We start from the raw sequence: 57,671 nt of genomic DNA, 5'->3' as shown, positions 1-57,671 counted from the left end.
ATGTGTAAGAAATCCAACCTTGAAATTTACCCACTGTTTTTCTCAATAAAAATTCAAGACCGTAAGCCCTTGCTTCGCCATTTAAAATAATTCTTTCAATGGCATCATTAGCGATTAAATCTGCGTCGTCAACATAGTCAATACGGTTTTGTACTTCTTTATAATAAGCTTCCACTTCAAACGAAAAATTCTCAAAATCCCTAAAATATCCCGCCGCAACTTGGTCTCCAATTTGTGGGTCAATAAATTGCCCGCTTGGTGCATAAATATCAAATGGAGTAGGGGAAGTAGTGTTACTGATTAAGTGTATGTATTGTGAAGTCCTGTTGTAACTAGCTTTAATGGATGATTTTTCATTTAGTTGATAGGATATTGCAAAACGTGGCTCAAAGTTTAAAAATGATTTTATGGATGAACCACGCGATTTTGAAATAGTATCAATGGGTGTTGCTTTTTGATAGATATCTATCGCTTCATTATAAAGAATGGGATTATCATCTTCGTAAACAAAAATTGATTCTTGGCCTAAACGCTGAAATGTTGATAGTCGTAATCCTGCTTGAATATTGATTTTTGGAGAAAATTCTAATTCGCCTTCAAGATAGATTGCATTTTCAAAAGCATATTTATCAGCTAATTTTTTAGGATTGATTCCGCTGTCTTCGCTTGTGGCGCTAAGCTCACCTGGATTAAATTTATAATAAATGCTGTTTAAGCCATATTTCAGTTTTAGTTTATCTGAAATATAACTCGTTAAATCATACTTTAAATTGAAATTTCGGATTCCACTATCAAATTGGAAATCAGCAAATTTCAACTCTAAACCATAATAGTAATCTGAATAAATCAAAGAAAGATTGCTGAATAGTTTATCATTGAACAAATGGTTCCATCTTAAATTTACGGTCGTATTTCCGAAGCTATTGGCAAATAAATCACTTATTTCAAATACATCACGCCCAAAATATCCCGATAGAAACAACTTATTGTTATCATCGAGATCATAGCTCAATTTTGTATTCAAGTCATAAAAGTAAGCGGAATTGTCATTTCCCGGATCTACAATTGGTAAAAACAAGTGCGCATACGTGCTACGTCCACCCACTAAAAAAGAAGCCTTATCTTTTACAATGGGGCCTTCTAGCAATAATCTACTGGCCAATAATCCAATGCCACCGGTTGCGTGATATTCTCTTTTATTACCATCTTTTTGATAAATATCTAAAACTGATGCAATTCGCCCACCATAGCGCGCAGGAATTCCACCTTTATACAGGGTTACATCTTTAATGGCGTCTGGATTAAAAACAGAAAAGAAACCAAACAAATGTGACGAATTGTATAATGTTGCTTCGTCCAATAAAACAAGGTTTTGATCAGCAGCTCCTCCGCGCACATTGAATCCGCTGGCACCTTCCCCCGCATTAGTAACACCTGGTAGCAAAGTTATTGCTTTTATAACATCTGCCTCACCGAGTACCGCAGGAATACTTTTTATGGTACTCGCTTTAAGTGTGTTGACACTCATTTGCGGTGTTTTGAGGCTCATTTTTTCGACATCGGTTTCCAGAATTACTTCGTCCAACGATTCTGTCGCCTCTTCCAATTTTACATTTTTTGTCATCGGTCCAGTTAAAGTAATTGTCTCTACGTAATCTGCAAAACCCAAACTATTAAAAATAACTTGGTGCGTTCCCTCGGGTAAAGTGATGGAATAAAAACCGTATTCATTGGTGATAACACCCGTTTGCAATGCAGGGATGATGACATTCACACCTATCATTGTTTCGCCGGATGCTGCTTCAGAGACAGTTCCGCTTAATGTGAATTTTTCTTGAGCCGTTGCAACTAAGCTTAGCAACAATAGGATAAAGGATAGCTGTTTTTTCAAATCTTGATTGTTACATTAAAATAAAAAGGGTGTTAAAAAGATAAAAACTCTTATGGTCATTTAGACTTTGGCTCATCTTTTTAACACCCTTTACTAACGCTTGAACTATTACTTTGTTTCAGCAAGAATTTTATTGAAAGTCTTGCTCGGTCTCATTTGTTCGCTTACCAACGCTTCGGTTGGCTCATAGTATCCGCCAATATCCACGGGTTTTCCTTGTGCGTCAATCAATTCTTTTAAGATGACCTCTTTGTTTTTTTCAAGTTTGGCTGAAACTTCTGAAAATCTATTTTTGAGAGTTTCATCTTTATCTTGAGCAGCTAATGCTTGAGCCCAATATAAAGCTAGGTAGAAATGACTACCACGGTTGTCCAATTCATTGACTTTTCTCGAAGGACCTTGGTTGTTTTCTAGTAACTTTTCAGTAGCATCATCAAGTGTTTCTGAAAGGATTAGCGCTTTGTCATTTTTGTATGTGTTTCCTAAATGTTCTAAAGAAACCGCAAGGGCTAAAAATTCTCCTAAAGAATCCCAACGCAAGTGACCTTCTTCAACAAATTGCTGAACGTGTTTTGGCGCTGAACCTCCCGCACCTGTTTCAAATAATCCTCCACCATTCATTAGTGGAACTATTGATAACATTTTTGCACTTGTTCCCACTTCAAGAATTGGGAATAAATCTGTCAAGTAATCACGTAATACATTTCCAGTTACCGAAATTGTATCTTCTCCTTTCTTTACACGTTCCAACGTATATTGCGTTGCTTTTTCTGGAGAAAGAATCTTTATTTCTAAACCACTTGTGTCGTGGTTGGGTAAATATTTTTTAATTTTTTTGATAATTTGTGCGTCGTGCGCTCTGTCTTCGTCAAGCCAAAAAATAACTGGCCAGCCTGTAGCGCGACCTCTACTTACAGCTAATTTTACCCAATCCTGAATAGGCAAGTCTTTTACTTGGCACATTCTCCAAATATCACCTTGTTCTACGTTGTGAGATATTAAAGTGGTGCCGTTTGTGTCGATTACATTTACGGTACCACCTTCAGCAATTTCAAATGTTTTATCATGCGAACCATATTCTTCGGCTTTTTGAGCCATCAATCCTACATTGGGAACAGTTCCCATGGTTGTAGGGTCAAAGGCACCATTCTTTTTACAGAAGTCAATCGTAGCTTGGTACACAGCGGCGTAACTACTATCTGGAATTACTGCTTTCGTATCTTGTTGTTTTCCTTCGGCATTCCACATTTGCCCAGAAGTTCTAATCATTGCTGGCATGGATGCATCAATAATTACATCGCTTGGTACGTGTAGATTTGTAATTCCTTTATCACTGTTAACCATCGCAATGTCAGCTTGCTCGGTCATTATCTTTTTAATATCAGCTCTAATTGCAGCAGCTTTTTCAGCAGGAAGTTCATTCAACTTGCCTTCTAAATCACCAAAACCGTTACGGACATCAACACCTAATTTATCAAAATCTGATGCATATTTTTTAAACAAATCTGCAAAATAAGTTTCTACAGCATGTCCAAAAATAATAGGGTCGCTCACTTTCATCATTGTTGCTTTCATATGTAATGAAAATAACAATCCTTTGTCACCAGCGTCTTTAATCTGTTCTTGTAAAAATGACATCAGTGCTTTTTTGCTCATTACAGTTGCATCGATGATTTCCCCAGCAAGTACTGGCACACTTTCTTTAAGCGTTATTTTATTTCCAGCGGTAGTTGTCAATTCGATTTTCACGCTACCTTTTTCAGCAATCGTAACCGATTTTTCATTATGCATAAAGTCGCCCGAAGTCATTGTTGAAACATGGGTTTTTGAGTCGGAAGACCAAGCACCCATTCTATGCGGGTTTTTTTTGGCATAATTTTTCACTGCTTTTGGAGCACGTCTATCACTGTTTCCCTCTCTTAAAACCGGGTTTACCGCACTACCTTTAACTTTATTATAGGTTGCTTGTATTTGTTTTTCTTCTTCATTTGAAGGTTCTTCTGGAAAGTCGGGCACAGCAAATCCTTTTGCTTGAAGTTCTTTAATTGCCGCATTTAGTTGTGGGACAGAAGCACTAATGTTTGGTAGCTTTATAATATTTGCCTCTGGAGTTTTTGCTAATTCTCCTAGCTCAGCTAAAGCATCATTTACACGTTGGTCTTCTTTTAAATACTTCGGAAAGTTAGCAAGTATTCTCGCTGCTAGCGAAATGTCTCTCGTTTCGATATCAATATTTGAAGGCGCTGTAAATGCCTCAACAATTGGAAGAAATGAATGCGTCGCTAAATAGGGAGCTTCATCTGTTTTTGTGTATATGATTTTAGCTGTTTTTGCCATTGTTAGAAAGTGTTTTGAATTTCTGCAAATATAAGGATTTAGGTAGGTTTTTGTGCGTTAGAGATTTCACAAATTTCAAATTTAGGTACTTCGGAAATTTAACCCATTTAAATTTTCATATTCGTTTTATAAGATTAAAAAATATATGATATACAAAAAATAAAAGCCATAACACTGTAATAATACATTGTTATGGCTTTTTTATGAAATAGATTTTGAACGATGATTAATAAATAATCTTAAGTAGTCAAATAATATAAGGCTCCACTCGTATTCTATTTCAAGAAAAGAAGTTTTATGTTTTATTGCTGAACAATAACTCGCGTTATTCTATGCTCTAAAAACTAAATACTCCCACTTTTTTAAGTACTGACTACTTATTTTTGAATAAGGTCCTCGTCATCTTTAAAAAAGTTATAATAAAGAACGTTTCTTTAAATACTAAATTTTAATGTTTCCATTTATTTAGTTAGATAAATATAAAAAGAGAAATCGATTTGACAAAATTTTTCAACCAATTAATAATGAACATGTTATGAACATGCTTTTTTAACAATTGTTCATAAAAAAAGCACCGTGTAAAACACGATGCTTTTTTATTTATGTAAGTACTAGACTAGTATCTTTTCTCTTTAATACGAGCTTTTTTACCAGTAAGTCCTCTAAAGTAGTAAATACGTTTTCTACGTACTGCTCCTTTTTTGTTCACTTCAATTTTTTGTAATGCTGGCATATTAATAGGGAAGATACGCTCAACACCTACAGTACCACTCATTTTTCTAATTGTAAATGTCTTGGTAATTCCAGTACCTTTTACTTGGATTACAACACCTCTAAAAAACTGAGTTCTAGTTTTTTCCCCTTCACGAATTTCGTAGTACACAGTAATTGTATCACCAGCCCCGAATGTTGGGAAGTCTTTTTTTGTTACAAATTCGTCTTGAACAAATTTAATTAACGATTCCATAGTTATAAGTTAATGTAGTTAGTCTAAAGCAACATTCGCGATTTTCGCCAGAGGTTGAGTTAAAACGAGTGCAAAAATAAGCATTTTATATATTTTGGCAATCTTTCTTTAAAATTATTTTGTGGCTTTTATCCAATCGTTGATTTTATTCTCTAACAGCGCCAAAGGAACACAGCCTGTCTCTAATACTTGGTTATGAAATTGTCTGATATCAAATTTGTCTCCCAACTCAGCTTTCGCCTTTGCTCTTAGGTCTTGAATTTTTAATTGGCCTATTTTATAAGACAACGCTTGTCCTGGATTTGCCATGTATCGCTCAATTTCACTAATGATTCGAGCCTCAGATTCTGCTTCATTTTCCAACGAATATTGTATTGCTTTTTCGCGGCTCCATCCTTTGGCGTGGATTCCGGTATCAACGACAAGTCTTACGGCGCGGTGCATTTCGGCCCCTAGCATTCCAAAATATTGATAAGGGTCTGTATATAACCCAAGCTCTTTTCCAAGCGACTCGCTATACAATGCCCATCCTTCGCCGTAGCCACTATACCAAAGTGTTTTTCTGAAATCTGACAACGTTTCACTTTCTTGTGTTAATGAAATTTGATAGTGATGACCAGGGATTGCTTCGTGCAAAAATAAGGATTCGTCACTATACACATTATACTGTGTAGCATCAGGAATTGGAGTATAAAAAATACCCGGACGTGTCCCATCCAATGAACCCGGATTGTATTCGGCACTTCCAGAATTCTCTCTAAAGGCTTCCGTACGGCGAACTTCAAACGGAGTTTTTGGTTTTACGTCAAATAGAACTTCCAATTGTGGTTTCATCGTTTCGTGGATGGCATTGAAATGAGCAATCACTTCTTCGGGAGTTTTATAAGGCATTAACTTTGGGTTGCTGCGCACGTCATTAAAAAATGCTTTGATATCTCCTTCAAACCCTATTTGGTTTTTGACTTGTTCCATTTCCGATAGGATACGAGCCACTTCTTTTAAACCTAAGTTATGAATCTCATCTGCCGTCATATCGGTAGTTGTGTACAATTTTATTTGGTGATTGTAATAATCTTCACCATTGGGGATGGCATCAATTCCTGAAGTTTCACGACCGGCTTTTGCATATTCATTCGCCATAAAATCATGGATGCTCTGATATGTTGGGATTACTTTTTCAGTAATCATAGTACTGTAAGCTGTGGTGAGTGTCTCTTTTTCTTCCGAAGAAAATGTATTGGGCATGTTCAAAATAGGGCTATAAAATAAGTGCTTTTCAAGCACTGGCTCAGTCATTTCGCCCAATTGCGGAATTATTTTTTTAATCAAAGATGCTGGAAGTACATAGCCTTCTTGCATACCTTGGCGCATATTTTTTTCTGCGGAAGCAAGCCACTCTAGATATCCATCAACACGTTTTTGCCAATTTTTATAATCTTCAACGGTCTTAAAAGGTTGTGCTCCTGCGCCACTTGCTAACTGCCCAAAGGATAAGTTTGCCGTCCACATTTGGTCAATAGGGAAGTACTCATGGTTTTTAAAAGACAAGTGTTCCAGATTAATATCGCATTCCCATTTGAGAATGTCGAGGCTCATTTTTTGGCTGTCAGTTAAATCGCTGCGATCGTATGTTGCAATTTTATCTTTATAAGAAGTGTAGTAATTCTTCATGGCAGCAATATGTTCTTGCGATAAAGGATTTGAATACTGGTCATTATATCTATTATCTCCAGACATTGTAGCGCTTACAGGATTCAATTTGAGTCCATCTTCGTAATAATCTTTTAACATGGTTTCAAAGTTTTCATTTGAGTTCTCTGCAGTTGATGGTGTTTCTGTTTTCTCTTTACAAGAAATAATCATCAAAAGACACAGCGATGCAAGGGTAAGTAGTTTTTTCATAGTTTTAAATTGGTCTGTTGTTATACGTTGAGCAAGCTCATTTATGTTTTGGAGATGGTTTGGAAGTGTATATTTAGTCCTCCAGCAAATCTGGTCGCAATTTTTCAGTTCTTTCCAGTGCTTTGTCTTCGCGCCATTGCTCAATTTTTTCGTTGTGACCGCTCAATAAAATGTCGGGCACTTTCCAGCCTTTATATTCTGCAGGTCTCGTGTAAATGGGAGGCGCGAGCATATCGTCTTGAAAACTATCTGTCAATGCGCTGGTTTCATTTCCGAGTACACCCGGTAATAAGCGAATAACTGCGTCACAAACAATAGCTGCTGCCAATTCACCACCGCTCAACACAAAATCTCCCACCGAAATCTCTCTCGTAATAAATTGGTCGCGCACCCGTTGATCCACTCCTTTATAATGTCCGCAAAGGATGATAATATTTTCGTGTAATGAAATTTGGTTCGCAATACTTTGATTGAGCGTTTCGCCATCGGGCGTCATATAAATTACCTCGTCATACTCGCGCTCCGCCTTTAGTTTACTAATGCATTTGTCAATAGGTTCAATCATCATCACCATCCCTGCACCACCGCCAAATTGATAATCATCAATCTGATTATAACTATTGGTAGCAAAGTCTCGCAAGTTGTGCATGTGGACTTCTACGAGTCCTTTTTCAATGGCACGTTTAAGGATGGAAGCCTCAAAAGGACTCGTTAGCAACTCAGGTAAAACGGTAATAATATCAATGCGCATGGTCGTAAAATATTGAACAAAAGTATGCTTTTTTTAAGATGCTAACTATGGGATCAATTAGATTTTGAAGTACTTCGGAAATATGCGCTGGAATTTTTTTGGTGCCGCAATTTCAACCTCTATTTCTTCGGCAGTAAATGGGTGCTGGAATTTTAAAGCCGATGCATGTAAATAAAGTCCCTTACCTTTTAAAATCATTGGCTCATTTCCGTAGTCAAAATCGCCGAGAATTGGATTTTTGATGGAAGCAAAATGCTTTCTAATTTGATGTCTTCTTCCAGTTTTAGGAAATACTTCAACCAAATTTAAACACTCAAAACGTTCTGAAACAACCGTGTCCAAAATTTTAAATTTTGAAATTGCTGCTTTGTCATCAATCGCAGTTTCAATCGTGCCAGACTTTGGCATCACTCCAATTGTCACTGCCAAGTAAGATTTTGTAATCGCTTTATCTTCAAAAAGTTTGTTGAGCGCAATGATGCTATCGGTAGTTTTTCCAACTAATAAACATCCCGTGGTTGGGTAATCCAGGCGGTGGGCTGGTTTTGGTTTTGTGGCGGTATTAAGTGAACTTAGCTTTACATTGTTTTCAAGTGCATTTGCAATTGTTTTAAAGCTATTTCCGCTCACTAAAATTCCTGCGGGTTTATTGATAATGGCAAGATACTCGTCTTCAAATAGTACTTCTAGTTTTAAATCGAGAGACTTATGTTCCATTTGTTTCGTTTCCGAAGTAAACACTATTTTTTCTCCACCGTAAATAAATGTGGCCGAAGTTGCTGGTTCATCATTGACAGTAATCTGGTTTTTTTTGAGTGCTTTTTTTAGAGCAGATTTTGTGGAAAGTAAACTAAAAATAGCAACGCCGTATTCTTGAAGTCTTATAGGTTGCTTCTGCGGTGTGGCGATATGGGTTTCAATAATTTCGATAACCGAAGTCTGAAATACAACTGCTAAAAAGGTTTTTTACCTTTGTTTTTATTCAGCTTATTAAAGGTTTTATCCCCTTTTGTTTTAGCTTTTTTGTATTTCTGTTTGATGGTGCGTTTGTATGAACCACCTTGATTTGTTTTGCTGTTCTTTTCGCTTTTTTCGTGATGACTTTCACCTCTTATTTCTTTAAAACTTTTATGTGGATTGTCGGGTTCGGCAACATAGGGTTGCTCTTCGGGAGTCAGTTTTTTTGAAATTTCTAAAGCTTTGGGCAGGTCTAAGTGCTCAATTTTTAAGTCCATTAAATTTTCAATGGCGTCTTTAAAAGGTTGTTCGGTTTCCGTAGAAAAAAGGAGGGAAGTACCTTCGGCCTCGGCACGTCCCGAACGCCCTATGCGGTGGATATAATTTTCGGGGAAACGTGGCGTGTCCACATTGATTACATGCGAAATATTATCAAGGTCAAGTCCGCGCGCCATGATATCTGTCGTGACTAAAATGCGCGTTGTACCTGCGTCAAAATCCTCAATTGAACGGATTCTGTAATTTTGCGTTTTATTTGAATGAATCACCGCAACAGCGCTACCAAACTCCTCTGTCAACTCATTAAAAAGTCTATCTGCACTCTTTTTATTGGAAACAAAAACCAGCGTTTTTCTATACGTTTCTTTGTCTTTTAATAAGAGGGAAAGTAAATTGGCTTTCGTGTAAAAATTGGGAACTTCGTAGCGATATTGCTTGATATTGTCAAGCGGTGTTCCACTTAATGCTACTGAAATGGTCGTTGGATTTCTAAAAAAATCATTGATGAAAATTTCAACATCCTCTGTCATCGTTGCGGAAAACATGATATTCTGGCGTTGTTCTGGGATGAGTTCAAAAATATTTGTGAGTTGAAAACGGAAACCTAAATCAAGCATGACATCTACCTCGTCAATCACCAATTTGTTGATGCTTTTAGGTTTTAAAGCTCTACTTAAAATTAAATCGTACAGTCGCCCGGGAGTCGCTACCACGATATCTGCACCCTGCATCACAAGTTCTTTATGCTGATTGATATTGACACCACCATAAACCCCAACAACTCTAATGGAAGAGTATTTCCCAAATTTTTCAATTTCGTCCACCACTTGTATTACAAGTTCTCTCGTGGGCACTAACACCAAAATACGAGGGTCTGTTTGCTTTGAAAATTTGAGTCCGTTGATGAGCGGGAGCATATACGCGAAGGTTTTACCCGTTCCCGTTTGTGCAATTCCCACCACGTCTTTTCCCGCCATTATGGGAGAGAAAGTTTCTTTTTGAATTTGAGTTGGTACCGTAAATCCGAGGTCGTCAATGGCGTAATGAAGCTGCTTATTTATCTTAAAATCCTGAAAAGAATCCATGAAATTGGTTTTGCGGCAAAATTACAAATAAAACCAGCGTGTAGCTATCTTGCTTGTTGATAGTTTAAGAGGATTGTTTTTCTTCGGAAATTTAACTTCGGAAATAAAAGAGTATACTATAAATCTCTCTTTTTCAAGACTGCGTAGCTTCCGTATATAAATATAGCGGTCCAGATTAAAACAATCAAAATGGTGTACCAGTGTACAGCATAATCTTTGCTCAATTCTTCGCCTACTTGGTTTGCCAACGTTTGTACTCCGCCCAGCCTCGTAACAGGTTCTACTATTAAATCTGCCATTGACTCTAAAGGGAAAAAGCTCATAACGGTTTCCGCGACATCGGTATCTTTGAATAATTGCCATTTTAAAACGCCATACATTATCCATTCAATAATTTGCCAAATCAATAAAAATCCAAGCGCAAAAGCAGAGCGTTTAACAAGAATTCCTAAGAATAAACAAAAAGAGAAAAATCCAACCAGCTTTATGAAATAGGCAAACAAATATTCCATGTCTCTAAAGACAACAGCTAATTCTGTGTGGTCTGAAAAGAAAATCCCAAGAACTAATGAAACCAGAAATACAAAAATTGTTGATACCACTGCAAATAATAAAACCGTGAGGAATTTTGAAGTAATAAATTCCTTTTTACTCATTCCGTCTATAAGGTTTTGTTTGAGCGTGCGATAACTATACTCGTTGGACATCATTGACACAATGATGATGGCGAGGAACAATTTTAATATGCCGGCAACATACGTGTTGAAATGCCAAATAAAAGGAAAATTGAAGAAGCCTTGGTCGGCAATTCGAAAATTTACATTCGCAAAATTAAACTCAATCGATGCGATTAATGCGATGGCAATAATGAGTAAAAAGTAAACCGAGGTAATTACCTTTGCCGCCTTGTTGAGTTTTATTTTTTGGAGTTCTATATTTAGTAATCTAAGCATGGCGGTCTAGTTTAGCGTTGGATTATTTGTGTTTTTTGTAAGCTCTAAAAATTGCTCTTCTAGACTTTCTTTTCGTTTTACTAAATGTGACAACGCGATGCCTTTTTCAAATAACAATTTGTTAAGGGAAGCTGCATCAAGTTCTTTAGTGAGGTAGGCAACAATTTTATCGTCTTCGGTTTTAATATTTCCGAAGCTAGGGTCACTTTCTAGAATCTTGCGAAGGCCTTCCATATCTGCGCATTGCATTGTAACGAAGCCAAAACTAGCATTCATTCCGTCCACAGAACCTACATACAGGCTCTTTCCTTTTCTGAGGATAACAACGTGGCTGCATACTTTTTCAACTTCATCGAGTAGGTGAGAAGCCAATAATATGGTCGTTCCTTGTTGTGCGATTTTTTTGATAATTTCTCTAATTTGGTGAATTCCCTGCGGGTCCAGTCCGTTTGTGGGTTCATCGAGAATCAAGATTTCTGGGTCGTTCAATAATGCCGACGCGATTGCCAATCGCTGCTTCATCCCTAAAGAAAATCCTTTGAACTTATCGTTTTGACGGTCTAATAAATCAACCGTCGTCAATGCTTTTTGAACTTGGGTTTTTGGCACTCCTTTTATCTTACAGACCAATTCTAAGTTTTGGCGCGCTGTCATATATGGGTAAAAGTTTGGGCTTTCAATAATAGCTCCCACTTTTTTTAGAGCGTCATGTGTTGAGGTAGTTCCATCAAACCAAGAAAAATCTCCCGTGGTTTTGTTTACCACGTTTAAAACAATACCGAGTGTTGTTGATTTTCCACTTCCGTTGGGGCCTAATATACCGTACACATTTCCTTTTTCAATGCTGAATGATAAATCGTTAACAGCAACGAGCCTCCCAAATTTTTTGGTCAGATTTTTAATTTCAAGGATTGTTGACATAGGGTAGCGGTTTTTTGGTGTTATACGTTTGACGAATGAAGGTTGATTTTGTTACATTATGCAGAGGTTTCAAAAACCAAATCCCAAACTTCAAGCAATTGAGATTTGGGATTTATATTTCACGATTTATTTTTTTAAGACTTCTGCTCTTTATTAAAATATACCAAATAATAATACATCTGCTTTTCTTCGTCCCAACCTTTTTCCACAAATTTATCTGCGCTATCGCTATTTATAAAATCCATTTTGATTTGGATGTTCGTGTCTAAGTTGATAACGCTTTTAATTTTCTTTCTTGCTGCCGTAACTGCTGTATTGGCAATAGGAAAGGTAGTCAAATCTTCAATTTTGTATTTGGGAGCTTGTTCAGATTTGTAATGATTGAACTCAGGAATTAAACTCGGATTTTCAATCACTTCGCTCATAAAAGCACTTTCGTTAAACGTGTCGTTTTTAGCAAAATGATTTACAGCTCTGTTCATAAATAGCACTTCTTCCTTTTTGTCTTCAGCAGGAAGCACCACATCTTTTGCAAAGTCTTGACAGAATTTTAAATACTTCTTTGTATGAAAATTATCATCTTGGCAAGCATCTACACCAAGAAAACTTTCTAACCAATATTTTGCATCATATCTATTGCTATCAACGCTCAAAATTTTATAACCTTCTTCCTTTTGAGTGTTGAAAATAATACACCCCTTGTCCAACTTATTTAGGTTTACTCCTTGCTGCAATAATGCTTCAAGCTGCGTGTCAGTCTCTTTAAATTGAAGAAAATCTTGCTTTAATTCACTTTTAAAAATCCCTATAGCATCCATTTTTATATTATCTAACTGCACGTTTTCTAAATATGCAACATAGACTTCACCGCTTTTAATAAGTGGATGGATGGATTGGTCGTAAAGGTGTTTTGTAATCTTTTTGCTCTCTTCGTGAATAGACTCAGGATTGCCAAAAATTTGTGCAGCACAATTGTATATTTCGTGAAAATCCAAATCTACTTCGCTCATAAAATTGAAATAGTTTTCCTCTTTGTCTCTAAATGGTTTCAGAAAAAATTCCTTTAATAAAGGCCTGATCTCATCATCCATTTTATAAGGTTCAGAAGATAATAAGATAGGTTCGTTCTTGCTCTTGTTCCCCACACGGTGAATTGATAAAGAAGCGATATGCGTTGAAAATAAATTAATCATATAAGTGTTTTCGTGCCTTTTAAGGCTTTGTTTTTATGTGCTTTGGAAATTTTAATCAATTAAAACTTTCGTCTACCGACTATTTTAATTCCAATTTTCATCAAAATCCAACGATTCGTAATCATCTGCGTCCATCCCGAATTCATCATCGTCGTACTCATCATCAAATGGGTCGCCGTCTAAATTTTCGCTTATAAATTCAGGTTCTTTGGGTTCAAACGGAACTTCACCGTGAGAGTACATTACATTGGGGTACGTCATTCCAGACTCTTCCTCTGCAATATCAGCGAGTTCAATAATGAACGTCCACATAAGCAGAAAATCGTACACATACACCAAGTTGCGGTCATCTTTTGAAACAATGTTTTCTAAATATGTATCTCCCATCGTAATCACAGGTTCGTCACTTTCACCCATATCAAATTGTGCAATTTCCAGCAATTGTTCCCACTGCTCGTTGCTCGTATAAAACGAAGCCATCTCACTACCATCGAAACCAAAAGACTGTAAAATCACGTTATTAAAATCTTCAAAACTAGCGCTGCTCTGTATTTCTATATCACGAAATACCTCGTCGTCACTATTCAAAATAACTCTAAATCTATAAATCATCACTGCATAAAATTAAGAGGGCAAAGGTACTTTTTATTGTGGGTTTTTACTAACGGTGCAGTTACATTTCCGAAGCTAATTTTAAACAAATTTATCAATCACTTCGGAAATTTGTGGGGTGGGGTAAATAGGGAATTAAAGGGTAGAAGGTAGTGGTTGAAAGTAAATTGAATTTTTTTTTACCTCCGTCTATCGACTTCCAACTCCCGACTTCTTTTAAAACTCCCTGCTTCCATGGCTACATAAAATTGTACTCCAAAAAGTAATGATGCAATGATGAGGTGTGCGGGTTGTGACAATAGTGGGAAATCTAAATAGTACATCGCCATGCCGGTAACGATTTCAAGACCAATTAAAATTAAAATCCAATTTGTTTTATGAAGTCCGTATTTTGATTTTCGGTTGGTATAAACGAGCCAAAGATTTAAGAGTAGTACTACGATTGAAAATGTACGGTGGAAATAGAATTGTAAGGTGGGATTTTCGAGCCACAATTGTTTGGCATCGTAGCCTACGATATCTACGGTTTCATCAACATGCTGCCGTACTTGTGTTCCCAATATTACTTGTACGAGGGTTAAAATAAGCGCCAAAAGTAAAACACCCTTAAAATTTCGGGACACCGTAATAGGCATTCTCTTTTCTGCCGAAATATATAACAAGTAAATGAGCACTGCGACAATCACTAAGGCCATGACCATGTGGATGGTGATTTTTACGGGTGATAATACTGAATATACTACGGTTGCACCTAACCAAGCTTGAAAAGCAATGAGAAAGACACTGATTATTGAGAGGATTGTAATTTGTTTTTTAAGTTTCCATTTCCAAATGGATAACACAGCCATTGCTAAAATGGCAATCCCAGAAAGCGCGCCTAGCAAACGATTGATGTATTCAATCCACGTATGCCACACGTTAAATGTTGCATAATCGTGTTCTGTATATGCTTCCCAATTGTTGGGATTATAGCTTTGAGAAGTAGTAAAATTAGAGGTCGCTACTTTGAGTGCTTCATCAACAATGATAACTTGTCCTTTTTTAAACGTACGTTCTGGTGCCCATTCTAAAACGGAAGCTTCGGTAGGCGGAATGTAGTAGCCAAAACATTTTGGCCAGTCTGGGCAACCCATTCCAGAACCCGTCATTCGTACCATTGCACCTGCAATGATGACCAAATACACTAAAACCAATGCTGTTTTGACGGATTTTCTGTACATATATTTTTTATTGAACTAAAAGTCCTAATTCTTTTCCTTTTTTCAACATTAAAGCTTTTGCTTCTTCATAATCGTTAGCAATTTCTCCTTCTAAAATAGCTTCTTTGATGGCGTCTTTAATAAGTCCTATTTCTCGCGAAGGTTTTAGGTTGAAGGTTTTCATAATTTCCTCACCGGTTACGGGCGGTTGGAAATTTCGGACTTGGTCGCGTTCTTCAACTTCCACTATTTTATCTCTTACAAGTTGAAAATTGCTATGGTACCGTTTAAATTTTTTTGGATTTTTTGTTGTAATATCTGCCTCGCACAATGTCATTAAATCTTCAACATATTCTCCAGCATCAAAGATGAGTCTACGTACTGCGCTATCTGTAACATCACTTGCTAGTACAATGGGGCGAGAGCTCATTAAAACCATTTTTTGAACAAATTTCATTTTATCATTCAATGGCATTTTTAATCGCTTGAATAATTTGTAAACCATTTTTGAGCCTACAAATTCGTGAGCATGGAACGTCCAACCTATTTTTTTATCAAAACGTTTTGTGGGTGCTTTTCCAATATCGTGCAATAATGCTGCCCATCGCAACCACAAATTATCTGTTGTCAATGCAATGTTATCGACCACTTCCAGCGTGTGCCAAAAATTATCTTTATGTCGCTGTCCTTCTTTCTCGTCTATTCCTTGTAATGCAAGTAATTCTGGCATAATGTATTGCAACAATTCTGTTTTGTGCATCAATGCAAATCCTTTTGAAGGAACTGGCGATGCTAATATTTTATGGAGTTCATCAACAATGCGTTCATTGGTGATGATTTTGATTCGGTCTGCGTTGCGAGTAATGGCATCCAGAGATTCTTTTTCAATGGTGAAATCAAGTTGTGTTGCGAAACGGATAGCACGCATCATGCGTAATGGATCATCGCTGTAGGTGATATCTGGGTCAAGTGGCGTGCGAATGATTTTGTTTTCAAGATCTTTTACGCCGTCAAACGGATCCAATAATTCTCCAAAGGTTGCTTCATTTAAGCTTAAAGCAAGCGCATTGATGGTAAAATCTCTACGGTTTTGATCGTCTTGTAATGTTCCGTTTTCTACTATGGGATTGCGGCTGTCTTTTGAGTAGCTTTCTTTTCTTGCGCCTACAAATTCCAATTCAATTCCAGCAGTTTTAAGTGCGGCTGTACCATAGGTTTTAAAGATGGCAACTTTAGGCTTGTGGGAAAGGTTTTTTGAAACTTCTTTAGCGAGTTCGATTCCGCTTCCTACGGCAACAATATCAATATCTTTTGCATCACCTCTTTTCAAAAGATAGTCACGCACAAATCCGCCAATTACATAAGCATCTACAGAAAGTGAATCGGCAGCTTTTGAAACGGTATTAAATACTGGGTTTTTTAAGGCGTTATTGTAAGTAGGTCTTAACACAGAAATATTGTTTTTGCAGAATACAAAAATAACATTGATTTAGCGGAAAACCTTAAATGAAAGCTCCTTTATTTCTTCCTAGCTACAGTTGCAAATTGAAGGTAACGCATATCACTAGCAGAGCCAAGTAGCGGAATATTGATAAGTGAGGGTTTTAAAGATTTGCTGCCATTAATTCCTTCATGTGAAACAATGGTGTAACCTGCATTTTCATACATTTTTACAATACTCTTTTTAGTAAAGAAGCGTACATGCGTTCTATCCATGATACCTTGGTCTTCATAATCCCAATTTCCTTGGAATAATATTTTAAAGAATGTTCTAAAGTAGCGAATGTTTGGGATTGAGCTAATCACGTGCCCATCACTTTTTAACTTTATTTTCAGTTTTTCAAGGATTGAATAGGGGTCTAACAAGTGTTCTAAAACATCATTGAAGTAAATAACATCAAAATAATTATTTGGTAATTTTTCTATCGCTCCTTCTACCGAAGAAATAAAAACGGTATCTAGTTTGTCAATCGCTAATTTTCCAAACTGCTCGAAGGGTTCAATGCCCCAAACTTCAGCACCACACTTGTTTTTGATAGCGGCTCCAAATTCACCATTGCTACAACCTACATCGAGAGCTGTTTTTACACCCAAGGGTAAAAATGCCAACATCTCTGGACGTGCGTTTTCGTAATAGTCGTTTGGTTTGTTTATATAATCTAGTCCTTCAGGGATGTTACTCATTCTATAATTTTTTTCTATTACTCTCTTATAACTTTAACCCGCCCATCCTTGCTCAACTTTATAATTGCTGATGGTTTTTCGGATTTTACGTTTTGGTTGAGGTTTACAACATAATCAACACCATCAATAATCTCTTTTGAAATTTCTTTAAAACTTCCGGGCGTTTTTTGTCCGCTAATGTTTGCTGAGGTAGAAACAATTGGGCGTCTAAATTTTCTGCAGAGTTGTTTACAGAAATCGTCTTGTACCACACGTATGGCGAGTGTATTATCCTCCGCGATAATATTTTCGGAAACTCTAATAGGATCGTCGTAGATAATTGTGGTGGGCTTCGCAGCAAATTTCAGAATATCATAAGCCACCTCTGGAATTTCCTCCACAAACTGCTGGAGCATTTTAAAATCGTTTACCAAGCAAACCATAGATTTGCTTTCTGCACGTTTTTTCAATTTATAGATGCGGTCAATGGCATCTGGGTGCGTGGCATCGCAGCCAATTCCCCAAACGGTATCGGTAGGGTAGAGTATAAGTCCGCCGCGCTTTAAAACAGCAAGTGCATTTTCAATTTCAGTCCTCATAAATGTAGCGTATTTTTTGTTGTTGTTTTAAAGATAAGGCTAGCGCATCGCTTTTTAAAACGATGGGTAGCAAATACCATTTTTTAGGTTTTAACAGCAAAGCCAAAGTTAAATACAATCGTGTAACTTGGTATTTGGCATAGCCGAAATTTTTGCGAATGACGTATAAATATGAAATGTAACTTTCTTTGTTTATACGTTTTGAGACACCAATACTCACGCCCTGATAATGTAAAATTTTTGCCGAAGGTACTAAATGGCTTTCAAAGCCTAATTTCCGAAGTCTATGGCAAACGTCCATTTCTTCCCAATACAGAAATATGTTAGTATCAAAACCACCAATAGCCTCAAATGCAGCGATTCTAAAAAATAGAAATGCGCCATTTACCCAATCTACTGCAATGGGTTCCGTGTAATTTTTTTTTCGTTTTTGATAGCGTTTGGAATTGCTCTTTTCGAGAAAACTACGGCCAAAAATAAATCGACGCAATCCTTTATTATGGTCAAAAGATGGGGCAAAATTGTTGTGCTCGTCATAATTTTGAGCTGTGCAGACACCTACGTTTTGGTTTGCATCCATATAGGTCTTGAGTAACGATAAGCAGTCATTGAGCAACATAGCATCGTTATTTAAAAATAGCAGATATTTTGCATTTGCAAATTGAGCGCCGTACATATTGCCGCCACCAAACCCTGTATTGATAATACTTCGGTGCAACGTTATGTTGGATTGCTTTGGAAGCTTTTCTTTTAAAAGTTGATATTCCGCTATCTCAGAGTTATTGTCAACAACGATTATTTGAACCTTTAAAATTTCCGAAGTTTTTGAAAGCACAGTCTTTACAGCTTCCACGGTATACTTGGTGGAATTATAGTTGATAAGAATTACAGCAACGTCGTTCATGGTGCAAAATTAGTCTAAAAGAGATTGATATACCTCAATATATTTTTTTGCTGTATCATTCCAATCAAAACTTTTGGCGCGCTTGATATACCAATCTTCTAGAATGGGCTGATTTTGCTTAAAAGTTTGCATTCCTTCTTGGAGTACTTTTGCCATATATTTGGGTTCAAAATGGTCCCAATAAAAACTATTTTCGCCCCCTATTTCTGGCAGTGAAGTGTTATTTGAAAGAAACACAGGTTTTCCAAAATACATTGCCTCAATGGGTGGAATCCCAAAGCCTTCCCGGTGTGATGGAAACACGAAAGCTTCACAATTTTTAAAATAATAATGCTTTTCAACATCTTCAATTTTACCCAATTTAAATACACGGTCCTCTAGTCCATATTGAGTAACTAATTGAGCCAATTTGTTTGCGTACAAGGAGGTGTTGTTTCCTGCTAAAACCAAATCATATTCGGGCGTGTGCCTTAACATTTCGACTAAACTGATGAAATTTTTACGTTCGCTAAAATCTCCAATGGAAAATAAATAGGGCCTTTCTGTTTTAATCGTGGGTTTAAATGAAGTGGGAATGTCAACATCGGTAATTGTGTTGCCGTTGTAAATTATATATTCTGGAACATTTGGCACGTTAAAATGAGCATGTGTATCTTGCTTTGCGAAATTTGAAATGTAAACAATAGAGTTGCTGCGTTTCAATTTTGCTTCAAATTTTTGGCGGAGTTTTTTTTGTAATCCTTCTGATCCTTCAGTTACAAAATGGATATCGTGTACCGTCAACACATAGGGTATATTGTAAAAAGGCTCAATTTTAATATTTTGATTTAAGCAATGCCAAACATCATATTTTTTCTTTATTCTGAAAGGTTTATGACGCGTGATACTCTTATATTTTTTGTAATAAAACTTAGTCCCGAATTCTTTTTTCAACGCATCAACATCCTTTGCATGCAAAGTAATATTCATTCCTGAAGTATCCTGCTGTGCCAGTGCTTTTATCAAATGATAATTGAACTGCCCAAAGCCAGTGAACTTATTTTTGAGATTATGTGATTCTAAGAATACTTGGTGCATTTTTATTTATTTGCACCCTGTCCCTTGAGGGAGAGGGCTGGGGTGATGGTGTTTCAATCAATTTTACGATACAACAACCACAAATTTACATACCTTTTAAATACTGAAAACGCACTTACGTACGCCAAAATAAAACCTTCTTTTCCGTCCAATATCCCCAATCGGAAAAAGAACTGATTTACAAACCGATACCAAGGTCTAAATAAAAAATGGTATAGCGTAGGCTTCTTGTTTTTTTTATATAACATCTTGGCTTGCAATGCGCTATACTGGTGCATTTTGCCCGTGTAATCGTCAAATGTTTTATAGGTGTAATGTGGTAATCTATTTTTTAACTGCGCTATTTCGCCATTGGCCTCCAATGTTTCGTGGACTAAGTTATCGTTGTATTTGCAGTAGTTTTTATTGAAAACTCTAATTACATTGTCATTTTGTAAACCACTGTATTTTATTCGTTTGCCCATAAAATGGAACTCACGGTTTACGTAATAAGCGATTGCTTTTGGGTTTTTTAATGCTGCTATAATTTCTTGGGCGAGGGGTTTTGTAATTTCTTCATCGGGGTCAAAAAAGACAACCCAATCGTTATTTGCTTTTGAAATGGCAAAGTTTTTTTGTGCTGAAAAATTATCAAATGCGCGTTGGAATACTGTCACTTTTTCATTTTCCGAAGCGATGGCGACAGTAGCATCAGTGCTTTGAGAATCCACGATTATAATTTCATCTGCAAACCATAAACTTTCGAGAAAGCCTTGCATAGCGCTAGCTTCGTTGAGGGTAATGGCGACTGCTGAAATTTTTGGTAGATTTTCCAATCGTGTTGTTTGGTTTGGCTGTAAAAGTACTAATTTTACAGTGATAAACACCAAAAACCACCGTGGCGAAACTTCCTATTTTAATGTATCACAATGTTTCCGAAACCGAAAGCAACGGGCTCACAATTAGCGTTACAAAATTAGAGGAACAGTTTAAATTTTTAGCCGATAGAAATTTCCGAAGTTATCATTTTAGCGAGCTGCACAATTATGCTGAACTTCCTTCAAAGAAAAATGTGGTCATCACTTTTGACGACGGATTTGTGAGTCAGTTAGAGTTTGCCGTGCCGCTTTTAAAAAAGTACGGATTGAAAGCTACTTTTTTTATTCCGTTGAAATATTTAGGTAAAAACGATGCTTGGCATACAAAGAGCCTTCCCATAATGACTGCGGAAATTTTAAAAACTTTGGACCGCTCAGTCATTGAAATAGCCTATCATAGCTACCTTCACAAAAAATATAATGAACTTGAAATTTCAGAAATAGCGGAAGATACCCGTTTGAGTTTTCAAGCTGTTGAGAAAAATGAATTATCATTTGCTCCGGCATTAGCATATCCCTACGGAAAATTCCCAAAAGAGAAATTCACGAAGCAAAAATTTATAAATCATTTAAAAGATGAAGGTTTTGAATTTGGACTAAGAATAGGGAATAGAGTGAACAAATTCCCGTTTAAAAATCCTTTTGAAATTCAACGAATTGAAATTAAAGGAGAATATTCTTTTTCAAAATTTAAACGTAAACTACGCTGGGGAAAGTTGATTTAAATTATAAAAAAAATCTTAAAAAGTTATTTTGTTCCTACACTTCGGGGAGGCTAGGAGGGGCTTTAACGCATCCCCTTGTGCAACAAACGCAACTTCACGTAACGCTCAAAAACACCATAGGCATTTACTGCCGAAACCGTTAATCCCGGGACGCCATCCTTGTATCCGCCTTTGAGGATAAAACTTCTAAAAAAACGATAAGTGGGTTTGATGAAAAAATGAAACCACGTTGCTTTTTTGCCTTTGTTGTAAAGCTGTTCGGCTTGATACCAGGCGTAGCTTTCTTTCTTTGTAATATAATTTGTGAGCCCTTTGTACGTATAGTGGAGCATTTTGTTTTCGAGTTTGCCAATGCTTCCTTCGCAGGTTAATTTTTCATGGACAGAACCACTGTACCTCGCGCAGTTTCTTTTAACCAGGCGTAACACATCATCGCTGTGACTGTATAAAAAGCGGTTCATGTAAAAATGAGGAAAATTAATTTTATATCCACCGTGTTTTGGCGCTGCAATGGTTGCTTTGATTTCGGCTTCAAGGGATTGCGTTACGCGTTCGTCAGCATCCACAAATAATACCCAATCACCCGTGGCCTCTTGTAATGCCGCATTTTTTTGATTACTGAAATTATCAAACTCCCGTTGCATAACTTTAGTCACATAAGGAGTTGCAATGGCTACGGTATTGTCTTCGGAAAAGGAGTCTATTAAAATAATCTCGTCTGCAAATGCAACACTTTTGAGCGCATCCTCAATGTAGGCGGCTTCATTGTACGTAGGTATGATTACTGTAAGTGTGGGCATGGTTGTAAAAGTAGGGAAATCCCAAATGAAATCGAAATCGAAAATGAAACTGAAATCGAAAAAATTCTTTCGCTTTTACTGCTTTTGTAAGCAAGACTTTTCTAAAAAGTGAAATGAAGAAAAAATGTATCAAATAAATAATATTTCCGAAGTTATTAGAGTTATCGCATATTCTTCTTTGCTTCTTAATTTTGCTTCGGGCTACCAGCTTCTAGCTACTCGCTTTTTTCTATCTTTGCAGCCATGAAAACGATTGATACCTCTATCATTATCAGCACCTACAATGCAACCGATTGGTTAGAAAAAACATTGTACGGGTATAATAATCAAACCTATAGAATGTTTGAAGTTGTGATTGCAGATGATGGTTCAAATGATGAAACTCGCCAACTATTGGAGCGTTTGCATAAAGAGGTTTTTTATTCAATTGTGCATGTATGGCATGAAGATAACGGATTTCAGAAATCTGAAATTTTAAACAAAGCGGTGCTCAAATGTAGCGCACCATACATTATAATGAGTGATGGCGATTGCATACCGCGTAAGGATTTTGTGGAGCAACATGTAAAATACAGAGAAGAAGGATTTTTCTTGAGTGGCGGCTATTTTATGTTGCCCTTGGGCATTAGCGAAGCCATTACAAAAGATGATATCTATAACGAACGCTGTTTTGATTTGAAATGGCTCAAGGAAAACGGGCTGAATACTTCATTTAAAAACAATAAACTTACCGCCGGAAATGTAACTGCATCTATTTTAAATTTAATTACACCAACCAATGCTAGCTGGAATGGTCACAACGCTTCTGGGTGGACCAAAGATATTATTGCGGTGAATGGATTGAACGAAGAAATGCAATATGGTGGACAGGATAGAGAATTGGGTGAGCGTTTATTTAACCTAGGAATTAAAAGCAAGCAGATAAGATACAACGCAATCGTTGTGCATTTAGACCATCCGCGGGGCTATAAAAATGAAGCTTCGATTAAAAAAAATCAAGCGATTAGAAAAGAAACGCGCGAGTACCAAAAGCAATGGACAGCAAAAGGAATTACGAAAGACGCGCCCGACAAAGCTGCGGTGTCTATTATATTGAGTACTTATAATCAGCCGCTTTGGTTGGAAAAATCAATTTGGGGTTTTGAAAACCAATTGGCAAAAGATTTTGAAATCGTTATTGCAGATGATGGCTCAGGGCCAGAAACGAAACAGATGATTGAAAAAATAAAAGCCGAATCAAAATTAAAGATTGTACACGTTTGGCAAGAGGATGATGGATTTCAAAAAACAAGAATTTTAAATAAAGCTATTCAAGCTTCAAGTGGGGAGTATTTAATTTTTAGCGATGGTGATTGTATTCCAAGGGAAGATTTTGTGGCCAAACATTTAAGGAACAGAAAAAAAGGACATTTTTTATCGGGTGGTTATTTTAAGCTTTCCATGGAAATTTCCGAAGCCATTTCAAGAGAAGATGTGGAAAAGCAACGTTGTTTTGATGCAGAATGGCTTATTGAAAACGGCCAAAAGAAGAACTTTAAAATTAATAAATTAACGTCGCAGGGTCTAAAGGAAACTTTCTTAAATACTTTTACGACCACGACTCCCACGTGGGATGGAAATAATGCTTCGGGCTGGCGAGAAGATATATTGGCGGTCAATGGTTTTGACGAACGCATGCAATATGGTGGTGAAGACCGAGAACTGGGCGAACGGCTTTCTAATTACGGAATTCAAGGAATTCAAATACGATATAGTGCTGTGACGGTTCATCTTGACCACGCTCGTGGTTATGTGACAGACAACATGATTTTAAAGAATAAAGAGATTAGAAAAAATACAAGAGTTGAAAATAAAGTTTGGACGGAGTTCGGGATTTTGAAAGGGGAGATGAGAAATGTTGTTTCTCACTAGCGGTACTAGGATAATTTCATTTAACATCATTTATTTTAAAACCTTATTAGAGTTTAGGTTTCGACTGCGCTCAACCGGACATTTTTTTTATTTTCTCGCATACACCCCAACTTTCCAATACCTCAATTCTTCATCTGTGGTTACGGTTTCAAAATCTAACTCTTTTAATACCACACTTTCTTTAAAGAATTCCCAACAACCGTGACCTTCTCTGTAGATGGAAGTAATGATGATACCGTTAAGATTTAAGGCATCAATCATTCGGTCTAATACTTCTTGTTTTTTTGTATCGTGAAAATAGTAGAATGCTTCGTTAAAAACGATGATGTCAAACTTCTGTTCAGGTTGATATGTTATTGCGTCAGCAGTTTCAAAATTTGATTTTGGCAAATTTCTACTTTGGGCTTTTTTAATGGATTCTTTTGAAAAATCTAACCCTAAAAAGTAGCTGTAATCTTTCTCATCCATACGCATTGTAAGAACTCCGTCGCCAGAACCAATATCCAAAATACTTGGGTTATTGTTCCCGTACTTTTTTATAAAATCTACAATTTGCTGATAGCGTTTTAACTCTTTTTCGCTGGCAAGGCTGTCCCAACGTCCGCTCTTATATTGCTTGTCCCAACGCATCTTTCTGCGCCAATGGTGAAATTTATCGAGTATATTCATGGCTGTTTTTTTGCTTGAGAAAGATGATGTTCTAGAAACGGTTTCAGTTTTTTGAGAATCATTTCTGGGGTTAGTTTGTTGTAAAGTTCGTTGGGGTTCTCTTCAATTTTTCGTCGTTCTTCTAAAGTGAAGGTATTGAATAAATCTGGTTTTTCTTCAAGTAAATGAATGGAGTCGTGCGCTTTTCCATCTTCAAAACTACACCAATGTTCTTTGTTTACGTACGGCGAATATATAGTAAATGTAGGCACTTCCAGCGCTTTTGTAATGTGAACGCTACCGCCTTCGTTTGAGACGAGCAAATCACACTGATTTATTAATTTAATAAATCCGCGTATGGTATTTTCATAGATATCAACATTGATTTGGTCTTTGTCCTCGCACATTTCATAAATTTTAATCGCTTCTACTTTTTGGTGCGGGGCATAATTAAATAGAAGTGTAGCACTGTATGTTTTAGTAATGTAATTTATAATCTCTGCGATATAATGATACGGCATTGATTTTTGAGGTGTACTCCCCAACACACCCAGCATAATTACTGGTTTTTTTACTTCGGAAATGGGGTTGTATTTCTTTTCTTCTTGGGTTAGAAAAATCTTTGGTGCGTATTCTGGATTTTGGATTCCGAATACTTCATCAATCATATTAATTCTATCTTCTATTGCTTTTCCGCAGTCTTTGGTACGATGCTCTTTAAAGTTCACGGGATGGGTAAAAAACGGAAGTTTCATTGTCTTGTGCGCGCGTTTAAAACCAATGCGATATTCGGCATTGCTGAAAAGACAAATCAATCTGCTCTGCAATTTTGAATAGGGGTCAAAAATAATATCGAACTTCATATTTCGAATTTTTCGCACCATTTTAAAAAGCTCCAATGGCTTCTTCAAAACTTTTTCTTGTACCGAAATAATATGGTCAATATTAGGATTGTTTTCCAAAACACCCGTGGTGTAATCATAGACAAAATAAGTAATTTTGCTCTGCGGAAATACCTGCTTGATATTATTAGCAATCACCGAAGAGATGAGTACATCACCAATCCTTTTGTTTTGAATTACGAGTATTTGTTTGCGTTCCATTATCTTCGCAAAGTAGCTATTTTTTGAAAAATAATTGACGAGATGATAGCGAGATTTACCAATATATGAAACATAACGTTGTCCTTAATCCAGCATATTCAAATCTCTTAGGGGACATCGTGACCTTGTTGCAGGATTTTGATAATCTAGGCGAATATGTAACAAAAGGAGACCGTAATGTCATAAAAAAAGTTACGGTTAAAGGAGTAACTCTGAACATTAAAAAGTTCAAAACTCCTAATTTTTTTCAAGCACTTGTCTATCAATTTCTTCGGAAAAGTAAAGCAAAACGCTCTTTCGAGTATGCGAGTATACTTACCCAAAAAGGGATTAACACACCATTGCCCATAGCGTTTGTGGAGCAGTTTGGTTTCGGATTAAAAGAAAGTTATTACATCAGCGAACATGTGGAATACGACCTCGACTTTAGGGTGCTCAACCACAATCCTCAATATCCACAGCGCGACGAAATCTTACGCCAAATGGCAGCGTTCACTTTTAAACTGCACGAAAACAACATCAATTTTCTAGACCACTCTCCAGGAAATACACTCATCAAAAAAGGCCCAAACAACACCTTTGATTTTTACCTTATCGACTTAAACCGTATGCGTTTTGAAGTGCTTGATTTAAAGAAACGCATGCATAATTTTAGAAGGCTTTGGCTATCAAAAAAGATGATTAATATAATGGCACCAGTGTATGCTGGGTTAGTAGGTGCTCCCGAAACTGAGGTGCAACAATGGATGTTATTTTATAGTAAAGAATTTCAAGGGAAAGTGAATAGGAAGAAGTTGAGGAGGAGGAAATAGATTTTAATTTAATCGACATTTTTTACTGGTGTACATTCAGAAGGTAAACCCCACTTTCATTCCGCCCCATTTATAACTGCTTCCGGTTACGTATTCCTTGGTAATTATGGCCTGAGAATATTCAAAGAACAATGTCTTTGTTTTTATCACAATTCCATATTTAAATTGCCCCGTAAATCGCTCCACATCGCTTGATGCAATCGTGTAAGGGCTTTTATTATTAAATACGCCACCCTGTAATGTAGCGTCATAACCAATGACGCTTATAATGGGGTTTGCGTAGGCGTAGATTTTAAAGCCATTTCTTTCGCTGGTTGAGGTAAAAGGAGAATTAATAAGTCCTATTGTGGTATTCAATCCCAAAGAACCATTTGTGAATAGCGTTCCAACTTTTGCATTTGCTGTAGCTTGTAATGAAACTAAATTTTTATAATTGATAAGTTGTTTCTCGTAGCCTACTTCATAGTTGAGGACAATATCGTTCTTAATCTGATTCCCCCAACCTAAGGGTGTTTTGTTTCCGGTGGCTTTGTGAATCCCTCGTTGCATTTCTTCCCCAAAAGCTGCGGGCCCTATAAATCCTAGACTAAAGGATGAGGTAAACCTACTTCTCTTTTCAATATCAGTTGCAATAATAAAACTCTTTAGCATAATAGCAGCTGCAAAAGGTCTGTCGCCCACTTGAATTTCGGGGAGTTCATACCGATTAGGAGTATAACCTATATGTTCAACGGCAAGGCCGAAACGAGTTTCAACAGTTTCACTTTTCGGTGTAAAAAATAAATGGTTGAAGGGGTTGGTTTTAAAATAGGGGAGCACCAGTTCAAAGCTATAGCCTTGTGTGTAATTTTCGTCGGTTGCCGCAAAAAAATCATTGTCGTAATTAAACCTAAAATAGCTGTTGCTCTTTATATCTCTATAAGAAGCCAAATTGTCTATTTTTTGTGCAATTGAAATTTCAGTAAATATTATTGAAATGACACAAAGCGCTATGATTTTCCTCATATTAAGTATACGATAGTAAACAATAATCGGTTTTTAACGACAAGTTGAGTATTAACAAAACCTTCACGCCACTTTATTGCAAATACTGCTTTAATTAGTTACTATTATGTGATAAATAAAAACCTAGATAAATATGAATATTAAATTAGCGCAGGCTGAGAAAATAATTTCGGCAGCAAAGGAAAAAGCGAAAGCAATCGATACAAAAATGAACATTGCAGTTGTAGATGCAGGTGCAAATTTAGTAGCTTTTGGTCGTATGGATGGCGCTTGGTTAGGGTCATTGGACATTTCAATAAAAAAAGCAAAAACAGCTCGTTTTTTCGACATGAATACAGGAGACATAGGTGGATTGTCGCAACCGGGAGGTTCACTTTTTAATATAGAACACTCAAATGGTGGTCTGATTACATTTCCTGGCGGAATTCCTTTAAAAAATGGTAAAGGCGAAGTCGTTGGTGCGATTGGCGTGAGCGGAAGTTCCGTTGAGAATGACCATACCGTTGCAGATGCTGGAGCTAAGGCATTATAAAAAATCATTGGTTTTAAAAGAGGATGATTGTTTAAAATCATCCTCTTTTTTATTTAAACATCACACTAAATTACGATAGAAATCAGATAAAATTTAAGATATGAGCAGAGGATTTGTTAAAGAAGATGACCAAGAGGAAATTCCCATTGTGCCACCAAGATCGCATTTGCCTGAGCGCGCTACCAATTATGTAACACAAACGGGAATGAATGAACTTGAAGAGGAAAAACAATCATTGATGGCTAGCAAGGCAGAATTTGATACCACAAATGAAAAGGAAAAGCGTATTGCAATTAACCATATCAATGCCAAATTACAATTATTAAACAACCGTATTGCCACGGCAAAAATTGTAGATTTAGACAAACAATTAAAGGACAAGGTGCTTTTTGGCGCTACGGTAACGTTACGAGTTAATGATGAGAAAAGAACTCAGCAATATCAACTTGTAGGTGTAGATGAAGCTAATATTTCAAAAGGAAAAATTTCTTTTGTTTCTCCCATCGCAAAAATTTTAATTAATAAAAAAGTAGGGGAGAAGGCGGTTTTAAAATTAGCCAATGCGGATAGAATATTTGAAATAGTTAAAATTGATTACAAGTAATTTTGAAAATTCCCCTATTCAATACTACAATTTAGTAAAGATTATTTCACTTACCAACATTGTAGAATCATCCCTGCTTACTTATATTTACAATGGTTAGCAATAGCAAGAGTAGCCATGTTTTTTTTGAAATTTCCTTTAAACAATCCACCAAAATGAAACAATCCCACATCCTTTTTCTAGCTGTTATTTTTTTATTTTCATGTGCTGAAGAAAAGGAAATAAGTTCCTTTAATTCTGAAAATTGGGCAAAACGAGTCATTGATATTACAGCAAAAGACTCATTAGAGTATGGCAAATCGTATCTCTCTATTTATTCTGAAATATATAGCATTTCAGAGCATAGAAAACATGGACTCACCGCAATGGCGAGTTTAAGAAATGTAAGTGATACAGATACTATCTATCTTTTAAAAGCCAAATATTTTGACACGCACGGAGTCCACGTAAGAACCTATTTTGACGAGCCTATCTTTTTGGGACCATTGGAAACAGCAGATATTATAATTGACGAACTCGACGTTACTGGCGGCACAGGGTCAAACTTTATTTTTGAGTGGAAAACTCCAAAAGATTGTCCAGAACCACTTTTTGAAGGTGTTATGAATTCCACCAAAGGACAACAAGGTTTATCATTTACAACCCAAGGAATTCGGATAAAATGATTACATACCTAACCACTTTATTTTTTGTTTTTGCCGTAATAGATCCAATTGGTTCTATTCCTGTCTATCTTGAAGCCACGAAGGAATTTGATAAAGTCCATAAAAGAAAAATTGCTATCAGGGCATCTGTCATAGCGTTTTTCATCCTTCTATTTTTTATTGTCATCGGTCAGTTAATTTTAGAGGGAATGAAGGTTTCTTTAGATGCTTTTCAAATTTCTGGTGGTGTAATTCTCTTTCTCTTTGCGCTAACAATGATTTTTGGCGATGGAAAACCTGAAGAAGAGAAAAGCCACATTACAGACTATAAGCACGTTACTATTTTCCCTATTGCTATTCCTTCCATTGCATCTCCAGGCGCAATAATGGCGGTAGTTTTATTGACAGACAATCATATTTATACCATTCAACAACAAAGTATTACTACATTATTAGTGCTGATTGTAATTGGTTTGACTTGCTTGATCTTATTGGTAGCGAACAAGCTTCAGGAAAGAATAGGGGATTATGGAATCACCGTCATCAGTAAAATAATGGGTTTAATACTTGCTTCATATGCTGTACAAAGCATACTAACAGGAATTAGCGGTTATTTCTTAAGCTGAAATTTTAGATTGTTTAAAATTTCAGAATTTAATGTTTTTTCTTTTTTAAAATTTTTGCAGTAGCTGCAATTTTTCTATTTACAAACTTCCACTAACATTATTTTGATTGTCCAATGCATTGCGGAAAAGTAACTGTTTTGAGAAATAAAATAATTAAAGCGCAAGTATCTTTTAATTTATGTGTTTTCTTCAATTTCAATTTTAAATGATAGGTTCTTTGCTTAATCATTTTCTTTCGGATAAGAGTTCTTATTTGTATACACTGATTCATTTAAACAATTTTAAATCATTAACAGGAAAATTGGTGATTCTTATCATTGACAAAAAATTATTTTCTTTAAAAATGTTAAAATAAAATGTTTTTAAACGATTTTTAATGCTTTTAAACCGATTTTGATTATATTTGTAATTAATTATTCTTACAAATGCCTTCAATATAGATTTGTGTGATCTTAGTTATTAACCAATGGGTTTTAGTATTAAAAGGTGTAGAGATAAAGATTAAAAATTTAGAAAATGGATTTTATAAAGAATAAAAGTTTAGTGTTGTTTATCACAGTTTTCTCGTTGATATCCTGTAGTAAAGTAGATTTAGTTATAGATGATGTGAATGAGATGTCTTTTGAGGACGATTACATTGAATCTATACCTACAATCGAATCGAATCCGCTATTTGAATTTTCAACGCCACCTATTGATCTTTTGGGAATAGATGCTTTATTCATAAGCGATATTCCTTATGATGAGTTTGATAAAACAAGGTTTGATTTTTTCATGCCAAATAGTCCGACCCCAACAGGATTGGCGATATTTATTCATGGGGGCGGATTTGTAGCTGGAGATAAAAATTTTATTTATAACCCCTCTAATGCGGCTGGAGTTCTTAACCTTCTAGAGAATAATATAGCAGTGGCTTCTATCAATTATAGATTACTAGATCAGGAATTTGAGACAGATGGAGTTCTTAAACCTTTAAACGATGCTAAACGAGCAGTGCAGTTTATAAAACATGTACATAATGAGTTAAATATTGATAAGGAAAATATTGTACTTTATGGTAGCTCAGCGGGTGCCGGAATTTCATTATGGTTAGGAGTTCATGACGATTTTATAGATGAAAATAATGAAGATCCGGTTTTAACGGAAAGTTCAAGAGTAAAAGGTGTAAGTTTAGGAGGAGTGCAAGCCAGCTACAATATTGAAAGTCGATGGCCAACTGAAGTGTTAGAGGAATTCAATACAACATGGGAAGATCTCATTATAAATTTTGGTACGGAAAAGTTTTTTCAATTTTATGGAGTTCAAACTATTGAAGAATACAACAGTCCTGAAATAGAAAGATATAGAAAAGATGTAGATATGCTTGCTATGTTCTCTACGGATGACCCAGAAATTTGGGTTGAAAATACATATTATGAAAATACGGAGCCACAAACATTAAACAGTTTAGTACATCATCCATATCATGCAAAAATAATTAAGGAATATGCAGACGCTGTAGGTATCTCAAACGTTACTTATTATGGAAACCCAATAATTTATAGTGACCCAAGCAATGAAGGTTATATTGATTTTATCATTAGAAAGATAAATGAATAGCCATATTTATTTTTACTCAACGTTTCCGAATCATAAACTCCCCATTCAGCAATTGATGTAAGGACTGGGGTCAACGTTGATGCTTGTACAGCAGGGATATTCTTTTGCGTGTATGGTGTGCAATTTCCGCTTTAATTAACAAAAGATTAGTACTATACCTAACAGCTATTATTGCTAGGCTAGGGCACTATACTTAATTTTGCTATTGTAAAAAATATAGTTAGAAATAAACATATGAGTTTTCTACAATCAATGCAAAAACGTTATACCACAAAAAAGTATAAGAGTGAGAAAAAATTAAGTGATATACAGCTCGAAGAACTCAAACAGATCCTTAGGCTAACACCTTCTTCGATAAACAGCCAGCCTTGGAAATTTACGTTTGTAAGTGATTCTGAAATCAAACAAAAATTATCCAAAGTATCAAAGATGAACACGCAGAAAGTTATTGACTGTGATACCGTAATCGTTTTCAGCCGAATCGATGATTTAGATATTTTTGAAAATCAAATTCAAAGAGAACTACCCCAAGGAGCAGTTGATTATTTTAGAGATAAGGTAAGGTCTAAATCTGATGCTGAAACAAAAAAATGGATGGATAATCAAGTCTACATAGCTCTAGGAATACTACTAAGCGCCTGTGCCGAAATGGGAATAGACTCAACCCCAATGGAAGGTATTGAACCAGAAGAGTACAATAGAATTTTAAATAATAAAAATCACCATGTGCTTGCGGCGGTGGCAGTAGGTTATAGAGATGAAGATGATGCTAATCAGCCTTCAAAAAAGCCAAAATCAAGAAGAACGCTATCCGATGTTATTGAGGTAATTTAAGGTTTCGACAATAGTATATTGAATTTAAAATAAAAAAAAGCAGACTAGAAATAATCTTAGTCTGCTTTTTCTTTTCATCAATAGTTCGGTTTAAACAGCCACGCCATACTCGCGCAGTGCATCATTCAAAGATGTCTTTTTATTTGTACTCTCTTTTCTTTTGCCAATGATCAATGCACAAGGTACTTGATATTCGCCAGCTGGAAATTTCTTCGTATAACTACCAGGAATAACTACAGACCTTGCAGGAATAACCCCTTTGGTTTCAACGGGAGTATCTCCCGTAACATCAATTATTTTAGTACTCATAGTCAATACAACGTTTGCGCCAAGTACCGCTTCTTTTTCAACGCGGACTCCTTCAACAACAATACACCTTGATCCTATAAAAGCGCCATCCTCAATAATTACGGGTGCGGCTTGCAGAGGCTCTAAAACACCACCAATTCCCACACCACCACTAAGGTGTACATTTTTACCAATCTGCGCACAACTGCCCACTGTTGCCCACGTATCCACCATAGTTCCCTCGTCCACATACGCACCAATATTTACATAACTAGGCATCATGATTACACCTTTTGAAATGTAAGCTCCGTGTCTAGCGACGGCATTTGGTACTACTCTAATTCCTTTAGCTTCATAGCCTCTTTTCAACGGAATTTTATCATGATATTCAAAAATACCCGCTTCGAGTGTTTCCATTTTCTGGATTGGGAAGTAAAGTACAATTCCTTTTTTTACCCATTCATTTACTTGCCAGCCGTTAGCGGTGGGTTCGGCGCAACGTAGTGTACCAGCGTCACAAAGCGCAACCACTTCTCTAATTGCTGCTATAGTCTTCGCATCGCTCAATAACGAGCGGTCGTCCCACGCTTTTTCAATAATATTTTGTAAGTTTTTCATCTATTTCTATATTTTGTATCTGCACTTCGGAAATATGCTGCGCCGTTACAATGACTGAATTCAAATCAATATTCAGAATAATGCGCATCATAAAAAAAGTCTATCGTCCACCGACTAAAGACTAGTAATTAAAAACAAAGATAACAACCCCAATCATTCCCTGCATACATTTTTAGCATACTAATCTGTAAACCCTTATTTTTGCCAAAATTATGGCGCGCATTTTAGCAATCGATTATGGGACAAAACGCACGGGAATAGCCGTTACAGATGAGTTGCAACTCATTGCCAGCGGATTGACAACAGTTGAAACCCATAAATTAATGCCTTTTCTAAAAGATTATTTTAGTAACGAAACCGTTGAGTCTGTCGTCATTGGAGAGCCAACGCAAAAAGATGGAACGGCAAGTGGTGTGGAGGTAAATATTCAAAACTTTATAAAAGGTTTTGAGCAGAAATTTCCGAAGATAATTTTAAAGAGAGTCAATGAACGCTATACCAGTAAAATGGCATTTCAATCAATGATTGATGGTGGCTTGACAAAAAAACAGAGAAAAAATAAAGCGCTCGTTGATGAAATTAGTGCGACAATAATTTTACAAGAATTCTTGTATAATAAGTAAATTGTAGAAAATGATATTACCCATTGTAGCTTACGGCGACCCAATTTTAAGAAAAGAATGTGAAGATATTTCAAAGGATTATCCTAACTTGGAAGCGCTCCTTGAAAATATGTACGAAACCATGTATGCTGCAAAAGGAGTAGGATTGGCGGCGCCGCAAATTGGATTGCCCATTCGTTTATTTCTTGTTGATGCTACACCTTTTAGTGATGATGAGGATTTGAGCGAAGCAGAACAAAAGCAAGTTTCAGAATTTAGAAAAACATTTATCAATGCCACCATCCTTGAGGAAAGTGGTGATGAATGGGCTTTTAATGAAGGTTGTTTAAGCATTCCAGACGTGCGAGAGGATGTTTTTCGCCAATCTGATATTAAGATTGAATACTTTGACGAAAACTTTAAAAAGCATACAGAGTCGTATTCAGGAATCATTGCTCGCATCATTCAACATGAGTACGACCATATTCAAGGAGTGTTGTTTACAGACAAACTTTCACCATTAAAAAAGAGATTAATCAAAGGGAAATTGACTAACATTAGCAAGGGTAAAACGAGCATCGATTACAGAATGCGCTATCCAAATGCTAAAAAGAAACGTTAAACAATTGCATATCACAAATATTCAAAACATATTTGCACCCTTAATTTTAAATAATATATTGACTTTATGAGCTTAGAAAAAGTTTTATCAATTGCAGGAAAGCCAGGATTATACAAATTAACAACTCAAACTAGAAACGGTTTCTTAGCAGAATCCCTTCTAGATGGAAAGCGAATCAATGTGAGTGCGAGACACAACGTAAGTTTACTTTCTGAAATCGCAATTTACACCTTAACCGAAGAAGTGCCGTTGAGAGTAGTTTTTGAAAAGATTGCTAAAAAAGAGGACGGAAAAGAATCAATCAGCCATAAAGTTCCAAAAATTGAATTAGAAGAATATTTCTTCGGAATTTTGCCAGATTATGATGAAGAGCGTGTGTATGCAAGTGACATCAAAAAAGTGGTGCAATGGTACAATCTTTTAGTCAAAAATGGTATGACAGATTTTTCTGAAGCTGAAGAAGCAGTCAAAGAAGAAGTAAAAGAAAAACTAACTCCAACGCAAAGAGAGGCAATAACGGGAGCTGCTAAAACTGCTCCGTCAAAAGCGGGAAGTAAGTCAACCGCTAAAAAAGGAGCAACGGCAAAAAGTACTGCCGCAAGAAAAAAATAATCTTTTAAAATTATCTTTCAAAAGCTGTCCGAGAAGGCAGCTTTTGTTGTTTAATAAATTGTGATAAAAGAAAGGTGCTGAGGTTTAATTTCAGCGTTTCTTCCGCTATTTTTATAAAAACCATTAACCATTTCAATGAATTCACGCAAACAACAACTCGCAGCTTTTGACCGCTTACTTACAATTATGGATCAATTGCGTGAGCAGTGTCCTTGGGATAAAAAGCAAACCATGGAAACCTTACGTCACTTGACCATCGAGGAAACCTACGAGTTAGGCGATGCGATACTAGAGAATGATTTAGCTGAGGTGAAAGGCGAATTGGGTGATTTGCTATTGCATATCGTGTTTTATGCTAAAATTGGCAGCGAGACCAACGATTTTGATATTGCCGATGTTGCCAATCAAATTTGCGAAAAATTAATCTCTAGACATCCACATATTTATGGTGATGTTGAGGTTGTAGACGAGGAAGAAGTAAAGCGAAATTGGGAAAATTTAAAACTAAAAGAAGGAAAAACAAGCGTACTTCAAGGAGTTCCTAAATCACTTCCAGCATTAGTAAAAGCAAATAGAATTCAAGATAAAGTGGCTGGAGTAGGGTTTGATTGGGAAGAACCACAACAGGTTTTTGAAAAATTACAGGAAGAATTAGCAGAGCTTCAAGTTGAGGTCGAGGCAAACGACAAAGAAAAAATGGAAGCCGAATTTGGTGATGTCCTCTTCTCAATGATCAATTATGCCCGTTTCTTAAAGATTGACCCTGAAAACGCATTAGAAAGAACAAACAAAAAGTTTATAAAACGATTTCAGTATTTAGAGGAAAAGGCAAAGTCTTTGAATAAAAACTTAAAGGATATGACACTTGCTGAAATGGATTTATTTTGGGAAGAAGCGAAGAAAATTTAATTATAGAAAATCAAATAATCTTTTTCGATTTTTAATTCACTAAAACCTACTTTTTCCTTTATCCATTCAAGACTTTCGGGCGTGTAGAAAATAATGTGGGTACTATCGTTTTTGTAAAACCAATTGGCAAATTTATCTTTTGAAGGGAGCAAAGAAGTTTTACAAATTAGCCGACCATTTTTGTTCAATAACGATTTCAGCAAATGAAATTCTTTCAGCGGATTATTAAAATGTTCCATCACTTCGCAGCAAACGATATAATCATATGTTTCACTTAAAACGGATGTGTCCGGATGAAAAAATGGGTCGTAAAGTTTAATGCTGTAACCAATTTCAGAGAGCATTTTAGCGATTACAGGACCTGTCCCTGCCCCAAAGTCTAATCCATTGGAGGAAGCGTTGAAATTAGATTTTATACTATTAACAATAGGTGTAACGAATAATTGGTATCCTGTATCATTTACATTATTGTTATGACTCAAATAGCGCTCTTTCTCCGCTTCTTCGGAAATATGAAACTCACAAGGAACCGAAACTACACCACAGGAATCGCAAGAAACAAATTCGCGAGCCTTATGGTTAGCGTAGTGTTTAGTACTTTGATTCTTGCAGAGTAAACATTGATAGGATTTCATTGTATGGCATAAAAAAAGTCCAGTTAAAGTAACATGTACTTTACTGGACTTAATATTTCAAATTTTTAGTCATTTTAATTTTTAAGAATCTGCTTCGGGAGTTTCTTCATTTGCTTCCTTAACATTTTCTTCTGCGGGTGCATCTTTTGCTGCTCGCATCGCTCTTATTTTTGAAAGTTTTTCCTTCCAAAGTGCCAGTTCCTCTTTATGTTTCGCAATATTTTTATGTACGTCTGCTACGAGAGGATTATCATCAGCCACATGACGGAAAAAGCCTAAATTGTTTTCAAGCTGGCTGATTTCTGCTTGAACTTCATCCACTTTTTTCGATAAGAAAAATTGCTCGTTTTGTAACTGTCTATCGTCATCTTGAGACACCATCGAGTTCACTTTATTTTCAAATTTAATGAGCTCGGTTTCCTTTTTGTCCAAGTCAAGTTTTCCAAACAATCCATCAAGCACTTTATTAAATTTTTGGTCAATGCTTTTCTTTTTGAAAGGGACGCGACCAATGGATTTCCATTCGGTAATTTTTGATTTGATCGCAACAATATCTTTTTTGTGGTCGCCTACTAATTTTAGCTTTTCAGTTTCAGAGAGAAGTGCTTCCTTTTTTTCTAAATTCTCAACTTCTTCTTTATTTTCCTCATCTCTAAGCGCATTCAATCTATCGAAATAGTGATTGCAGGCTGCTTTAAATTTTTTCCAAACTTTATCGCTTTCACTTCTCGGTACATGACCAATAGTGCGCCAGTCTGCTTGGATTTTTTTCATAATTTGCGTAGCATTTTTGTAATCCTCGCTGTCTTTATGTTCTTCGGCGATAGCAATAAGTGCACGCTTTTTCTCTAGGTTTTCAAATTGCTGATTCTTTTGGTTTTTATAAAAATCGTTTTTCGCCTTGTTGAAATTGCGCATCGTGTCTTTAAAACTAGCCCAAACTTCTTTGTTTTTATCTTTTGGCACACGACCGGCGGTAAAGAAAATATCTCTTATTTCCTGTACTTGCTTCATGGATTCTTGCCATTCTTTATGTGTAGGTTTTGCTTCCTCTTTTACCTTGTCAATAAGCCCAATCAGCTCTTTTTTAATGCTATAATTTGCTTTAAACGTTTCTTCTAAGGCAGCTTCAGCTTGTTCTTTTTTCTCGTGGATTACTCGTGACGCAGTACTAAATTTTTCCCAAATCTCATCGCTAATTTCACGCGCAACGGGTCCAATTTCTTCTTTCCATTTTCGGTGAATCAATTGTAATTCTCTAAAGGCCTTATTGATATCACTTTCCTCGGCAAGCTCTTCCGTAAGTTTGATGAGTTTTTGTTTTTCCTCAAGATTGTGTTTAAAATCAAGTTCTCTAAACTCATTGTCAAGGTGCAATGCGTTGTAATAATTGTCAACATGATGGTGGTAATTATTCCACACTGTGTTGTATTTGTCTCGAGGAATTGGCCCCGCATCACGCCAGCGCTCCTGAATGTCTTTTAATTTTTTGTAATTTTTATTTACGCTTTCATCAGTCTCAACAAGAGTTTTTAACTCTTCGATAAGTTCATTTCGAGTGGCTAAATTTGACTCTAATTCCTTTTTTAAATTATTGTAGTAACTGTTCTTTTTCTTACGGTAATCTGAATACGCTTCGTTAAAAGCTTTCTTTTCTTTGGACTCGTAATAAAAATCAATGATGTTTCCGCCTTCGGCCAAGAATTCTTCTTTTTTGGTATTGAGTAATTCTTGAAACTGATTATTGAATTCGTTTTTAATTTCGTCAGTTTGGTCTTTTATTTTTTGGACCGGATATCTTGAAACAAGTTCTTCAAGTGCCGCCGTCAACTTTGGCATTGAAAGCTCGCTGTAATCTGTTTCGGGAATTTCAATGTCGTCATTTTCATTAATGTCGTCTGAAGTTTCTACTTCTTCTTCATCTTCGTCATTTTCATCATCGGACCCGCCTGTCGTGCCTTGGTGGGCAGGAACGTCACTATTTGAAAACTCCTCATTTTTTTCAACCATTGTAACAACTTCAGGAGTTTCTATTTCTTCGGAAGTAGTTTCGCCGGCTTTTGTTTCTTCCGAAGAAGTTTCAGCAGTGGCGGGAGTTTCAGGCGTTTCTATTTCCGAAGCTGAACTATTGGTAGTTTCATTTTCGGTAGTTGTTTCCACCTGTTTTATTTCCGAAGTTATTTCAGAATTTTCAGTTGTTTTGTTTTCGTTTTGGTTTCCGCTAGGGGTTTTCTCTTCAGACATTTCTTTCAATGTTAGGGTTCTTGTTCTTGGGCGTGAAGATACTAACTACTGATAACAATGCCAAGATAGGCGCTGTTTTTTAAAGGATAGTCGAGATTTTTAAGAATTCCAAATCTTCCAAGATTTTTTAGCTTGATATTCCAGCATTTTCATTCCGTTGCAGATGGTTGCTCCTTTTGCAAAACCTCGTTTGAGAAATTCGGTTTCTTTTGGATTGTAAATGAGGTCATATAAAAAATGACTTTGAGTGATGAGACTATAAGGAATATTTGGGCATTCTGAAATATTTGGGTGTGTGCCCAAAGGGGTTGTGTTGATGATGAGTTTGTACTTTTTCATCACTTCGGCAGATAGCGATTTGTATGAAAGTTGCCCTACTTCAGGTTCTCTAGAGACCACTTTAAAGTCAAAATTCATGGTTTCTAAAACATATTTGATTGCTTTTGATGCACCGCCGCTTCCAAGAATTAGTGCCGTTTTTTCTTCAAATAGCGGAAAAGTTTCTAGTGACTTTGCAAAACCATAATGGTCTGTATTGTAGCCTACCAGACGACCGTCGCTCAAAATTTTTATTGTGTTAACAGCACCAATATTTTTTGCTTCTTTGTCGATGCGGTCTAAAAAGGGAAGGACCGCTTCTTTGTAAGGTATGGTAACGTTCAAGCCCTTAATGTCTGGATTTTCTTCTAATATAGTTTTGAGTTGTTCTATTTTTTCAATGTCAAAATTGGAATAGGTGTGGTCAAGTTTCTCTAAATCAAACTTTATGGAAAAGAATGTTTTTGAGAATGAGTAACTTATTTTGCGTCCGATAAGACCAAATTTAGCCATTGTTTTTCTGTTTCATTTTATAATACCAGTCCAAACTTAGGATTGTTAATATTCCTACAAAAATGCAACTTAAAGCCAGTATTACTTCGAGAGAAAATTCTGACGGAAAATATCTGTTATATCCTACGATAATATCTCTACCATTGGCGTCTACCATAACGTTATTTGAAGCATCCAAGCTCAAAACTTTTTCCTTCCAAGGCCAAACGACACCCAAAGAACCGGCTATAAAACCAATTATAACTGCATAAGTGGCCTTTTTATAGCGTTTTAAAACATACCCCAAAAAATGTGAAAGCGAAATTAATCCTACTAATGACCCTAGTGAAAATGATGCAAGTACTTTCAATAATTGTATCTGTCCTTCGTCGTTCACAAAACTGAAATCTCCTTGAAACATCATAGCAAACGTGTCAAATAAAGCATTTACACTATCTACTAATAATAAAACATAATTGCCCAACAAAATTAATATAAATGAACCCGATAACCCAGGGAGTGTCATACCACTAACACCAATAATTCCACAGAAAAAGACAAAGATTAAGTTATCATTTTCACGTGCAGGTTCAAGAAAACTAATGGCTATACCTGCAGCAATTCCGCAACATAGATAGCCTAAGTATTTTCTGTTCCATTCGCCAAAGTCTTTTGAGATATAATAAATGGAACCTATGATCATCCCAAAAAAAGCACTCCAAACATACAACTCATAATGAATAATAAGATAGTCGAGTATTTTTGAAACACTAAAATAACTAACAATCATCCCTAGGACGAGTAAGCTGAGAAACGAACCGTTTGTATAATTGAAAAAACTTTTAAAACGCCCGCCTATTAACAGTTTGAAAGATTTTTTGTTTATTCTTTGAAGTGAATAAATAAACTCCTCATAAAAACCAGCAACAAATGCAACGACACCACCAGATACACCAGGAACCTTATTTGCGGCTCCCATGGCTAGACCTTTTAAGACCAGCCAAACTTTATCTGAGGGTGATCTCTGCGGTGTCAATTAATTTCTTGTTTTGGAGATTTTCTATTAGCGGTAAATTCAAGTAAAAAAATACAGGCAAAACCTATCATAGCAAAAACGATAGCCATAAATATTTGAGGATTTCCATCATAGGTATTAGGTAAAATACTTCGCTCTAAAAAGGGGATTTCTTCTCCATGGCTATTCATTCTATATTTTAAAACTTCTTTCCAAGGCCAAATTTTGTTTAGAGCCCCAATCATAAATCCTGTTAAAATAGCAAGTGTGATGTGTTTATAATGCTTGAACATCCAGTTGAGAACTCCAGAAAAAATTTTTAATCCAGCAATGGCACCTATTCCAAATGTCAATAATTTTAAAAATGCACTTGATGTCTGCTGAAAATTTAAATTAAAAATCCCTTCGCTAAAATTTGTTATAGTCCCAATCACAGAAGTATATGCGCCCAATAATAAAAGTATAAATGCGCCAGAAATTCCAGGAAGTATCATTGCGATAATGGCAATAAAACCTGCTAAAAATAGAAACCAAGTACTCTCGGTATTACCAATAGGCTCGGCAAGCGTGATGTAGTAGGAGAGCGCTGCAGCCGCGAGGAGTGCAATAATTACTGGAAGTGAAAATTTAGTAATTTGTTTTCCCACATATAAAATACTAGCGAGGACTAAACCAAAAAAGAACGCCCAGACTAAAACAGGGTATGCAACAAGCAACCAAGTTATTAATTTAGCTAGAGAAATAATGCTTACGGCAATGCCACCAAAAAGAGTAAGTAGAAAACCTAGATTAAAATCAGTCCAAGCCTTCTTAAACCCTTCCTTTTTCCAGACTTTAAAAAAAGAAAAATTGAGTCTATGAATGGTTTCAATTAATTCTTCATAAATACCTGAAATAAAAGCAATTGTACCGCCGCTTACACCGGGAACAACATCGGCAGCTCCCATGGCCAAGCCTTTTGCAAATAAAGTAATGGACTGTAAAAGAGTACGAGAGGGCATAGTAGCGCGGTTGTTAGGCTCTCAAAAGTACAATTTATAACGTAGCTTTTTTGTGGTTTTTTACAATTTCTTTGACTGATTTGCTGGTCAATAGCGAAGGGAATAATTCTTCAATTATCATAAAGAATTCTGGTTCGATGTCGAGCGCATTTTTTAAATGAAAGGAACCACTATTCGTATCGGTAGTCATATAAAATAACCCAGCTAATCTAAATTGAATCTCGGCACATTCTGGATAGAATTCGTTCGCTTGAGCCAAATTACTTATTGCAGCTTCATATTCTCCCAATTTTGTTAAAATATCAGCACGTGTCAACCACGTTTCAAGTTCATAATTGCCAAGTTCAATAGTTCTTCTAAAACCAACTTCGGCTTCTTCGAACCATTGCAGACGTTTGTTTATCTTGGCGTAGCGTTTCCAATAGTGAACATTTTCGCTATCAATACTAATAGCTTTGTCTATATAATAGAGCGCTTTTTCAAAATCTTTACGCTTGTAATAATAATCTGTGATGGCAATCCACCCTTTATCTAAAAGCGGATCTTCCTCCACACATTTTGTAAAATATTGTAGAGACAATTCGCTATTGCCCAACTTTTCATAACATTTACCAATACGTAAAAGTGCAAAAGACGTTGGGTCATCAATACCTAATGTTATTGTGTAGCTTTCAATGGCATCTGCAAAGCGGTTCAGTTTTTCTAAAACTTTTCCTTTTTCAAGATAAGCACCTACAAAACTATCATCACTAATGATAGCAAAATCAAAGGCTGCCAAAGCTTTTTTGTACTTTTTAGCAATACAATATTGTTTACCCACTTGGTGCCAAGCAACTTCACAATAGGGATTATTGTTGAGAAAAATATTAAGATAATCGATAGCCTCTTCCGTTTGTTCGAGGCATTCAAAGCAATAAATAACATTATAAAGTGCTGAATAGTCAGAATCATCACTCTCTAAACACTTCATAAAATTACACTTCGCATTTTCAAAATCTTCTAAGAATAAATATTCCATTCCTAAAAGTGAAAGCACATCAGCTTCATCTAGTGTAATTTCTAATGCACGTTCCAGCAATTTTATGGCTCCTTCATGGTCATCGCGACGCGATAAAATATTTGCTTTCTGAATATAAATTTCCTCGTTGGATTGTTCAATTTGGTATAATTCTTCTAACAATGCTTCGGCAGTATCGAGTTCATTTTCAAAAATGAACATTTCCACTTGAAACAATTTTAAATTGGTAGAAGTAGGGTGTTGCTCAAGACCAAGTTTGGTCGCTTTTTTCGCCAATGAAATTTTACCTATCTCTAGGTAATGATGAATGATTTCTTCAAATTGATCGGCATCAAAAAACAAAACGCTGTTGGTCTTCAACATAGACTCAAAGCGAGTTAGTGAGAAATTGTTATGTTCGTTTGGAAGCAAATTCATACGCTGCGATTTAACGGTTCCTACTATTTTAAAGATAGGAATGTAATGTTAAAATCAATTAATGTGCCGCTATTCTTGTTAACGACTTATTAACAGAGCGTAATAGGGTTAATCAATTGCTAGTAAAGGGCTAAGGGGTATTTTGCTCATTTTCAATGGCATCCATTACTTCGGTCAAGATGGCGCATCCTTCTATTATTTCTTCTTCGGAAATGGTCAAAGGCGGCGTAATGCGTATTGCTGTTGATTCAAATAGCAACCAAAATAATATGAGACCGCGGTCTTTACAACGTAGTATAATTTCCGAAGCAATTGTAGCGCTTTCAGTAATAATGGCGAGCATTAAACCTCTTCCGCGAACCTCCTTAATGAGCGAATGTTGTAAAAGGTGACGGAATATTTTTTCTTTTTGTAATGTTTCGGCAATTAAATTTGTCTCTGTAATTTCTTGTAGGGTAGCTAGTGCCGCCGCTGCGATTACAGGATTTCCGCCAAAGGTGGTGATGTGTCCTAATTTTGGTTTATCTTGTAATAATGCCATGAATTCTTTAGACGCTGTAAATGCGCCAATTGGCATTCCGCCGCCCATTCCTTTGCCCATAACCAAAATGTCCGGAACTACGTTATAATGCTCAAATCCAAATAATTTTCCGGTGCGTCCAAAACCTGGCTGGATTTCATCCAAAATTAACAACGCGCCCACTGCTGAACAGCGCGCTTTCACTTTTGCCAAAAAATTGTTTTTTGGTTCTATAAATCCTGCACCGCCTTGAATAGTTTCAAAAATAACCGCTGCGGTGTTTTGGGTAATACTTTCAATACAAGTTTCACAATTGAAATAAATTGGGTGGCAATTGGGAATTAGTGGTCCAAAAGCGGTTTTGCGTTCTTCGAAACCCATGACGCTCAACGAACCCATTGTGTTGCCGTGGTACGCGTGGTGTGCATATAATATTTCGGCTCTGCCTGTGGCGCGTCTTGCTAATTTAAGAGCACCTTCGATAGCTTCAGTCCCACTGTTTACAAGATATGTGGTCTCTAATGGCGCGGGTAAATGTGAGGCTAATAGTTTTGAGAGTTCGACAGCCGGCTGTTGAATATATTCGCCGTACACCATGACGTGCAAGTATTTTGAAACTTGTTCTTTTACTGCGGAAACAACCCGCGGATGACAATGCCCAAGACTGCAAGCCGAAACTCCCGCGACAAAATCCAAATGTTTTTTCCCCGAACTATCATAAATATAACTCCCCGAAGCGTGCGAAATTTCTAGTGCCAAAGGATGCGGAGTTGTTTGAGTTTGATATGTAAAGAAGTCTTTTTTCAAAGATTAGTTTTCTTTTTTAGGAGTGTTGTTATTTTTATTATCCCCACTGCCATCGTCAGGCTGGGTTTCTGGCGCGGCATCTTCTGGCCGATTTTTAAAATCTTTGGGAGAAAGTTTTGAGGCTTCGGGCAGGTTTAGTTCTTCGTCGGTTTGTTCTTCAAAAAATTCGCCCTCGTCAATGGGTAATGGAATTCCTTTGATTTTTGGTAAAATAGGTTTCGGTTTTCCTTTAAATAAATCGTCTTTGCTCAATAATCGCTCGTCGCCGCGCCATTCAAAACCTGCTAGTATCCTGGCTTCGGGAGGTAATTTTGAAAGGGGGTATACTTTCCCTTTTCCTTTTTTGATAAACCGAATCCCTTGAATTTCTTGGTTTTCCAAATACATCTGGATTGAACTAGAAACGGTATTGTTTATTCCTATCAATTCATCTTTATCGTTTCTTGCAAAGTAAATGACTTGTGCGTTTTTGTCAATATTGACGGTGTCCAGTTTATTTTCGGTAAACAATCCTGTGAGTCGTTCTCCTTTTACTTGATTGTAGCCCAAACTATCGCGTTGGGCCAAAAAGGCATTATTAAACACTTTTAAAGTATCTAATTTTTCTGTTTTTGTGTTGGTGATCAAATGGATGGTGTCACCCGTCATTTGATTTTCGCCACTCCAAAGAATGGGACGTCGTAACATTTTTGTAATTCCTTCTTTCTGAAATAGATAAATAGAATCACATTTTCCCGATGTTGCATCTTCACCAGGTTTCGGCTCTTGAAACATGCGTGCGCGATAAAAACCTTTTAAAATTCTATTTTCGGGTTTGCCGGTTACTTGCAACGTATCTGCATGCACGTACAATGAATCATTGTCCCTTACCGAAATAGCAACAGCTCTTTTTGTGATATATACTGAATCTTTTTTCCTAAATACCTCGGCATAGTGGCCTTTGATGATGCTTTGGTTTGCAGTGTCGAGTACTCTAATATTGTTTGTGGCAGATGCAAATGCTTTGTTTCTGTCAAAGTAAATACTATCGCCATACAAAGTGCGGTTGTCATAATCCACTCGTGAATTTTTTACAAAATACCCCGTATCACCTCGCGTGTCATAATAGCCGCGTTCGCAATACACAGTGCTTGTTTCACTTTTAATGACAGATTCGCCATAAAGGTAGGCGCCACCAGTTTCACTATAAAAATCAAGTTGTGGTGAGGTGACGGTATATTTTGGGTTGACAATCTTTACGTTACTGATGAATTGGTATTTTTTGCTGTTTGCGTAGTACCTACCAATACGACTTGTTAACGTGCTAGCTGTGTCGATTACGGTTCCGCCAGAACGATAAAAAGCTTGTTGTTTAACGCGGTCAAAGTAAAGTGTGTCTGTTTTTAGTGTTGTAGTTGGTTCTTTAAAAACTACGTCGCCACTAGCAAAAGCAAATTGAGTATTCCCATTGTACTCACCATATTTGCTTGTCATTGAAATCGTGTCGGCTTGATTGATTTTTACATTTCCGTAGGCCTTTACAAAATTGTCATTTAAATAAACAAATGCCTGGTCGCACCACATTTCAACTCCCTCGTGAATGATGTAGACTTGCTCATTGGCTTCCTTTGTATAAATAAATGCATCTGGTAATTCTGGTCTACGTTCTAAATATCCCGATTGGATGTCCACCTTCGTTCTTTCTTGTTCTTGACCGGGTTGTGCTACGGAAATGAAACCCACAAAGAGCAGGAGGAGCGTGATTAATATGTTTTGATTTGGGTTCAATTTTTTTTGAGAAATTATTTTTATAACAATCAGGGTGTTTTAACAGGAATTCCAAAGTTATACTTGAAACTATCATCTCCATTAATGGCATTAATTACAACTTTTAGCTCACTATCAACCAGAGATCCATCTATAGTTGTTATTTCAACATTCATTGTATTCTTTGAAGGTTTTATAACTTTAATACCAGGGCCAGAAACAGAAAATATTAAACCATCACTATATGTAAATCTTGCTTTAGTCGGTTTGTTTTTAATGAGGTAGTTTTTGCCATCAGCAATAATAAATTCTATTTTATTAATTCCATCGTCGTAAACAAAGTCATTTTCAGTTTTGCTTTTAATACATCCACAAAAAATAATTAGAACTGCTACGTAAATAAAGAGCTTGAATTCATTTTGTTTCATCCTAAAAATTTATCTATTTAAACACCTAACAGCACAATTAATTTCATTTTGCCTCATTTCTGAAGTAAAGACGATAAAACAATTACAAAATAACAATCCCGAAACTATCGGGATTGCATTTGTTTATCTATGAATTGTTTGTGTCCTATCTGGACCTACGGATACAACTTTGATTGGGATTTCGAGTTCCTTTTCTAAAAAAGCAATATAGTCATTCAACTCCGTTGGGAATTGTGATGGTTCGGTCATTTTTGTCAAATCCTTTTTCCAACATTTAAATGTGCTGTAAACAGGCGTTACATTTTCGGGTTCAATATTGTAGGGTAAATGTGTGATTCTTTCGCCTTTGTACATATAAGCGGTGCATACTTTTAATTCGTCAAAACCAGAAAGCACATCGCCTTTCATCATCATTAATTGTGTTACTCCGTTGACTTCGCACGTGTATTTTAAGGCCACAAGATCTAACCAACCACAACGTCTTGGACGTCCTGTTACGGCTCCAAATTCTCTACCTATTTTTGCCATTTCTGCACCCACTTCGTCGAAAAGCTCCGTTGGAAAAGGTCCCGAACCTACTCTTGTGGTGTAAGCTTTGAAAATTCCGTACACGTCTTCTACTTTATTTGGTGCAATACCTAAGCCGGTACATGCTCCTGCAGCAGTTGTATTTGAAGAGGTTACAAATGGATAGGTTCCAAAATCGATATCTAGGAGTGATCCTTGTGCACCTTCAGCAAGGATAGTTTTTCCTGCTTTGATGGCTTGGTTTAAATATTCTTCGCTGTCAATAAATTGAAGTTCTTTTAAAGTTTCGACTGCTTCAAAGAATTCGGTTTCCATTTCATCAAGGTCATATTGCACATCTACATTGTAAAATGCAATCATAGCCTCATGCTTGTCTGCTAACGCTCTGTACTTGTCTTTCCAGTTTGTAAGTTCAAGGTCGCCCACACGAATACCGTTACGTCCTGTTTTGTCCATATAAGTTGGTCCAATACCTTTTAACGTGGAACCTATTTTTGCTTTTCCTTTTGAAGCTTCGCTTGCTGCATCTAGCAATCTGTGGGTTGGCAGGATTAAGTGTGCTTTTCTTGAAATAATAAGCTTGGCTTTATAATCAATGTCAAATTGATCTAGACCTTCCAATTCTTTTACAAAAACTACGGGATCTATAACTACACCGTTACCTATAACGTTCATGGATTTTTTATGAAAAATACCTGAGGGAATGGTTCTAAGTACGTGCTTGATACCATCAAATTCTAAGGTGTGACCTGCGTTTGGTCCTCCTTGAAAACGTGCGATAATATCATAATTTGCTGTGAGAACATCGACAATTTTTCCTTTGCCTTCATCTCCCCATTGTAATCCTAGTAGTAAGTCTACTGCCATAATATAAGTGTAATTGGTCCTATTGTTTTGTAGGGTGGGTTGTTTTCTTCTTTCCGTAGAAATAGAGTGAATGTTTTGTGATTTCAATATCAAAAACTTCTTCGATTGTTTTCTTTATTGTTTGAATTCGTGGGTCACAAAATTCAATCACTTCTCCATTTTCTAGTATAACGTGGTCGTGTTGTTTGTCGAAATATGATTTTTCGTAATGTGCCTGATTTTGTCCAAATTGATGCTTGCGTACAAGCGCGCACTCCAACAATAACTCAATAGTATTGTACAGTGTTGCGCGGCTAACACGATAGTTTTTATTCTTCATATTGATATAGAGCGATTCTATGTCAAAATGTTCTTCTTGGTCGTAAATTTCTTGTAGGATTGCAAACCGTTCTGGAGTTTTTCGGTGTCCCTTTTCTTCTAAAAATGTAGTGAATACATTTTTGACAACGGCTTGATTATCGATGGCAGTTTTTAGCGTCATAATAAGAAGCAAAGTTACTTAATTTACTTTCGGGTTACTTTATCAATTCCGTTTATTTTTTTAATGTTTTGAACCAAGTTATCAAGAATATTCTTGTTTTTAACTACAACGATAATTCTTCCAGTAAATACACCATCGTCACTGTCAAAATGAACACCTCTCATATCTATATTCAGATTGTTGGAAATCTCTTTTGTTACAGCATTAACTAAGCCTATAGTGTCTATTCCAGTTATTGAAAGTTCAGCCCTAAAATCGCGCTGAGTGGAATCAATCCATTTAGCTGGCATGATTCGATAGCTATAGTTACTTTGCAGTTGAACAGCATTTGGACAATTGATTTTATGAACCTTGATTCCTTCATTTACCGTAAGGAAACCAAAAACATCATCTCCTGGAATTGGGTTGCAGCAATTGGACATTTTATAGTCTAATTTTTGCTCATCTTTTCCAAAGACCAATTGGTCATATTTCTCAGTAATTTCTTCCTTATTGATTTCCTCAGGATTGGAAGGCTTTCTTATTTTATTTTTAAAGAAACTTACAAAGGCATTGCTACGTGAAGCCGCATAATCCTTCAACAATTTGTTGTCAATAATTCCAGCTCCCACTCGATAAAATAAATCTAGGCTTGTTTTTACTTTGAAAAAACGCACCATTTCGGTAATCGAAGTATCATCAAAATTGATCTTGAGAGATTTCAATTTTCGTTTTAAAACTTCCTTTCCTTCGTTGGCAAGTTCTTTTCTGTCTTCTTTTAAAGCCGATTTTATTTTTGAAATTGCTCTTCCGGTATTTGCATAATCTAACCAGTTATTAGTAGGTTTTGCATTATTAGAAGTGATGATTTCAACTTGATCACCACTATTGAGCACGTGACTTAAAGGCACTAATTTTCCGTTCACTTTTGTGCCACGGGTTCGCAGTCCTATTTCGGTATGTATGGCGAAGGCAAAATCAAGCGCGGTGGCGCCTTTTGCTAGAGAGAATAAATCTCCTTTTGGAGTAAAAACGAAAATCTCTTTTGAGTAGAGATTGAGTTTAAATTCCTCCACAAAATCAATGGCGCTAATGTCCTGATTTTCTAAAGTTTCTTGAAGTTTGTTTAGCCATACTTCGAGTCCGCCGTCGTCGCTATTTTTGTTTTTGTATTTGTAGTGCGCTGCAAATCCTTTTTCGGCAATTTCATTCATTCGCTCGCTACGTATCTGTACTTCCACCCATTTGCCCTGCGGCCCCATTACTGTAATGTGCAATGCCTCGTATCCAGTAGATTTTGGAGATGAAATCCAGTCGCGCAAACGCACGGGATTTGGTCTAAAATGGTCTGTAACGATAGAATAGATTTTCCAAGCGATGAACTTTTCATCTTCAGGAGTGCTTCGGTAAATAATTCTAACAGCAAACTTGTCATAGACTTGATCAAAAGTAACCGTTTGTGCTTGCATTTTTCTCCTAATAGAGAAAATAGACTTTGGGCGCCCTTTAATTTCGTAATCTAACTTTTCAGCATTTAAGGAATCCTCAATTATTTTTGAGAACGACTTTATATACGCGTCCTGTTGTTCTTTACTTTCCTTTATTTTACTTAAAATATCGTTGTAAACTTCTGGCTCTGTATATTTTAAGCTAAGGTCTTCCAGTTGAGTCTTAATGTTATAAAGACCAATTCTATGTGCCATTGGTGCATAGATGTACAACGTTTCACTTGCAATTTTCACTTGCTTGTGTGGTGGCATGGAATCCATAGTTTGCATGTTATGCAAACGGTCTGCAATCTTGATGATAATAACGCGAATATCCTCATTAAGCGTCAAGAGCATTTTTCTAAAATTCTCTGCCTGTAAAGACACATCGCCTTCGTAAGGCATGTTCGATATTTTAGTCAATCCATCAACAATACGTGCTACGACCTCGCCAAACATTTGTTCAATATCAACAATGGTATAAGACGTATCTTCAACCACGTCGTGCAAGAGTGCAGCTGCAATAGATGTGGCATCTAAGCCGATTTCTGAAGCTACAATTTTTGCTACTGCAATAGGGTGAAAAATATATGCTTCGCCACTTTTACGGCGTTGTTCTTTATGAGCGTCAACGGCAACATCAAAAGCCGAACGAATCAACTTTTTATCTTCCTTTGAAAGAATACGATAACTAATCCTAAGAAGCTCTTTATACTCCCGGGCAATCGCTTTTCTTTCCTTTTCTAACGCTAATTCTGTCATACATTAAAAGTACAATTATGACAGAGATGGCGCAATTTTTTCTGAAATTTTATTTTCTGAAATTTAAAAGCATTAAAATCCCCTTTGCCGTTTTGCTTCAAAAATGAGGATTCCCGCAGCGACCGAAACATTCATAGAATCAATTTCGCCTTGCATGGGTATTTTAATATTTTGAGTACTCGCCGTTCGCCATTTTTCTGAGAGTCCCGTGGCTTCTGTGCCCACAACAATTGCGGTAGGTTTTATGTAATCGCAGCTGTCATAATTAACGGCTTCTTGTAAAATGGCACTATAAAAATTAATATTATTTGCCTTCAAAAAATGAATGATTTCTTCGGTTGTACCCATAGCAATGTTGTTTGTAAAAACGCAACCCACGCTACTGCGAATAATGTTAGGATTGTAGATATCGGTTTTGGGGTTTGCAATTATAAAAGCATCCACATTTGCAGCGTCTGCGGTACGAAGAATGGCACCAATATTCCCAGGTTTTTCAGGAGCTTCAGCCATGAGAATCAAAGGGTTTTCTTTCTGAAATTTTAAATCCTTTAATGATAAATCTTTTGATTGGGCGATGGCGATGATACCTTCGGTGGTGCTTCGGTAGGCTAATTTTTGATATACTTCAGTAGATACTTCAATAATTTGAGTTCCTTGAGTCTTAAAATCTGTTACATTTCCGTGGAAAATTTCCGAAGAAAATAAAACCGTATGTACGGTATAGTCTCCTTTAATGGCAAGCATAATTTCTCGCTGTCCTTCAATGATAAATGTACCCGTCTTTTTGCGTTCACGAGATTTTTCTAGTAGTACGAGACATTTTTTTATAAATGCATTTTGTGGGCTATCAATCTTTTTGTACATGTGGTAAAGATATAAAATAAGGTGGCGAAATGATATCTCGATAGTTATAAACAGTAGATGATTATAAAACTATATATGTATATTTATAAAAAAAAATAAGCTATGAAGAAAATTATACTTTTATTACTTTTTGTTACCGCAGGTAGCATTGCGCAAGTGACGGCATTTCCTCCAGATGCTATTAGAATTTGCGATGAAAATAATCCAGGTGATGAGATTGAAGTGTTTGATTTAACAATTAATGAGGATCAAATACTTAACGGACAGATGGGGTTGACAATAACATATCACCTTACAAGTGGAGCTGCATTGGGTGGCGCTGGAGCGTTTAATAATCCAGAAATGTACACAAATATATCAAACCCTCAATTGATATTTATTCGTGTTCAAGGTAATGGTGGTTGGGACGTGACAACAATGGAAATAGAAGTTGTGCCATACCCTGAGGCTGAAAATCTGCCTCAAGATATTACGATTGATGAGGGAGATGGAGATGGTCAAGCTGTTTTTGATTTGACTGTAAATGAGGATTTGATGCTCGGTGGGCAATTTGCAATAGATTTTATTTTTACATACCATGTTGCACAAGCAGATTGTGACAATGGAACATTTGCTATTGTAAATCCAACGATGTTTACCAATTTTGAAAATCCTCAAGAAATTTACGTTAGAATGCAAAATGCGTTGGCAGATTGTTTTACGTGCTACAACTATCGTATTATGAGTGACGGGACATTGGGTGTTCTTCAAAACGACTTGGAAGCTGTTTCATTTTATCCAAATCCCGTGAATACTATTTTGAGTTTTGATGCCTCACAATTTTCTGGCGAAACTGTACTTTCCATATATAATCTGCAGGGCCAATTAATGACTTCGGAAATTTTAATACCTGAAAATCGTACCGTAGAAATAGATGTATCTAATTTAAACAGAGGAGTTTATTTTGTGCAGCTCATTTCAGAAGGAAATCAAATTATACAGCAGATAATCAAAGAATAAATATCTTAAAGGTTTTATAAAAGCTCCCGCGGTAAACGGGAGCTTTTTTATATTTACTAAAACAATAAAAATAAACCAATGAAAAAATTGCTTTTAATAGTAGGAATCGCCGTAACATTCACTGCTTGTAAAAATGAGACCAAGAAAGAAATAGAAACCGAGGATGTTGTGATCCATGACACTATTAAGGTTGATAAGAAAAAGCAATATCCAGCTAGCATTGCTGGAGTATTAAAAGCCCACGGTGGTATTGAGCAGTGGAATAAAATGAACAATCTATGTTTTGAGATGGATAAAAAAAGTGGCGTGGAAGCACATACCACTTCATTAAAAGATAGAAAGGCAAAAATCGAGCACGAGGATTGGACAATAGGTTTTGACGGTAAAGAGGCTTGATTGTTAGAAAATGAAAAAGGCTCTTATGAGGGAAATGCTCGTTTTTATCATAATTTAATGTTCTATTTCTACGCGATGCCTTTTGTGCTTGCTGACGACGGGATTAGCTACACAGATATTCCCGAAACAGAACTTGATGGAAAGAAATACAAAGGTGTAAAAATTAGCTACGGCGATGGAGTAGGGGACTCACCCAAAGATGAATATATGTTGTATTTTGACCCTGCTACAAACCAAATGACGTGGTTGGCTTACACGGTTACATTTAATAAGGATGAAAAAAACGACAATTGGAAATTTATTAAATACGACAAATGGCAAGAAGTAAATGGATTAATGCTCCCAGAAAAAATGACATGGTACAATGTTGAAAACAATCTTCCAACAAGTGAGCGCAGCGATTTACGCTTTAGTAAAGTTACTGCAACCGAAACGGTACTTGATAATAAAATATTTGAAAGACCAAAAGGTGCTGTTGTTGTGCCAAAATAATATTTAACTTTTATATTTTTAAGACTGAAAAATCACAATCCATATTATTCAAGCGCGATGATGAGTTTAATGTTTGCTTTTTCGGTTTCGGTGAGTAGAGGAGTTGCGTCCAGATTTTTATTTTCATACCACGATTGTAAATTAAAATAAGTGTCCATCGCTCCGCCTTCTTTAAAACTGTGTCCGTGACGGGCAAATATTTCGTTTCTCATTATCTTTAAATCTGGTACGCTAACAGCAATCAAATCATTTATCGTTAGAACTGTCGTACTCGCTTGTGGGTAAAGCCCATGGACGTTAGTTTTTTTGTTTGATGTTATTTCGGTTGTTGTTTCTATTTCATTTTCGGGAGACATTTCCGCAGATACTGTATCAATATCATTTTTCGTAGCTATCGTTTTTTGAGCAAAAGACATTTCATCATTTGAGCTTGAAATTAATGGGATTTCATAGCTTTTTTTTGTGACCATTGATTTATTGATAAGGCTATCGCTATCGTTAAAAGTGTAAATAAATTCAACACGTTCTTTTTTCGCATCAGATTTCCAATTTCCTTCGTATTCAAAATTTAATGTATAGGCATCTTCAACACCCGCTTCTAATCTTCTTTTTTTGTTGAGGTATTTTTTGTTTCTGTTTTTTGAAACGTCAACAATTTCATGTTCGCGACTTGCAATTGGATTGCCACTTTCTTCATACCAATCTAAAAAATAGTCAAAATCTTTACTCGATTCTTCCATCCATTTTTTGTCGGTTTTTAATTTTCCGTAAGCGTTAGTTGCTTTTTTGTTATTAGAAGGATTTGTGTTTCCACCCGTTTCTGAAACACCACAAGAAAAAAGTAATGTTATGAGAATAATAGTTAAGATATAGCTACGACTTTTCATAATTGTTTTGGTTTAGTTAGTTGAATTGATTAGCTAAAGTTCGACAATTTTAAGTAAACGGTTCTACTTTTATATCTATTTTACATTTTTAATTAATTAAAAATGAGTGGTTTAATCATTTTTACAAAATTTTAAGAGTAAGATTATGGCTTTTTGTAATGTGGTGTTTAATATTTCAGAAATATTAAAAAGATAAAATACTATAGAGCAAAGCAATACCTAAAAGCAATGCAAATGGTGAAAGTAACCGTAAATAAAGTGGTTTTAAAAGTCGGGCGCTCTTGGTAGAAAAAGCGTGATGTATCTTTCTGGGAACAATATATAAAATTAGCGAAGTCAATGCCATAAACCAACCGATGATTATGAAGATTAAGGGGAATTTTGAATAATCGGCATACATAATGAGAGCAATTGCGGGAATTAGACGTACTGTAATTTCAGCATAATTTATAAATGAAGTGCTTCCAGCTTTTGCGATGGTATTTCTAGCGCGTTCAGGTTGAACAAGCATTAATAATCCAGCAAAAAGAAAAATATTCCAAAGGAAATTAAAATCCATTTTGCTATTAGTATTATCATTATTTGAGACAGTTGAGGTGATTTTTTTATTGACTGAAACCCTTAGAGCCACTAATGTTTTAAAGGTCTTTTCTTTATGATACCGCCTTTTATATCTTTTATGCTGTTCATTATCATGAACGCATGTGGTTCAATTTTTTCTATTTCAGTGTTCAATTTATTTAACTCCAGTCGTGTAATAACGGTGTAAATAATGTCTTTATCTTTTGCAACGCCATCTAAAACATATCCTCCTTGACCCTTGTAAATGGTTACACCACGCCCCATTTTATTAATAATCATTTCCTTAATTGGTCTACTATGTGTAGCGATAATTGTAACACCAATGTATTCTTCTATACCCTCGATTATAAAGTCTAATGTTTTTGAAGCTGCGATGTATGTAATCATTGAATAAAGCGCGATTTCAATAGAAAGTAGGTACGCGGCAAAGGAAAAAATTATAATGTTAATCAAGATAATCACGTCTCCAATAGTTGTTGAAAATCTTTTGCTTAAAAATATGGCAAGGATTTCGGTTCCATCAATAACGGCGCCACCTCTAATGGCAAGTCCTATACCAGCTCCAAGGAAAAAACCACCAAAAATAGCCACGAGCAAATCATCGTTAGTCACGTTTGGAAATGGTACAAGCGCAACGCAAAGGGCCAAACCAATAATAGCCAGCGCCGTTTTTATGGCAAAGCGTTTACCCATAATTCTATACCCCATCACTATAAAAGGAAGGTTTACGCCGATAATAAGAAGGTAAAGCGGAATGCTAGTAATCGCAGCTAAAAGCAATGAAATCCCCGTCGCACCACCGTCAATAAAGTCGTTTGTAAGGAGAAATCCTTTGAATCCAAAAGACGCAGAAAAAATACCAACAACGATAAGTATTAGATTTTTAATATTTCGTTTTAATGAAATAATAAACTCCTTGTATCTTTTTGCAAGTTCATATTCTGAGGGTTTTTCCTTCGGAAACTTCTTGCCCTTAAGTTTTTGAGTTGTGTTAATTAAAATGGTGGCTAAAAATGGATTCATATAGTTTATAATCTTTTTTAAAGGTAACTACTAACTATGCACGAACGTCTCTTAGACTATCATCATTATCAAAAACATTTTTTACAAAGGAGCAAAGGGGTTTGATTTTTAAATTATTTTCTCTAGCAAATTTAACCGACTCCATCACTAACTTTTTCCCTGATCCTTGCCCGCCATATTCTTCTTTTACCTCTGTGTGGTCAATAACAAGTGTGTCTTTTCCTTCCCAGGAATATGTCATTTCTCCTACAGGTTTATCGTTTTCATAAATTACAAAACGTCCACTTTTACCATTATCTTCTCTTTTTATTTTAATCATTTTTAAATGTTTTTTATTTCTATATAATATATCATAAATAATATCACATAGAAATATGCTATTAATAATTTACATAATTAAAGTCTTTTTTTCTTCGGTAATTTCAAGTAATTAAAAACGTTTGATTCTAGTCAATTAAATTATTGTTGAAAAGATGTCAACATATAATGAAGGGGGAAAAGGTTGTTTTTCACCTCAGTTCTTTGTTGTAAAACGTTTTTATTCTTTCCATTCCTTAACAAAATTTTCTCCACCACCTGTTAATGTTAAGCTTGTATTGTCATATCCGCCACCAATTGTCATTACTTTATCAAGTCCATTGTCGAAATTTAGAATTACAGATTTATCATTAAATTCAAATTTTCCTTTGAAATTTTTTCCGTCTCCATTTTCAAAAAAGAATGTTCCATTTTCGTTAAAGCGTACTTTTCTCACAGCATAATGTGGTGTCCACCAATTTCCGATTAAATTCTTTCTTGAGTAAGATTTTAAGTCGTAATCTTTTTCTATAGTTAAATCAGTCATTTTGGAATACAGTTTTTGTTTTCCGTTGTTAAGTAACTTTAGAAATATTCCCATTGATTCGGCAGTTTCTCCCATAAAGTTATTTTCTATAATATAACTCCATTCTCCACTTTTGAAAACGTAGTGATAACCACCACCAGTTCCTTGTCGTTCTATTTTGCCGTCATATAGTATTAGATTCGGCTCGTCAGAAATTGTTTTGGGTTTATTCCAAGAAATGTATCTTATATCTCCATTTTTCAGATTGTCAATTTTAATGGTAAATTTTTTATTCTCACAATGAATAATGTTGTTTTGGACTTCAGTATTAAGTTTTAGTATTTGTTCTTTTACTTCAAGCTCTTTTGTTTTCGATTCGAGTTGATTTTCTTTTTGAGTTAATTCAGTTTCTTTTTGGTTCAGGTTATTTTCTTTTTCTGAATTTTTACACGCAAAAAAGCTAATTAATATTACTAAACTTAAAATTTTTCTCATAGTTTCTTGATTTGGTCAAATGTTTTACAACGTAATTGTGTATGGTTAGTTGTGTGGTTAAGCACCTAATTTAGCAAACAAATAAGAACCCGAGAAAATTCCGAAGGAATTTTCCAAATAAGCACTTGCCAAAGCAATTAATTATACACGTCTTAAGTTTGATTTTTAATAATTACATAACTTTAAGTCATTAATCAGAAAGAACAAAAGAGAGGATTAAGGTT

The 57,671-nt window shown here is 36.0% G+C and carries 57 protein-coding genes and 1 pseudogene (1 of these 58 running past the window's edge); 17 read left to right on the top strand and 41 right to left on the bottom strand.

Annotation, left to right across the window (positions count from 1 at the left end; translation table 11 throughout):
- The 18 genes from ACSHW7_RS15465 to ACSHW7_RS15380 all read right to left on the bottom strand — a co-directional run.
- Positions 1 to 1,891, bottom strand: the 5' portion of a protein-coding gene (locus ACSHW7_RS15465; protein ID WP_435680271.1) for a TonB-dependent receptor. 476 nt of this gene lie to the left of the window's left edge; 1,891 of the gene's 2,367 nt are visible here — the first part of the coding sequence; its start codon is at positions 1,889 to 1,891; its stop codon lies off the left edge, out of view.
- 108 nt (positions 1,892 to 1,999) lie between these two features.
- The gene (locus tag ACSHW7_RS15460) at positions 2,000 to 4,228 is read right to left on the bottom strand and encodes an NADP-dependent isocitrate dehydrogenase (protein WP_435680270.1); all 2,229 of its coding nucleotides are present in this window, start codon (positions 4,226 to 4,228) and stop codon (positions 2,000 to 2,002) included.
- Between the two features lie 616 nt (positions 4,229 to 4,844).
- Positions 4,845 to 5,195 carry a 50S ribosomal protein L19 gene (rplS, locus tag ACSHW7_RS15455; protein ID WP_435680269.1) on the bottom strand — a complete coding sequence of 117 codons (351 nt, stop codon included), beginning with the start codon at positions 5,193 to 5,195 and terminating at the stop codon, positions 4,845 to 4,847.
- A gap of 114 nt (positions 5,196 to 5,309) precedes the next feature.
- Positions 5,310 to 7,097, bottom strand: coding sequence for a DUF885 domain-containing protein (locus ACSHW7_RS15450; RefSeq protein ID WP_435680268.1), 1,788 nt, complete (start codon positions 7,095 to 7,097; stop codon positions 5,310 to 5,312).
- A 73-nt stretch (positions 7,098 to 7,170) separates the two neighbouring features.
- On the bottom strand, positions 7,171 to 7,848 hold the full coding sequence (gene trmD, locus ACSHW7_RS15445; protein ID WP_435680267.1) for a tRNA (guanosine(37)-N1)-methyltransferase TrmD: 678 nt from the start codon (positions 7,846 to 7,848) through the stop codon (positions 7,171 to 7,173).
- A gap of 57 nt (positions 7,849 to 7,905) precedes the next feature.
- Positions 7,906 to 8,565, bottom strand: coding sequence for an RluA family pseudouridine synthase (locus tag ACSHW7_RS15440; protein ID WP_435680266.1), 660 nt, complete (start codon positions 8,563 to 8,565; stop codon positions 7,906 to 7,908).
- 236 nt (positions 8,566 to 8,801) lie between these two features.
- Complete coding sequence (locus ACSHW7_RS15435) at positions 8,802 to 10,169, bottom strand: DEAD/DEAH box helicase (RefSeq protein WP_435680265.1); 1,368 nt, start codon at positions 10,167 to 10,169, stop codon at positions 8,802 to 8,804.
- A gap of 116 nt (positions 10,170 to 10,285) precedes the next feature.
- The gene (locus tag ACSHW7_RS15430) at positions 10,286 to 11,122 is read right to left on the bottom strand and encodes an ABC transporter permease (protein WP_435680264.1); all 837 of its coding nucleotides are present in this window, start codon (positions 11,120 to 11,122) and stop codon (positions 10,286 to 10,288) included.
- A 6-nt stretch (positions 11,123 to 11,128) separates the two neighbouring features.
- A complete protein-coding gene (locus ACSHW7_RS15425) occupies positions 11,129 to 12,043 on the bottom strand; it encodes an ABC transporter ATP-binding protein (RefSeq protein ID WP_435680263.1) in 915 nt (304 codons plus the stop codon).
- Positions 12,044 to 12,177: 134 nt separating this feature from the next.
- A complete protein-coding gene (locus ACSHW7_RS15420) occupies positions 12,178 to 13,236 on the bottom strand; it encodes a nucleoid-associated protein (RefSeq protein ID WP_435680262.1) in 1,059 nt (352 codons plus the stop codon).
- Positions 13,237 to 13,320: 84 nt separating this feature from the next.
- Positions 13,321 to 13,848: an IS1096 element passenger TnpR family protein gene (locus ACSHW7_RS15415; protein WP_435680278.1), complete on the bottom strand. Its 528-nt coding sequence runs from the start codon at positions 13,846 to 13,848 to the stop codon at positions 13,321 to 13,323.
- Positions 13,849 to 14,027: 179 nt separating this feature from the next.
- Positions 14,028 to 15,068 carry a COX15/CtaA family protein gene (locus ACSHW7_RS15410; protein ID WP_435680261.1) on the bottom strand — a complete coding sequence of 347 codons (1,041 nt, stop codon included), beginning with the start codon at positions 15,066 to 15,068 and terminating at the stop codon, positions 14,028 to 14,030.
- Between the two features lie 7 nt (positions 15,069 to 15,075).
- Positions 15,076 to 16,497, bottom strand: a complete 1,422-nt coding sequence (locus tag ACSHW7_RS15405; RefSeq protein ID WP_435680260.1) for a CCA tRNA nucleotidyltransferase — start codon at positions 16,495 to 16,497, stop codon at positions 15,076 to 15,078.
- Between the two features lie 68 nt (positions 16,498 to 16,565).
- Positions 16,566 to 17,231 (bottom strand): class I SAM-dependent methyltransferase, encoded by a 666-nt coding sequence (locus ACSHW7_RS15400; protein ID WP_435680259.1) that lies wholly within the window; start codon positions 17,229 to 17,231, stop codon positions 16,566 to 16,568.
- A gap of 17 nt (positions 17,232 to 17,248) precedes the next feature.
- A complete protein-coding gene (locus ACSHW7_RS15395) occupies positions 17,249 to 17,809 on the bottom strand; it encodes an L-threonylcarbamoyladenylate synthase (protein ID WP_435680258.1) in 561 nt (186 codons plus the stop codon).
- Positions 17,799 to 18,713, bottom strand: coding sequence for a glycosyltransferase family 2 protein (locus ACSHW7_RS15390; protein WP_435680257.1), 915 nt, complete (start codon positions 18,711 to 18,713; stop codon positions 17,799 to 17,801). Before ACSHW7_RS15390 ends, ACSHW7_RS15395 begins: the two co-directional genes overlap by 11 nt.
- 9 nt (positions 18,714 to 18,722) lie before the next feature.
- Complete coding sequence (locus ACSHW7_RS15385) at positions 18,723 to 19,790, bottom strand: glycosyltransferase family 4 protein (protein ID WP_435680256.1); 1,068 nt, start codon at positions 19,788 to 19,790, stop codon at positions 18,723 to 18,725.
- Between the two features lie 53 nt (positions 19,791 to 19,843).
- Positions 19,844 to 20,605 (bottom strand): glycosyltransferase family 2 protein, encoded by a 762-nt coding sequence (locus ACSHW7_RS15380; RefSeq protein ID WP_435680255.1) that lies wholly within the window; start codon positions 20,603 to 20,605, stop codon positions 19,844 to 19,846.
- Between the two features lie 62 nt (positions 20,606 to 20,667).
- On the opposite strand from ACSHW7_RS15380, the gene ACSHW7_RS15375 reads away from it, so the two are divergent.
- Positions 20,668 to 21,372, top strand: a complete 705-nt coding sequence (locus tag ACSHW7_RS15375; protein WP_435680254.1) for a polysaccharide deacetylase family protein — start codon at positions 20,668 to 20,670, stop codon at positions 21,370 to 21,372.
- A gap of 62 nt (positions 21,373 to 21,434) precedes the next feature.
- On the opposite strand, the gene ACSHW7_RS15370 is transcribed toward ACSHW7_RS15375, so the two are convergent.
- A complete protein-coding gene (locus tag ACSHW7_RS15370) occupies positions 21,435 to 22,172 on the bottom strand; it encodes a glycosyltransferase family 2 protein (protein ID WP_435680253.1) in 738 nt (245 codons plus the stop codon).
- Between the two features lie 243 nt (positions 22,173 to 22,415).
- Between ACSHW7_RS15370 and ACSHW7_RS15365 the strand changes: the two are divergent.
- Positions 22,416 to 23,231: pseudogene (locus ACSHW7_RS15365) on the top strand (glycosyltransferase family 2 protein); the annotation flags it as partial.
- Between the two features lie 21 nt (positions 23,232 to 23,252).
- Positions 23,253 to 24,083, top strand: a complete 831-nt coding sequence (locus ACSHW7_RS15360) for a glycosyltransferase family 2 protein (RefSeq protein WP_435680277.1) — start codon at positions 23,253 to 23,255, stop codon at positions 24,081 to 24,083.
- An 87-nt stretch (positions 24,084 to 24,170) separates the two neighbouring features.
- Here the strand turns inward: ACSHW7_RS15360 and ACSHW7_RS15355 are convergent, their stop codons facing one another.
- Positions 24,171 to 24,752: a class I SAM-dependent methyltransferase gene (locus ACSHW7_RS15355; protein ID WP_435680252.1), complete on the bottom strand. Its 582-nt coding sequence runs from the start codon at positions 24,750 to 24,752 to the stop codon at positions 24,171 to 24,173.
- Complete coding sequence (locus ACSHW7_RS15350) at positions 24,749 to 25,834, bottom strand: glycosyltransferase family 9 protein (protein ID WP_435680251.1); 1,086 nt, start codon at positions 25,832 to 25,834, stop codon at positions 24,749 to 24,751. Before ACSHW7_RS15350 ends, ACSHW7_RS15355 begins: the two co-directional genes overlap by 4 nt.
- Before the next feature lie 65 nt (positions 25,835 to 25,899).
- Here ACSHW7_RS15350 and ACSHW7_RS15345 point away from each other — a divergent pair, with 65 nt between their 5' ends.
- A complete protein-coding gene (locus tag ACSHW7_RS15345; protein ID WP_435680250.1) occupies positions 25,900 to 26,646 on the top strand; it encodes a lipopolysaccharide kinase InaA family protein in 747 nt (248 codons plus the stop codon).
- A 36-nt stretch (positions 26,647 to 26,682) separates the two neighbouring features.
- Here ACSHW7_RS15345 and ACSHW7_RS15340 read toward each other — a convergent pair whose 3' ends face one another.
- The gene (locus ACSHW7_RS15340; protein WP_435680249.1) at positions 26,683 to 27,651 is read right to left on the bottom strand and encodes a lipid A deacylase LpxR family protein; all 969 of its coding nucleotides are present in this window, start codon (positions 27,649 to 27,651) and stop codon (positions 26,683 to 26,685) included.
- 133 nt (positions 27,652 to 27,784) lie between these two features.
- Here ACSHW7_RS15340 and ACSHW7_RS15335 point away from each other — a divergent pair, with 133 nt between their 5' ends.
- The 6 genes from ACSHW7_RS15335 to ACSHW7_RS15310 all read left to right on the top strand — a co-directional run bounded on the left by ACSHW7_RS15335 (position 27,785) and on the right by ACSHW7_RS15310 (position 32,490).
- Positions 27,785 to 28,183 carry a GlcG/HbpS family heme-binding protein gene (locus ACSHW7_RS15335; RefSeq protein ID WP_435680248.1) on the top strand — a complete coding sequence of 133 codons (399 nt, stop codon included), beginning with the start codon at positions 27,785 to 27,787 and terminating at the stop codon, positions 28,181 to 28,183.
- 100 nt (positions 28,184 to 28,283) lie between these two features.
- The gene (locus ACSHW7_RS15330; RefSeq protein ID WP_435680247.1) at positions 28,284 to 28,787 is read left to right on the top strand and encodes a GreA/GreB family elongation factor; all 504 of its coding nucleotides are present in this window, start codon (positions 28,284 to 28,286) and stop codon (positions 28,785 to 28,787) included.
- A 155-nt stretch (positions 28,788 to 28,942) separates the two neighbouring features.
- A complete protein-coding gene (locus tag ACSHW7_RS15325) occupies positions 28,943 to 29,452 on the top strand; it encodes a DUF3124 domain-containing protein (RefSeq protein WP_435680246.1) in 510 nt (169 codons plus the stop codon).
- Positions 29,449 to 30,057, top strand: coding sequence for a MarC family protein (locus ACSHW7_RS15320; RefSeq protein ID WP_435680245.1), 609 nt, complete (start codon positions 29,449 to 29,451; stop codon positions 30,055 to 30,057). Before ACSHW7_RS15325 ends, ACSHW7_RS15320 begins: the two co-directional genes overlap by 4 nt.
- Before the next feature lie 543 nt (positions 30,058 to 30,600).
- Positions 30,601 to 31,656: an alpha/beta hydrolase fold domain-containing protein gene (locus tag ACSHW7_RS15315; protein ID WP_435680244.1), complete on the top strand. Its 1,056-nt coding sequence runs from the start codon at positions 30,601 to 30,603 to the stop codon at positions 31,654 to 31,656.
- Positions 31,657 to 31,890: 234 nt separating this feature from the next.
- Positions 31,891 to 32,490 (top strand): NAD(P)H-dependent oxidoreductase, encoded by a 600-nt coding sequence (locus ACSHW7_RS15310; protein WP_435680243.1) that lies wholly within the window; start codon positions 31,891 to 31,893, stop codon positions 32,488 to 32,490.
- A gap of 90 nt (positions 32,491 to 32,580) precedes the next feature.
- Here the strand turns inward: ACSHW7_RS15310 and ACSHW7_RS15305 are convergent, their stop codons facing one another.
- On the bottom strand, positions 32,581 to 33,396 hold the full coding sequence (locus tag ACSHW7_RS15305) for a 2,3,4,5-tetrahydropyridine-2,6-dicarboxylate N-succinyltransferase (RefSeq protein WP_435680242.1): 816 nt from the start codon (positions 33,394 to 33,396) through the stop codon (positions 32,581 to 32,583).
- 212 nt (positions 33,397 to 33,608) lie between these two features.
- On the opposite strand from ACSHW7_RS15305, the gene ruvX reads away from it, so the two are divergent.
- From ruvX to mazG, 4 genes are all read left to right on the top strand, one after another.
- The gene (ruvX, locus tag ACSHW7_RS15300; RefSeq protein WP_435680241.1) at positions 33,609 to 34,019 is read left to right on the top strand and encodes a Holliday junction resolvase RuvX; all 411 of its coding nucleotides are present in this window, start codon (positions 33,609 to 33,611) and stop codon (positions 34,017 to 34,019) included.
- Positions 34,020 to 34,029: 10 nt separating this feature from the next.
- A complete protein-coding gene (gene def, locus ACSHW7_RS15295; RefSeq protein WP_435680240.1) occupies positions 34,030 to 34,620 on the top strand; it encodes a peptide deformylase in 591 nt (196 codons plus the stop codon).
- 66 nt (positions 34,621 to 34,686) lie between these two features.
- Positions 34,687 to 35,232 carry a DUF5606 family protein gene (locus tag ACSHW7_RS15290; protein ID WP_435680239.1) on the top strand — a complete coding sequence of 182 codons (546 nt, stop codon included), beginning with the start codon at positions 34,687 to 34,689 and terminating at the stop codon, positions 35,230 to 35,232.
- 135 nt (positions 35,233 to 35,367) lie between these two features.
- Positions 35,368 to 36,141, top strand: coding sequence for a nucleoside triphosphate pyrophosphohydrolase (gene mazG, locus ACSHW7_RS15285; protein WP_435680238.1), 774 nt, complete (start codon positions 35,368 to 35,370; stop codon positions 36,139 to 36,141).
- Here mazG and ACSHW7_RS15280 read toward each other — a convergent pair.
- The 13 genes from ACSHW7_RS15280 to ACSHW7_RS15220 form a co-directional block, all read right to left on the bottom strand.
- Positions 36,138 to 36,776, bottom strand: coding sequence for a class I SAM-dependent methyltransferase (locus tag ACSHW7_RS15280; RefSeq protein ID WP_435680237.1), 639 nt, complete (start codon positions 36,774 to 36,776; stop codon positions 36,138 to 36,140). The genes mazG and ACSHW7_RS15280 overlap by 4 nt on opposite strands.
- An 81-nt stretch (positions 36,777 to 36,857) precedes the next feature.
- A complete protein-coding gene (locus tag ACSHW7_RS15275; protein ID WP_435680236.1) occupies positions 36,858 to 39,020 on the bottom strand; it encodes a DUF349 domain-containing protein in 2,163 nt (720 codons plus the stop codon).
- Positions 39,021 to 39,119: 99 nt separating this feature from the next.
- Positions 39,120 to 39,851, bottom strand: coding sequence for a shikimate dehydrogenase family protein (locus ACSHW7_RS15270; protein ID WP_435680235.1), 732 nt, complete (start codon positions 39,849 to 39,851; stop codon positions 39,120 to 39,122).
- Positions 39,844 to 40,866, bottom strand: coding sequence for a DUF368 domain-containing protein (locus ACSHW7_RS15265; protein WP_435680234.1), 1,023 nt, complete (start codon positions 40,864 to 40,866; stop codon positions 39,844 to 39,846). The genes ACSHW7_RS15270 and ACSHW7_RS15265 overlap by 8 nt, the downstream gene beginning before the upstream one ends.
- Positions 40,863 to 41,846, bottom strand: a complete 984-nt coding sequence (locus ACSHW7_RS15260; RefSeq protein ID WP_435680233.1) for a DUF368 domain-containing protein — start codon at positions 41,844 to 41,846, stop codon at positions 40,863 to 40,865. Before ACSHW7_RS15260 ends, ACSHW7_RS15265 begins: the two co-directional genes overlap by 4 nt.
- A gap of 34 nt (positions 41,847 to 41,880) precedes the next feature.
- Positions 41,881 to 43,281: a tetratricopeptide repeat protein gene (locus tag ACSHW7_RS15255; protein WP_435680232.1), complete on the bottom strand. Its 1,401-nt coding sequence runs from the start codon at positions 43,279 to 43,281 to the stop codon at positions 41,881 to 41,883.
- A 130-nt stretch (positions 43,282 to 43,411) separates the two neighbouring features.
- Positions 43,412 to 44,608, bottom strand: coding sequence for an aspartate aminotransferase family protein (locus ACSHW7_RS15250; RefSeq protein ID WP_435680231.1), 1,197 nt, complete (start codon positions 44,606 to 44,608; stop codon positions 43,412 to 43,414).
- A gap of 3 nt (positions 44,609 to 44,611) precedes the next feature.
- On the bottom strand, positions 44,612 to 46,375 hold the full coding sequence (locus ACSHW7_RS15245; RefSeq protein ID WP_435680230.1) for an OstA-like protein: 1,764 nt from the start codon (positions 46,373 to 46,375) through the stop codon (positions 44,612 to 44,614).
- Positions 46,376 to 46,404: 29 nt separating this feature from the next.
- A complete protein-coding gene (locus ACSHW7_RS15240) occupies positions 46,405 to 46,782 on the bottom strand; it encodes a hypothetical protein (RefSeq protein ID WP_435680229.1) in 378 nt (125 codons plus the stop codon).
- Positions 46,783 to 46,905: 123 nt separating this feature from the next.
- A complete protein-coding gene (locus tag ACSHW7_RS15235) occupies positions 46,906 to 48,177 on the bottom strand; it encodes an adenylosuccinate synthase (RefSeq protein ID WP_435680228.1) in 1,272 nt (423 codons plus the stop codon).
- Positions 48,178 to 48,196: 19 nt separating this feature from the next.
- Positions 48,197 to 48,658 carry a Fur family transcriptional regulator gene (locus ACSHW7_RS15230; protein ID WP_435680227.1) on the bottom strand — a complete coding sequence of 154 codons (462 nt, stop codon included), beginning with the start codon at positions 48,656 to 48,658 and terminating at the stop codon, positions 48,197 to 48,199.
- Between the two features lie 23 nt (positions 48,659 to 48,681).
- Positions 48,682 to 50,886, bottom strand: a complete 2,205-nt coding sequence (locus tag ACSHW7_RS15225) for a RelA/SpoT family protein (protein ID WP_435680226.1) — start codon at positions 50,884 to 50,886, stop codon at positions 48,682 to 48,684.
- 72 nt (positions 50,887 to 50,958) lie between these two features.
- Positions 50,959 to 51,750, bottom strand: a complete 792-nt coding sequence (locus tag ACSHW7_RS15220; protein ID WP_435680225.1) for a TrmH family RNA methyltransferase — start codon at positions 51,748 to 51,750, stop codon at positions 50,959 to 50,961.
- A 102-nt stretch (positions 51,751 to 51,852) separates the two neighbouring features.
- Here ACSHW7_RS15220 and ACSHW7_RS15215 point away from each other — a divergent pair, with 102 nt between their 5' ends.
- From ACSHW7_RS15215 to ACSHW7_RS15205, 3 genes are all read left to right on the top strand, one after another.
- Positions 51,853 to 52,749 carry a T9SS type A sorting domain-containing protein gene (locus tag ACSHW7_RS15215; protein WP_435680224.1) on the top strand — a complete coding sequence of 299 codons (897 nt, stop codon included), beginning with the start codon at positions 51,853 to 51,855 and terminating at the stop codon, positions 52,747 to 52,749.
- A 78-nt stretch (positions 52,750 to 52,827) separates the two neighbouring features.
- Complete coding sequence (locus ACSHW7_RS15210) at positions 52,828 to 53,145, top strand: hypothetical protein (protein WP_435680223.1); 318 nt, start codon at positions 52,828 to 52,830, stop codon at positions 53,143 to 53,145.
- The gene (locus ACSHW7_RS15205; protein ID WP_435680222.1) at positions 53,146 to 53,637 is read left to right on the top strand and encodes a DUF6503 family protein; all 492 of its coding nucleotides are present in this window, start codon (positions 53,146 to 53,148) and stop codon (positions 53,635 to 53,637) included.
- Positions 53,638 to 53,681: 44 nt separating this feature from the next.
- Here ACSHW7_RS15205 and ACSHW7_RS15200 read toward each other — a convergent pair whose 3' ends face one another.
- From ACSHW7_RS15200 to ACSHW7_RS15180, 5 genes are all read right to left on the bottom strand, one after another.
- On the bottom strand, positions 53,682 to 54,524 hold the full coding sequence (locus ACSHW7_RS15200; RefSeq protein ID WP_435680221.1) for a YARHG domain-containing protein: 843 nt from the start codon (positions 54,522 to 54,524) through the stop codon (positions 53,682 to 53,684).
- Positions 54,525 to 54,708: 184 nt separating this feature from the next.
- The gene (locus tag ACSHW7_RS15195) at positions 54,709 to 55,083 is read right to left on the bottom strand and encodes a hypothetical protein (RefSeq protein ID WP_435680220.1); all 375 of its coding nucleotides are present in this window, start codon (positions 55,081 to 55,083) and stop codon (positions 54,709 to 54,711) included.
- 71 nt (positions 55,084 to 55,154) lie between these two features.
- Positions 55,155 to 56,129 (bottom strand): YitT family protein, encoded by a 975-nt coding sequence (locus ACSHW7_RS15190; protein WP_435680219.1) that lies wholly within the window; start codon positions 56,127 to 56,129, stop codon positions 55,155 to 55,157.
- A gap of 34 nt (positions 56,130 to 56,163) precedes the next feature.
- On the bottom strand, positions 56,164 to 56,448 hold the full coding sequence (locus tag ACSHW7_RS15185) for a GNAT family N-acetyltransferase (protein ID WP_435680218.1): 285 nt from the start codon (positions 56,446 to 56,448) through the stop codon (positions 56,164 to 56,166).
- A 219-nt stretch (positions 56,449 to 56,667) separates the two neighbouring features.
- Positions 56,668 to 57,447, bottom strand: a complete 780-nt coding sequence (locus ACSHW7_RS15180) for a hypothetical protein (RefSeq protein ID WP_435680217.1) — start codon at positions 57,445 to 57,447, stop codon at positions 56,668 to 56,670.
- Between the last annotated feature and the right edge of the window lie 224 nt (positions 57,448 to 57,671).

Origin of the sequence: Patiriisocius sp., from assembly GCF_051252435.1 — a bacterium.
Taxonomy (GTDB): Bacteria; Bacteroidota; Bacteroidia; order Flavobacteriales; family Flavobacteriaceae; genus Patiriisocius.
The sequence above is the reverse complement of the archived record's forward strand: the minus strand, read 5'-3'. Positions and strand labels throughout refer to the sequence as shown.

Bases quoted from the DNA above. Each gene is read 5' to 3' on its own strand.
- ACSHW7_RS15460 (WP_435680270.1), bottom strand. From the start codon at position 4,228: ATGGCAAAAACAGCTAAAATCATATACACAAAAACAGATGAAGCTCCC.
- rplS (WP_435680269.1), bottom strand. From the start codon at position 5,195: ATGGAATCGTTAATTAAATTTGTTCAAGACGAATTTGTAACAAAAAAA.
- ACSHW7_RS15450 (WP_435680268.1), bottom strand. From the start codon at position 7,097: ATGAAAAAACTACTTACCCTTGCATCGCTGTGTCTTTTGATGATTATT.
- trmD (WP_435680267.1), bottom strand. From the start codon at position 7,848: ATGCGCATTGATATTATTACCGTTTTACCTGAGTTGCTAACGAGTCCT.
- ACSHW7_RS15440 (WP_435680266.1), bottom strand. From the start codon at position 8,565: ATGGAACATAAGTCTCTCGATTTAAAACTAGAAGTACTATTTGAAGAC.
- ACSHW7_RS15435 (WP_435680265.1), bottom strand. From the start codon at position 10,169: ATGGATTCTTTTCAGGATTTTAAGATAAATAAGCAGCTTCATTACGCC.
- ACSHW7_RS15430 (WP_435680264.1), bottom strand. From the start codon at position 11,122: ATGCTTAGATTACTAAATATAGAACTCCAAAAAATAAAACTCAACAAG.
- ACSHW7_RS15425 (WP_435680263.1), bottom strand. From the start codon at position 12,043: ATGTCAACAATCCTTGAAATTAAAAATCTGACCAAAAAATTTGGGAGG.
- ACSHW7_RS15420 (WP_435680262.1), bottom strand. From the start codon at position 13,236: ATGATTAATTTATTTTCAACGCATATCGCTTCTTTATCAATTCACCGT.
- ACSHW7_RS15415 (WP_435680278.1), bottom strand. From the start codon at position 13,848: ATGATTTATAGATTTAGAGTTATTTTGAATAGTGACGACGAGGTATTT.
- ACSHW7_RS15410 (WP_435680261.1), bottom strand. From the start codon at position 15,068: ATGTACAGAAAATCCGTCAAAACAGCATTGGTTTTAGTGTATTTGGTC.
- ACSHW7_RS15400 (WP_435680259.1), bottom strand. From the start codon at position 17,231: ATGAGTAACATCCCTGAAGGACTAGATTATATAAACAAACCAAACGAC.
- ACSHW7_RS15395 (WP_435680258.1), bottom strand. From the start codon at position 17,809: ATGAGGACTGAAATTGAAAATGCACTTGCTGTTTTAAAGCGCGGCGGA.
- ACSHW7_RS15390 (WP_435680257.1), bottom strand. From the start codon at position 18,713: ATGAACGACGTTGCTGTAATTCTTATCAACTATAATTCCACCAAGTAT.
- ACSHW7_RS15385 (WP_435680256.1), bottom strand. From the start codon at position 19,790: ATGCACCAAGTATTCTTAGAATCACATAATCTCAAAAATAAGTTCACT.
- ACSHW7_RS15370 (WP_435680253.1), bottom strand. From the start codon at position 22,172: ATGCCCACACTTACAGTAATCATACCTACGTACAATGAAGCCGCCTAC.
- ACSHW7_RS15355 (WP_435680252.1), bottom strand. From the start codon at position 24,752: ATGAATATACTCGATAAATTTCACCATTGGCGCAGAAAGATGCGTTGG.
- ACSHW7_RS15350 (WP_435680251.1), bottom strand. From the start codon at position 25,834: ATGGAACGCAAACAAATACTCGTAATTCAAAACAAAAGGATTGGTGAT.
- ACSHW7_RS15345 (WP_435680250.1), top strand. From the start codon at position 25,900: ATGAAACATAACGTTGTCCTTAATCCAGCATATTCAAATCTCTTAGGG.
- ACSHW7_RS15340 (WP_435680249.1), bottom strand. From the start codon at position 27,651: ATGAGGAAAATCATAGCGCTTTGTGTCATTTCAATAATATTTACTGAA.
- ACSHW7_RS15335 (WP_435680248.1), top strand. From the start codon at position 27,785: ATGAATATTAAATTAGCGCAGGCTGAGAAAATAATTTCGGCAGCAAAG.
- ACSHW7_RS15330 (WP_435680247.1), top strand. From the start codon at position 28,284: ATGAGCAGAGGATTTGTTAAAGAAGATGACCAAGAGGAAATTCCCATT.
- ACSHW7_RS15325 (WP_435680246.1), top strand. From the start codon at position 28,943: ATGAAACAATCCCACATCCTTTTTCTAGCTGTTATTTTTTTATTTTCA.
- ACSHW7_RS15320 (WP_435680245.1), top strand. From the start codon at position 29,449: ATGATTACATACCTAACCACTTTATTTTTTGTTTTTGCCGTAATAGAT.
- ACSHW7_RS15310 (WP_435680243.1), top strand. From the start codon at position 31,891: ATGAGTTTTCTACAATCAATGCAAAAACGTTATACCACAAAAAAGTAT.
- ACSHW7_RS15305 (WP_435680242.1), bottom strand. From the start codon at position 33,396: ATGAAAAACTTACAAAATATTATTGAAAAAGCGTGGGACGACCGCTCG.
- ruvX (WP_435680241.1), top strand. From the start codon at position 33,609: ATGGCGCGCATTTTAGCAATCGATTATGGGACAAAACGCACGGGAATA.
- def (WP_435680240.1), top strand. From the start codon at position 34,030: ATGATATTACCCATTGTAGCTTACGGCGACCCAATTTTAAGAAAAGAA.
- ACSHW7_RS15290 (WP_435680239.1), top strand. From the start codon at position 34,687: ATGAGCTTAGAAAAAGTTTTATCAATTGCAGGAAAGCCAGGATTATAC.
- mazG (WP_435680238.1), top strand. From the start codon at position 35,368: ATGAATTCACGCAAACAACAACTCGCAGCTTTTGACCGCTTACTTACA.
- ACSHW7_RS15280 (WP_435680237.1), bottom strand. From the start codon at position 36,776: ATGAAATCCTATCAATGTTTACTCTGCAAGAATCAAAGTACTAAACAC.
- ACSHW7_RS15275 (WP_435680236.1), bottom strand. From the start codon at position 39,020: ATGTCTGAAGAGAAAACCCCTAGCGGAAACCAAAACGAAAACAAAACA.
- ACSHW7_RS15270 (WP_435680235.1), bottom strand. From the start codon at position 39,851: ATGGCTAAATTTGGTCTTATCGGACGCAAAATAAGTTACTCATTCTCA.
- ACSHW7_RS15260 (WP_435680233.1), bottom strand. From the start codon at position 41,846: ATGCCCTCTCGTACTCTTTTACAGTCCATTACTTTATTTGCAAAAGGC.
- ACSHW7_RS15255 (WP_435680232.1), bottom strand. From the start codon at position 43,281: ATGAATTTGCTTCCAAACGAACATAACAATTTCTCACTAACTCGCTTT.
- ACSHW7_RS15240 (WP_435680229.1), bottom strand. From the start codon at position 46,782: ATGAAACAAAATGAATTCAAGCTCTTTATTTACGTAGCAGTTCTAATT.
- ACSHW7_RS15235 (WP_435680228.1), bottom strand. From the start codon at position 48,177: ATGGCAGTAGACTTACTACTAGGATTACAATGGGGAGATGAAGGCAAA.
- ACSHW7_RS15230 (WP_435680227.1), bottom strand. From the start codon at position 48,658: ATGACGCTAAAAACTGCCATCGATAATCAAGCCGTTGTCAAAAATGTA.
- ACSHW7_RS15225 (WP_435680226.1), bottom strand. From the start codon at position 50,886: ATGACAGAATTAGCGTTAGAAAAGGAAAGAAAAGCGATTGCCCGGGAG.
- ACSHW7_RS15220 (WP_435680225.1), bottom strand. From the start codon at position 51,750: ATGTACAAAAAGATTGATAGCCCACAAAATGCATTTATAAAAAAATGT.
- ACSHW7_RS15215 (WP_435680224.1), top strand. From the start codon at position 51,853: ATGAAGAAAATTATACTTTTATTACTTTTTGTTACCGCAGGTAGCATT.
- ACSHW7_RS15210 (WP_435680223.1), top strand. From the start codon at position 52,828: ATGAAAAAATTGCTTTTAATAGTAGGAATCGCCGTAACATTCACTGCT.
- ACSHW7_RS15200 (WP_435680221.1), bottom strand. From the start codon at position 54,524: ATGAAAAGTCGTAGCTATATCTTAACTATTATTCTCATAACATTACTT.
- ACSHW7_RS15195 (WP_435680220.1), bottom strand. From the start codon at position 55,083: ATGGATTTTAATTTCCTTTGGAATATTTTTCTTTTTGCTGGATTATTA.
- ACSHW7_RS15190 (WP_435680219.1), bottom strand. From the start codon at position 56,129: ATGAATCCATTTTTAGCCACCATTTTAATTAACACAACTCAAAAACTT.
- ACSHW7_RS15185 (WP_435680218.1), bottom strand. From the start codon at position 56,448: ATGATTAAAATAAAAAGAGAAGATAATGGTAAAAGTGGACGTTTTGTA.
- ACSHW7_RS15180 (WP_435680217.1), bottom strand. From the start codon at position 57,447: ATGAGAAAAATTTTAAGTTTAGTAATATTAATTAGCTTTTTTGCGTGT.